This window comes from Timonella senegalensis JC301, from assembly GCF_000312125.1.
In the GTDB taxonomy this organism is placed as follows: Bacteria; Actinomycetota; Actinomycetes; order Actinomycetales; family Cellulomonadaceae; genus Timonella; species Timonella senegalensis.
The window spans coordinates 367,436-424,729 of record NZ_HE978641.1 but is presented as its reverse complement, the minus strand read 5'-3'; the positions used below and the strand labels follow the sequence as shown (position 1 = coordinate 424,729).

Annotated in this window: 48 protein-coding genes, 4 tRNA genes, 2 pseudogenes and 1 riboswitch; of the genes and pseudogenes, 30 read left to right on the top strand and 24 right to left on the bottom strand. The window is 60.5% G+C overall.

The window, feature by feature from the left end; all coding sequences use genetic code 11:
• Window positions 1–34: 34 nt before the first annotated feature.
• Both HGSM_RS01880 and HGSM_RS01875 read left to right on the top strand, forming a co-directional pair.
• The gene (locus HGSM_RS01880) at window positions 35–1,042 is read left to right on the top strand and encodes a carbohydrate ABC transporter permease (protein ID WP_019147040.1); all 1,008 of its coding nucleotides are present in this window, start codon (window positions 35–37) and stop codon (window positions 1,040–1,042) included.
• Window positions 1,039–1,965: a carbohydrate ABC transporter permease gene (locus tag HGSM_RS01875; RefSeq protein ID WP_019147039.1), complete on the top strand. Its 927-nt coding sequence runs from the start codon at window positions 1,039–1,041 to the stop codon at window positions 1,963–1,965. The genes HGSM_RS01880 and HGSM_RS01875 overlap by 4 nt, the downstream gene beginning before the upstream one ends.
• A 64-nt stretch (window positions 1,966–2,029) precedes the next feature.
• Here HGSM_RS01875 and HGSM_RS01870 read toward each other — a convergent pair whose 3' ends face one another.
• Window positions 2,030–3,055, bottom strand: coding sequence for an NAD(P)H-quinone oxidoreductase (locus HGSM_RS01870; protein WP_019147038.1), 1,026 nt, complete (start codon window positions 3,053–3,055; stop codon window positions 2,030–2,032).
• 166 nt (window positions 3,056–3,221) lie between these two features.
• Between HGSM_RS01870 and HGSM_RS01865 the strand changes: the two genes are divergently transcribed.
• The 5 genes from HGSM_RS01865 to HGSM_RS01845 all read left to right on the top strand — a co-directional run bounded on the left by HGSM_RS01865 (window position 3,222) and on the right by HGSM_RS01845 (window position 9,245).
• Window positions 3,222–7,505, top strand: a complete 4,284-nt coding sequence (locus tag HGSM_RS01865) for a HAMP domain-containing sensor histidine kinase (RefSeq protein ID WP_019147037.1) — start codon at window positions 3,222–3,224, stop codon at window positions 7,503–7,505.
• A gap of 41 nt (window positions 7,506–7,546) precedes the next feature.
• On the top strand, window positions 7,547–7,996 hold the full coding sequence (locus HGSM_RS01860; protein WP_019147036.1) for a roadblock/LC7 domain-containing protein: 450 nt from the start codon (window positions 7,547–7,549) through the stop codon (window positions 7,994–7,996).
• An 8-nt stretch (window positions 7,997–8,004) separates the two neighbouring features.
• Window positions 8,005–8,409: a DUF742 domain-containing protein gene (locus HGSM_RS01855; protein WP_019147035.1), complete on the top strand. Its 405-nt coding sequence runs from the start codon at window positions 8,005–8,007 to the stop codon at window positions 8,407–8,409.
• Window positions 8,390–9,004 carry a GTP-binding protein gene (locus HGSM_RS01850; protein WP_019147034.1) on the top strand — a complete coding sequence of 205 codons (615 nt, stop codon included), beginning with the start codon at window positions 8,390–8,392 and terminating at the stop codon, window positions 9,002–9,004. The genes HGSM_RS01855 and HGSM_RS01850 overlap by 20 nt, the downstream gene beginning before the upstream one ends.
• 155 nt (window positions 9,005–9,159) lie before the next feature.
• Window positions 9,160–9,245: transfer RNA gene (locus HGSM_RS01845), tRNA-Ser, on the top strand.
• Window positions 9,246–9,345: 100 nt separating this feature from the next.
• Here HGSM_RS01845 and HGSM_RS01840 read toward each other — a convergent pair.
• A complete protein-coding gene (locus tag HGSM_RS01840) occupies window positions 9,346–10,755 on the bottom strand; it encodes a hypothetical protein (RefSeq protein WP_019147033.1) in 1,410 nt (469 codons plus the stop codon).
• A gap of 250 nt (window positions 10,756–11,005) precedes the next feature.
• Between HGSM_RS01840 and HGSM_RS01835 the strand changes: the two genes are divergently transcribed.
• The 6 genes from HGSM_RS01835 to HGSM_RS01810 all read left to right on the top strand — a co-directional run bounded on the left by HGSM_RS01835 (window position 11,006) and on the right by HGSM_RS01810 (window position 15,081).
• Complete coding sequence (locus tag HGSM_RS01835; RefSeq protein ID WP_051009558.1) at window positions 11,006–11,755, top strand: class E sortase; 750 nt, start codon at window positions 11,006–11,008, stop codon at window positions 11,753–11,755.
• Between the two features lie 2 nt (window positions 11,756–11,757).
• Complete coding sequence (locus tag HGSM_RS14540; RefSeq protein WP_019147031.1) at window positions 11,758–11,916, top strand: hypothetical protein; 159 nt, start codon at window positions 11,758–11,760, stop codon at window positions 11,914–11,916.
• Between the two features lie 28 nt (window positions 11,917–11,944).
• Entirely contained in the window at window positions 11,945–12,364 is a 420-nt protein-coding gene (locus HGSM_RS01825; protein WP_019147030.1) for an MmcQ/YjbR family DNA-binding protein, read from the top strand.
• A gap of 422 nt (window positions 12,365–12,786) precedes the next feature.
• Complete coding sequence (locus tag HGSM_RS01820) at window positions 12,787–14,091, top strand: threonine/serine exporter family protein (RefSeq protein ID WP_019147029.1); 1,305 nt, start codon at window positions 12,787–12,789, stop codon at window positions 14,089–14,091.
• Between the two features lie 175 nt (window positions 14,092–14,266).
• Window positions 14,267–14,353, top strand: a tRNA-Ser gene (locus HGSM_RS14285).
• Window positions 14,354–14,577: 224 nt separating this feature from the next.
• A complete protein-coding gene (locus HGSM_RS01810; RefSeq protein ID WP_019147027.1) occupies window positions 14,578–15,081 on the top strand; it encodes a GNAT family N-acetyltransferase in 504 nt (167 codons plus the stop codon).
• On the opposite strand, the gene nrdG is transcribed toward HGSM_RS01810, so the two are convergent.
• The 5 genes from nrdG to HGSM_RS01785 all read right to left on the bottom strand — a co-directional run bounded on the left by nrdG (window position 15,045) and on the right by HGSM_RS01785 (window position 21,565).
• Entirely contained in the window at window positions 15,045–15,644 is a 600-nt protein-coding gene (nrdG, locus tag HGSM_RS01805) for an anaerobic ribonucleoside-triphosphate reductase activating protein (RefSeq protein WP_019147026.1), read from the bottom strand. The two genes, HGSM_RS01810 and nrdG, sit on opposite strands and share 37 nt — an antisense overlap.
• Before the next feature lie 2 nt (window positions 15,645–15,646).
• On the bottom strand, window positions 15,647–17,923 hold the full coding sequence (gene nrdD / locus HGSM_RS01800; RefSeq protein ID WP_230197463.1) for an anaerobic ribonucleoside-triphosphate reductase: 2,277 nt from the start codon (window positions 17,921–17,923) through the stop codon (window positions 15,647–15,649).
• Between the two features lie 286 nt (window positions 17,924–18,209).
• Entirely contained in the window at window positions 18,210–19,469 is a 1,260-nt protein-coding gene (locus HGSM_RS01795) for an MFS transporter (RefSeq protein WP_019147024.1), read from the bottom strand.
• Between the two features lie 51 nt (window positions 19,470–19,520).
• The gene (locus HGSM_RS01790; protein WP_019147023.1) at window positions 19,521–20,849 is read right to left on the bottom strand and encodes an ABC transporter permease family protein; all 1,329 of its coding nucleotides are present in this window, start codon (window positions 20,847–20,849) and stop codon (window positions 19,521–19,523) included.
• Window positions 20,846–21,565 (bottom strand): ABC transporter ATP-binding protein, encoded by a 720-nt coding sequence (locus tag HGSM_RS01785; protein WP_019147022.1) that lies wholly within the window; start codon window positions 21,563–21,565, stop codon window positions 20,846–20,848. Before HGSM_RS01785 ends, HGSM_RS01790 begins: the two co-directional genes overlap by 4 nt.
• A 247-nt stretch (window positions 21,566–21,812) precedes the next feature.
• On the opposite strand from HGSM_RS01785, the gene HGSM_RS01780 reads away from it, so the two are divergent.
• Window positions 21,813–21,885: transfer RNA gene (locus HGSM_RS01780), tRNA-Arg, on the top strand.
• A gap of 247 nt (window positions 21,886–22,132) precedes the next feature.
• Here the strand turns inward: HGSM_RS01780 and HGSM_RS01775 are convergent.
• Complete coding sequence (locus HGSM_RS01775; protein ID WP_019147021.1) at window positions 22,133–23,452, bottom strand: hypothetical protein; 1,320 nt, start codon at window positions 23,450–23,452, stop codon at window positions 22,133–22,135.
• 249 nt (window positions 23,453–23,701) lie between these two features.
• Here HGSM_RS01775 and HGSM_RS14280 point away from each other — a divergent pair, with 249 nt between their 5' ends.
• The 5 genes from HGSM_RS14280 (at window position 23,702) to HGSM_RS01755 (ending at window position 28,051) form a co-directional block, all read left to right on the top strand.
• Window positions 23,702–23,998 carry a hypothetical protein gene (locus HGSM_RS14280; RefSeq protein WP_154646205.1) on the top strand — a complete coding sequence of 99 codons (297 nt, stop codon included), beginning with the start codon at window positions 23,702–23,704 and terminating at the stop codon, window positions 23,996–23,998.
• Between the two features lie 219 nt (window positions 23,999–24,217).
• Complete coding sequence (locus tag HGSM_RS01770) at window positions 24,218–24,796, top strand: hypothetical protein (protein ID WP_154896372.1); 579 nt, start codon at window positions 24,218–24,220, stop codon at window positions 24,794–24,796.
• 148 nt (window positions 24,797–24,944) lie between these two features.
• Window positions 24,945–25,017: transfer RNA gene (locus HGSM_RS01765), tRNA-Arg, on the top strand.
• A 105-nt stretch (window positions 25,018–25,122) separates the two neighbouring features.
• Entirely contained in the window at window positions 25,123–25,653 is a 531-nt protein-coding gene (locus tag HGSM_RS13520; RefSeq protein WP_081581260.1) for an META domain-containing protein, read from the top strand.
• Window positions 25,654–25,849: 196 nt separating this feature from the next.
• Window positions 25,850–28,051: an acyltransferase family protein gene (locus HGSM_RS01755; RefSeq protein ID WP_081581259.1), complete on the top strand. Its 2,202-nt coding sequence runs from the start codon at window positions 25,850–25,852 to the stop codon at window positions 28,049–28,051.
• A 26-nt stretch (window positions 28,052–28,077) separates the two neighbouring features.
• Here the strand turns inward: HGSM_RS01755 and HGSM_RS13515 are convergent, their stop codons facing one another.
• The 5 genes from HGSM_RS13515 to HGSM_RS01730 form a co-directional block, all read right to left on the bottom strand.
• Entirely contained in the window at window positions 28,078–30,201 is a 2,124-nt protein-coding gene (locus HGSM_RS13515) for a sigma-70 family RNA polymerase sigma factor (RefSeq protein WP_019147017.1), read from the bottom strand.
• A gap of 113 nt (window positions 30,202–30,314) precedes the next feature.
• Complete coding sequence (locus HGSM_RS14275) at window positions 30,315–30,824, bottom strand: RNA polymerase sigma factor (protein ID WP_019147016.1); 510 nt, start codon at window positions 30,822–30,824, stop codon at window positions 30,315–30,317.
• Window positions 30,825–30,904: 80 nt separating this feature from the next.
• Window positions 30,905–32,659 (bottom strand): sigma-70 family RNA polymerase sigma factor, encoded by a 1,755-nt coding sequence (locus tag HGSM_RS13510; RefSeq protein WP_019147015.1) that lies wholly within the window; start codon window positions 32,657–32,659, stop codon window positions 30,905–30,907.
• 37 nt (window positions 32,660–32,696) lie between these two features.
• Entirely contained in the window at window positions 32,697–32,933 is a 237-nt protein-coding gene (locus HGSM_RS01735) for a hypothetical protein (protein ID WP_019147014.1), read from the bottom strand.
• A 511-nt stretch (window positions 32,934–33,444) separates the two neighbouring features.
• Window positions 33,445–33,648: a cold-shock protein gene (locus tag HGSM_RS01730; protein WP_019147013.1), complete on the bottom strand. Its 204-nt coding sequence runs from the start codon at window positions 33,646–33,648 to the stop codon at window positions 33,445–33,447.
• Window positions 33,649–34,106: 458 nt separating this feature from the next.
• Here HGSM_RS01730 and HGSM_RS01725 point away from each other — a divergent pair.
• Window positions 34,107–35,294 (top strand): annotated as a pseudogene (locus HGSM_RS01725) (RNA-guided endonuclease InsQ/TnpB family protein); the annotation flags it as partial.
• Between the two features lie 210 nt (window positions 35,295–35,504).
• Here HGSM_RS01725 and HGSM_RS01720 read toward each other — a convergent pair.
• Window positions 35,505–36,128 carry a GNAT family N-acetyltransferase gene (locus tag HGSM_RS01720; RefSeq protein ID WP_019147011.1) on the bottom strand — a complete coding sequence of 208 codons (624 nt, stop codon included), beginning with the start codon at window positions 36,126–36,128 and terminating at the stop codon, window positions 35,505–35,507.
• 365 nt (window positions 36,129–36,493) lie between these two features.
• Here HGSM_RS01720 and HGSM_RS01715 point away from each other — a divergent pair, with 365 nt between their 5' ends.
• A complete protein-coding gene (locus tag HGSM_RS01715; protein WP_019147010.1) occupies window positions 36,494–37,825 on the top strand; it encodes an MFS transporter in 1,332 nt (443 codons plus the stop codon).
• A gap of 87 nt (window positions 37,826–37,912) precedes the next feature.
• Here HGSM_RS01715 and HGSM_RS01710 read toward each other — a convergent pair whose 3' ends face one another.
• From HGSM_RS01710 to HGSM_RS01705, 3 genes are all read right to left on the bottom strand, one after another.
• On the bottom strand, window positions 37,913–38,299 hold the full coding sequence (locus tag HGSM_RS01710) for a hypothetical protein (protein ID WP_019147009.1): 387 nt from the start codon (window positions 38,297–38,299) through the stop codon (window positions 37,913–37,915).
• Between the two features lie 140 nt (window positions 38,300–38,439).
• Window positions 38,440–38,610: a hypothetical protein gene (locus HGSM_RS14270; RefSeq protein WP_019147008.1), complete on the bottom strand. Its 171-nt coding sequence runs from the start codon at window positions 38,608–38,610 to the stop codon at window positions 38,440–38,442.
• The gene (locus HGSM_RS01705) at window positions 38,610–39,275 is read right to left on the bottom strand and encodes a DsbA family oxidoreductase (protein WP_019147007.1); all 666 of its coding nucleotides are present in this window, start codon (window positions 39,273–39,275) and stop codon (window positions 38,610–38,612) included. Before HGSM_RS01705 ends, HGSM_RS14270 begins: the two co-directional genes overlap by 1 nt.
• A gap of 433 nt (window positions 39,276–39,708) precedes the next feature.
• On the opposite strand from HGSM_RS01705, the gene HGSM_RS01700 reads away from it, so the two are divergent.
• Complete coding sequence (locus tag HGSM_RS01700) at window positions 39,709–40,563, top strand: VOC family protein (RefSeq protein WP_051009614.1); 855 nt, start codon at window positions 39,709–39,711, stop codon at window positions 40,561–40,563.
• 137 nt (window positions 40,564–40,700) lie between these two features.
• Here the strand turns inward: HGSM_RS01700 and HGSM_RS01695 are convergent, their stop codons facing one another.
• The 3 genes from HGSM_RS01695 to HGSM_RS01685 all read right to left on the bottom strand — a co-directional run bounded on the left by HGSM_RS01695 (window position 40,701) and on the right by HGSM_RS01685 (window position 43,513).
• Window positions 40,701–41,708, bottom strand: a complete 1,008-nt coding sequence (locus tag HGSM_RS01695; protein ID WP_019147005.1) for an NAD-dependent epimerase/dehydratase family protein — start codon at window positions 41,706–41,708, stop codon at window positions 40,701–40,703.
• A gap of 198 nt (window positions 41,709–41,906) precedes the next feature.
• Window positions 41,907–42,932, bottom strand: a complete 1,026-nt coding sequence (locus HGSM_RS01690) for a nuclease-related domain-containing protein (protein ID WP_040594230.1) — start codon at window positions 42,930–42,932, stop codon at window positions 41,907–41,909.
• Between the two features lie 287 nt (window positions 42,933–43,219).
• Entirely contained in the window at window positions 43,220–43,513 is a 294-nt protein-coding gene (locus HGSM_RS01685) for a DUF4235 domain-containing protein (protein ID WP_019147004.1), read from the bottom strand.
• Between the two features lie 153 nt (window positions 43,514–43,666).
• Window positions 43,667–43,769: riboswitch (TPP riboswitch) on the top strand.
• A 50-nt stretch (window positions 43,770–43,819) separates the two neighbouring features.
• Between HGSM_RS01685 and HGSM_RS01680 the strand changes: the two genes are divergently transcribed.
• From HGSM_RS01680 to HGSM_RS01665, 4 genes are all read left to right on the top strand, one after another.
• Window positions 43,820–44,911 carry a thiamine ABC transporter substrate-binding protein gene (locus HGSM_RS01680; RefSeq protein WP_019147002.1) on the top strand — a complete coding sequence of 364 codons (1,092 nt, stop codon included), beginning with the start codon at window positions 43,820–43,822 and terminating at the stop codon, window positions 44,909–44,911.
• Window positions 44,904–46,637, top strand: a complete 1,734-nt coding sequence (locus HGSM_RS01675) for an ABC transporter permease (RefSeq protein ID WP_019147001.1) — start codon at window positions 44,904–44,906, stop codon at window positions 46,635–46,637. The genes HGSM_RS01680 and HGSM_RS01675 overlap by 8 nt, the downstream gene beginning before the upstream one ends.
• Window positions 46,637–47,689: an ABC transporter ATP-binding protein gene (locus HGSM_RS01670; RefSeq protein WP_019147000.1), complete on the top strand. Its 1,053-nt coding sequence runs from the start codon at window positions 46,637–46,639 to the stop codon at window positions 47,687–47,689. Before HGSM_RS01675 ends, HGSM_RS01670 begins: the two co-directional genes overlap by 1 nt.
• Window positions 47,690–47,823: 134 nt before the next feature.
• Entirely contained in the window at window positions 47,824–48,420 is a 597-nt protein-coding gene (locus tag HGSM_RS01665) for a hypothetical protein (RefSeq protein ID WP_019146999.1), read from the top strand.
• Between the two features lie 130 nt (window positions 48,421–48,550).
• On the opposite strand, the gene HGSM_RS13505 is transcribed toward HGSM_RS01665, so the two are convergent.
• From HGSM_RS13505 to HGSM_RS01645, 3 genes are all read right to left on the bottom strand, one after another.
• Complete coding sequence (locus HGSM_RS13505; protein ID WP_019146998.1) at window positions 48,551–49,633, bottom strand: hypothetical protein; 1,083 nt, start codon at window positions 49,631–49,633, stop codon at window positions 48,551–48,553.
• A 99-nt stretch (window positions 49,634–49,732) separates the two neighbouring features.
• Window positions 49,733–50,773, bottom strand: a complete 1,041-nt coding sequence (locus HGSM_RS01655) for a bile acid:sodium symporter family protein (RefSeq protein WP_326550002.1) — start codon at window positions 50,771–50,773, stop codon at window positions 49,733–49,735.
• A gap of 215 nt (window positions 50,774–50,988) precedes the next feature.
• Complete coding sequence (locus HGSM_RS01645; protein WP_019146995.1) at window positions 50,989–51,249, bottom strand: GlsB/YeaQ/YmgE family stress response membrane protein; 261 nt, start codon at window positions 51,247–51,249, stop codon at window positions 50,989–50,991.
• 281 nt (window positions 51,250–51,530) lie between these two features.
• Between HGSM_RS01645 and HGSM_RS01640 the strand changes: the two genes are divergently transcribed.
• The 3 genes from HGSM_RS01640 to HGSM_RS01630 are packed head-to-tail and all read left to right on the top strand — an operon-like array spanning window position 51,531 to window position 54,656.
• Complete coding sequence (locus HGSM_RS01640; RefSeq protein WP_040594228.1) at window positions 51,531–53,696, top strand: MMPL family transporter; 2,166 nt, start codon at window positions 51,531–51,533, stop codon at window positions 53,694–53,696.
• A gap of 4 nt (window positions 53,697–53,700) precedes the next feature.
• Entirely contained in the window at window positions 53,701–54,165 is a 465-nt protein-coding gene (locus HGSM_RS01635) for a pyrimidine dimer DNA glycosylase/endonuclease V (protein ID WP_019146993.1), read from the top strand.
• Window positions 54,162–54,656 carry a MarR family winged helix-turn-helix transcriptional regulator gene (locus HGSM_RS01630; RefSeq protein WP_154646204.1) on the top strand — a complete coding sequence of 165 codons (495 nt, stop codon included), beginning with the start codon at window positions 54,162–54,164 and terminating at the stop codon, window positions 54,654–54,656. The genes HGSM_RS01635 and HGSM_RS01630 overlap by 4 nt, the downstream gene beginning before the upstream one ends.
• A 42-nt stretch (window positions 54,657–54,698) precedes the next feature.
• On the opposite strand, the gene HGSM_RS01625 is transcribed toward HGSM_RS01630, so the two are convergent.
• Window positions 54,699–55,694, bottom strand: coding sequence for a type IV toxin-antitoxin system AbiEi family antitoxin domain-containing protein (locus HGSM_RS01625; protein WP_040594226.1), 996 nt, complete (start codon window positions 55,692–55,694; stop codon window positions 54,699–54,701).
• A 922-nt stretch (window positions 55,695–56,616) separates the two neighbouring features.
• Here HGSM_RS01625 and HGSM_RS01620 point away from each other — a divergent pair.
• A pseudogene (locus tag HGSM_RS01620) lies at window positions 56,617–57,294 on the top strand (Hsp70 family protein); the annotation flags it as partial.

Here is a 57,294-nt window from a genome sequence, read left to right as displayed (position 1 = left end):
GCACATATATTTCCCTGCGACCCATGGAGGACTCATGGAATGGCTCAAGCAGGCAGACACAACCGGTGAGAAGTTCCTTCTCATGTTCGTTGCAATCGCGCTCTTTGTACTCGTTATGGGCGTGATTCTGTTTGTTGTTGATAGGATTTCGCGGCCACCCAAGTGGGTGCTCGTGCTGGGGTTCATGGGACCAGCTCTGATCGGGTTGGCCTTCGGCTTGGTGTATCCGGCCCTGACCACTGTCAAGGCGTCGTTCTACGACGCGAACGGTGAGACATTTGTGGGAGCGGATAACTATGTCACCGCTTTTACTGAGGATTCATTCCAGCAAGTGCTTGGCAATACACTCGCCTGGACACTATTGGTACCAATTCTGTCCACAGTAATTGGGCTCGTATACGCGGTACTCGTTGACCGTACCCGGGTGGAAAAATTCGCCAAGACACTGATGTTCATGCCAATGGCAATCTCCATGGTCGGTGCCTCGATCATCTGGAAGTTCATGTATGAGTACAAGGCCGTGATTGAAGGTCTCGCACCCGAGAGGCAACCTGCCCAGATCGGTTTGCTCAACCAAGTGCTCATTTGGCTCGGACTCGAACCGCAACAGTTCCTCCTCAACGGACCATGGAACAACCTGTTCCTCATGATCGTCATGATCTGGATCCAGTCTGGTTTTGCAATGACGATCCTCTCCGCTGCGATCAAGGCCATCCCTGACGACACCATGGAAGCAGCGCGCCTTGATGGAGCCGGAGGAATGCGACTCTTCACGTCCATTACGATCCCCAGCGTTCGTCCAGCCTTAGTGGTCGTGCTAACCACAATCGCCATGAGCACGCTCAAGGTGTTCGACATCGTGCGCACGATGACTGGTGGAAACTTCGGTACCGGCGTGATCGCCAACGAGTTCTACACCCAATCGTTCAAGCAAGCTAACTACGGGCTAGGGTCCGCACTAGCGGTGATCCTGTTTATTTTTGTGGTGCCACTGATCGTTTACAACGTGTTCCAGATGAGGAAATCGGAGGAAATGCGATGAGCACGATCACCGAATCAGCCGCATCACCGGCTACACCAGAGCCTTCAAACTTTGAAAAGCTGGACATGCGCGCGGACAAAGCGCGTGTAACCCTTGGCTCAAGAGTTGCGTCAGTCGTAGCGATCGTCATTGCAGTGCTCTGGACCATCCCCACGCTCGGACTCTTCATCACCTCATTCCGGCCAGAAGCCGACATCAAGAAGTCAGGTTGGTGGACGTGGTTCACAAACTTCAACACCACGATTGATAACTACGTTGAGGTGCTCACCGGAAGTCGTTTTGAGCTCTCCACATTCTTTGTGAACTCCATCGTTATTACATTGCCAGCGGTGATCATCCCGATCACTCTCGCGCTTCTCGCCGCCTACGCATTCGCGTGGATCGACTTCAAGGGCCGCAATATCCTGTTCGTCGCAGTGTTCGCGCTCCAAGTGGTGCCTATCCAGGTCACACTCATCCCCCTGCTCACGCAGTACGTGAAGTGGGGGTTGGCGGGTTCATTCTGGACAGTGTGGCTCTCTCACTCGATCTTTGCATTGCCGCTGGCGATCTTCCTTCTTCACAACTTCATGAAGGAAATCCCGCGGGAACTCGTGGAGGCGGCACGTGTGGATGGTGCAGGGCACGTCAAGATCTTCTTCCAGGTGCTCATGCCACTGCTGGTGCCGGCGATCGCGTCCTTCGCTATCTTCCAGTTCCTCTGGGTATGGAACGACCTTCTTGTTGCGTTGACCTTTGCGGGTGGCGACCAGAATGTCGCGCCGCTAACCGTACGAGTTGCGGAGCTAGCTGGTACCCGTGGGCAAGCGTGGTACCTCCTGTCCGCTGGCGCGTTCGTCTCGATGGTCGTCCCGGTCATCGTGTTCCTCGCCCTCCAGCGCTACTTTGTCCGCGGACTCCTTGCGGGGTCCGTCAAGGGCTAACCGCAGCGCGCGCTGGAAGTGCGGCTCTCGTCGTGAATCATTTTTGCGGCGAGAGCCGCATTATTTACGACGATTGACGGACTTCCAGCACCACCTTGCCGAACACCTCACCGGAGTTGAGGAGGGCGTGCGCCTCTGAGGCGTGCTCAAGGGGGAAGGTCGCGTGGGTGAGCGGCCTGATGGCGCCCGACGCGAGCAAGGGCAGGACGTGGGTGCGTACTGCGTCCACGATCGCTGCCTTCTCCGCGTGCGGGCGGGAGCGCAGGGTAGTTCCCGAGACGGTTAAGCGGCGAGAGAGGAGCCGACCCAGATCGATCGGCGCGCTGGCCCCGCGCTGCATGCCGATGACCACGAGGCGTCCGCTGGGAGCCAATGAGCGGAGGTTCGCGTCGAGGTACTCGGCGCCTAGGACATCGAGGATGACGTCCACGCCCTTGCCGCCCGTGGCCTCCTTTATGAGGTTGGGCAGGTCCTGCGTAAACGGCGGCCCGTCTTGATCGCGGTGGTAGGCAAACCCGGTTTCCGCGCCGAGTTCCACGCACCGGGCTACCCGTTCGGGCGTTCTCGCCGTGGCGAGGACGCGCATGCCCAGGGCCGACGCAAGTTGAACGGCGAACGAACCGACGCCACCGGACGCACCATGGATGAGGACCGACTCACCGGGTTTCAGCTGGGCGGAGTCATACAGGTTGGACCACACCGTGCAGGCGGCCTCCATAATCCCGCCGGCGTCGATGAGGCTTAGGTTCTCTGGGATTTCGACCAGCAAGTCCTCGTGGACCGTGATCGACTCCGCGTATCCGCCTGATCCCACCAGCCCCATGACCCGTGTTCCCGGTTTGAACCGATGTGTCCCAGGGCCAAGGCCCGAGACGATTCCAGCGAACTCGAGCCCTAAGGTGGGAGATTCCCCTTTTGGTGCGGGGTAAAGTCCCCGTGCCTGAAGAACATCCGCACGATTAACCCCGCTCGCGTAAATATCAACACTGACCTGCTCAAACGCAGGCTCCTTGGTTTCCAAGTGGACAGTCTTGAGGGTGTAGGAGCCCTCGCCGGTGCCGCCTGTTTCCTCACAAATGACCGCGCGCATTACTTCTCCCTCGTCCAGCGGATTGAACTTTCACCCCACTAAAGCCTAGTCTTGGTGACTGACCTAACGCTTTTCACCCCTCAAGGATCGGCAGCTATCTGTCGATCATCACAGAGCGTAAAAGTTTCGCCAACTGGCGAACGCACCACACTTGGAAGGATCAAGGATGCTCAATCGCCTCAGCGTGCAGAACAAGATCCTTGCAACCCTCGCGGTTCCGATCATCGTCGTTTTGGTTGCGGCAACCGTGTTCTCCGTTCAGTCCATTCAGGACTGGCGTCGAGCAGAGCAGTACCAGCAACTCAACGCGCTCATCCTCAAAGGCCAGCAGTTCATCGGCGTCATCCAGAATGAGCGAAAGGCAGCAATTGACTACCGTGCAGGGACGCTCGGTGGCGAGGAAGTGTGGCAGAAGTCTGTTACGTACCGAAACGCTGCGCTCAACGAGCTCGGTAAAGAGTTCCAAGGACTTGACTCCTTCAACTTGGTTCCCGAGGAAGTGCGAACCGCACTCGAGGCTGTGAACCGAGACCTTCGATACAACCTCGAAGCCGCACAGGATGAGGCTAGGCGTGGTGTCGCCACCACCGCCGTCATCTCCCAGCGCTATGACGACTCGATCCAGATGATGCTCCGCGTTGCTACCACTATTGGTAACACCGCTGAAGACCGTCGACTTGGTAACGCTGCGCTGTCATACGTGGACACCTTCAACTACCTCGACCGTGTGACCGAGGAGATCCCGCGTATTAACGAGGCTCTCGCCGCAGTGGAAGACGCAGACCCGCAGGCGCGAGTCTTCGCTGAGGTTGCTACCTCGGTTCGTCTGACAAACTCCGAGCGTGAAACGGCGCGTCTTTCGATCAAGCGTCTAGACATTCCGGGCGTTGAACTGGCAACGCCAGAAGCAAAGTACACATCGATCCGTCAGTACCTCGCGACCACCAACGCTGGTGCAGTGTCCTCTGACGTCGCAGCAACATGGACGACGCTCGCGGAGACCGAGGTTGCCAAGATCGCTCCTGTGCGAGACAAGATCATCGACGAGATGGACAGCGCAGCGAAAGCTTGGGTTTCCAGCACGCGAAACGCCGCGTTCATCACGATCGGACTCATGGTCCTGACGCTCGCCGCTTCCCTTGGTATTGCATACCTGATCTCTCGTTCGATCACCCAGCCCCTGAAGCACCTTGCCGAAGCAGCAGACCGCGTTAAGACCGAGCTCCCACGACTCGTTGAGCAAGTGGCTGTCCCCGGTCAGGGGCCGGACCTCGAACTCACCGAGATCAAGGTTAAGTCAAGGGACGAGGTCGGCCAGCTCGCGGAATCCTTCAACGCGGTGAACGCCACCACGATTGAGGTTGCCAAGGAGCAGGCAGCGCTTCGTGGTTCGATCGCGGAAATGTTCGTTAACGTGGCACGACGTGACCACGTGCTCCTCAACCGTCAGCTTGGGTTCCTCGATGAACTTGAGCGTGCGGAAGAAGACCCAACTACCCTAGCCAACCTCTTCCGTCTCGACCACCTTGCAACCCGAATGCGTCGTAACTCGGAGTCGCTCCTGGTTCTCGCAGGAATCGATTCAGGACGTCGCGTTCGCGACGCGATGGCAATGTCGGACGTTGTCCGTACGGCGTCCTCCGAGATTGAGCTTTACGACCGCGTCCAGCTCGACCTGCAGGCAGACCCACGAATCCTGGGCCACAACGCTCTGAACTCCGCACACCTGATTGCAGAGCTCCTTGAGAATGCAACCAACTTCTCCGAGCCGAATACGCCGGTTGAAGTTACCACCGCCGCAACCAAGAGCTTCGTGACCGTAACCATTCGCGATTATGGCCTCGGTATGAGCGAAGAGGACATCGCGGAGGCAAACAAGAAGGTTTCCTCACGAGCAGCCTCCGACGTAGTTGGAGTGCAGCGAGTGGGGCTCTTCGTGGTCGGCCGACTCGCCGACCGCCTTGGTGTGCACATTGCGTTCTCGCGCCCATCTGATGGCTCGAACGGCACGGTCGTTCTGCTGACCTTCCCGCGGTCACTCTTTGCTGATGACACCGCCACGCCTCTGCCTGAGCCAACTGATCCACTCGTTAATGCGACGCAGGACGCGGCGCAGTCGTGGTCCCAAGCAGAGGCTCCGCTCGTTGCGGAAGTTGACCTGCCATCGATGATGGACGGCACCACCAGCACCGGAATGCCTCGTCGACGGGTCACCTCCGCAAGCGAGCTTCCGTCTGCTGAGCCATTCACTCCACAGTTCGCGGATGGGGCTCAGCCACTCGCCGGTTCGCTTCCAGCACGAGGCCAGAGCGCCGGAGTTTCCCCGGACCTTTCGAACGACTCACCAGAGATGGTGCTTCCTCCACTCGAGACGCCATTCCTCCCCGTGATGGATGACGCGAGTGAAGGTTGGGCTCCGGAGACCCTGCACGTTGAGACTCGCGCCGGATTGCCTACCCGTCGGTTGAGCGAATCGAGCCCCGCGGCAGCCGCTCTGGTTGAAGAGGAGTTCAGCGCCCCTGCAGAGCCTGAGAAGCGTTCGGCGATGTTCTCGAACTTCCGTTCCTTCAACCCCGCTGACTTGCAAGCTGACGCAGCGTCACCTGAAGTTGCCAGCACCCCAACGTTTGGCGGGGTCCCCGCACTGGTCGAGGACTCCAATGAGTTCATTCCAGGGTTCGTAGACGAGCAGGACGCCGCGTTCGCGCCGGCCGCGGTGGTTGCTGAAGAGCCTGTTGCGCCGGTCGAGTACCAAGCACCTGTAGCTCAGGCAACCCCGGAGGCGTCGACGGTACACGCCGACCAGGCAGCTCCAAACATTGCACAGCCAGCGCAGGACCTTCCACCCTCGTACGCACCGTTTGATGGTCACGCGCCAGAGTCCACGTCGCCCGCTTCCTGGTCGTCGAGCGAGTCGACCAGCGCAGACAGGTTCGGAAACCTTCCTACTCGCGCGTCGAGGGCACGTGAGGCACTCCTTGCGTCCCGCAGCGCTGTTGAAGCTCCGGACTACCCAGAGCCAGACCACGTTGCGCTCGAGGCAGCTCGCGCTGACTCGACAGGTTTCAGCGCTGGAAACACCTCACACGCCTTCGTGCCACAGTTTGAGGAGCCGGACGAGGCCGCCATGCCGCAGGCAGGTAGCCCGTACACGCCGATAGCACCCGCTGAGCAGCCGTCGTTTGGCTTGGGCTATGGTTCAAACGACGAGACTGCGCAGTTCGACGCGTCTGACTTGATCATCGATCAGGAAGCACCGGTCGCTCAGTCTCCGGCTCCACTTGCCGAGACCCCCGCGAATCCTGCGCACCCGTTCACGCCGTTGAGCGCGTCGTCTGCCCCTTCACCAAGGGAACAGGCCACTGGCACTGACGCTCGCAGCGCGATCCCACACGTTGTTGCGACTCCAAGCTTCAACGAGATGATGGCAAGTGCGACGCCTGTTCAGCAGCCAAAGAAGAAGGGCCTCTTTGCCCGACTGTTCGGCAAGAAGGAGTCCGGCGCTCTCACCCCTCACTTCACGCCTGCAGCCCCGAGCAGCAACTCTCCGTTTACTCCTGTGAGTGGCTCGCCATTTGGTCAGCCAGCGACACAGGAAGCTCAGCGCTCAGAGTTCACTGCGGCCCTTCAACCTGAGTCGACTCCATTCGGGTTCGGTGCACAGCCTGAGTCGGCTGCGCCATTGAGCACGGATCGCCGAGTGAACTCGACGTCGCCTGTCGGAGCGAACCACTCCGTGCGTGGGGAGTGGGCAGTGTCCCAACCTGCCGAGCTGACTTCCGCCCTGGGCGGGTTTGAGCCTCGCCAGGCGCCCGTGGAGCGCCTAAGCGCGATCGGACGCGGGGCAGCTCAGGAATCCGCACCTCTGAACTCGGCCTTCCAGCCTCTTTCAGAGCGCAACACTGCGCCACAGTCCTTCACGCCGGCTCCCATCGAGGAGCAAGAGCCAGTGCAGAGCCACGTCGCCAACGTAACCGCTGACTTCCTACCCGCGCGTGAAACCGCCGAAACGTACTCTCCATCCACCCAGCCTTCCGCCATGGGACAAACCACTGCGCCAGCCAGCGCACCTGCGTTTGGGGTGCAGGAGAGCCACTGGGAGCCTCCAACGAACTTTGGAGACAACCCGGCGTTTGCACTGCAGTCATCAATCCAAGAACAGGCTTTCGCAGAGCTGAGCGAACTGTCTGCCTACCGTCCGAACGCAGTGACAACGGGTGGGGGATCTAACCTCACACGTCGTGTTCGGACACAAATGGATCGTCCCGAGGACGATTCGAGCGCGCAAAAGATCAGCCGCGACGCCGCCCAACTTCGGGCACGTCTCTCAGCCTTCCAGTCTGCGACAACTCGTGGCCGACAGGACGGCGTTGCAAGCGCGCAGTCAGCGCAGGGGGAAATGGGTAACGAATTGCCTACACGTGTGCCTGACTCGGCAAGTAGCCGATAACAACTTATTTGCCTGATAGACACACCTTAGAAGGAGAAAGCATGAGCACGCTCAGCACCGAAGCAACGAACTTTGGATGGTTGCTGGACAACTTTGTGCGTACTGTTCCCGCTACTCGGCACACCCTAGTTGTGTCCGCGGATGGCCTTTTGATGGCCATGTCGGACAACTTGGACCGTACGAGCGGCGACCAACTCGCAGCGATCGTCTCCGGCATGTCGAGCCTTACTCGAGGAGCTTCCCGCCAACTCAACGGCGGCTCAGTCCGCCAGTCAATCGTTGAGATGGACAACGGATTCTTGTTCCTCATGAACGTGTCCAATGGGTCGGTTCTCGCCGCCGTTGCAGACTCTAACTGCGATGTAGGCCTGATCGGCTATGAAATGGCTATGCTGGTGTCCCGTACGGAAGCGACGCTCACCCCGCAACTCATCTCTGAAATGCGTGGATCGTTGCCCGTTGATGGGGCTAAGCGCGCTGCTATGGGATAGGGATCAACATGACTCGTCATTCTGAAGGTCACCTCGATGGTGGTCACTATGAGGTCTCGACGGTGCGACCTTACGCGGTCACTGGAGGTCGCGTACGTTCGGCGACATCCAATCTCCCACTGGAGACCCTCATTGAGGTTCTGCCAGGGGCGGTGAACTCGTCCGGTCTCACACCAGAGAAGCGTTCGATTCTCCAGCACGCCGCTCATAACTACGTGTCGATCGCCGAGGTTTCCGCTCTGCTGCGGATGCCTCTGGGAGTGGTTCGCATCCTGATTTCTGACCTCGCAGACGAGGGATATCTCAAGGTTCACACGTCAACGCCAGTCAACGTCCATACAGGTCACGGTCAGAACCCTGCCATGTCCCTGAGTGTGTTAGAGAGTGTTCTCAATGGTATTTCAGCCCTCTAGTAGCGACACGGGCGCTACAGCTACCGCGACCGCGGCACCAACGACCGTAAAGATTGTTGTTGCGGGTGGCTTCGCCGTTGGTAAGACAACTTTCATCGGTTCCATCTCCGATATCGAGCCACTTAACACCGAAGCAGCGATGACGGAGCACTCGGTCGGCGTCGACGACGCCGGTGGCGTGACTGACCGCAAGACCACGACCACCGTCGCAATGGACTTTGGACGTATCGAGCTTCCGGGGTCGCTGTGGCTGTACCTCTTTGGTACACCCGGGCAGGACCGCTTCCTCTTCATGTGGGACGACCTCTCCCGCGGCGCAATCGGCGCAGTGGTTCTCGTGGACACCGAGCGCTTGGAACAGTGCTTCCCAGCAATCGACTACTTCGAGTCCCGTGGCATTCCGTTCGTGGTTGGTGTGAACTGCTTCGACGGAGTAGCCAAGCACCGGCTCGAAGACGTCCGCGAGGCGCTTCAGATTCCAGCACACGTGCCAATGCTCTACACGGATGCGCGTTCGAGAGCTGCGACCAAGCAGACTCTGATCTCGCTCGTTCAGCACGCTATGGAGCGTTTGCAGGTCGCTGCGCGCGCGTAGCGTAAGAGCCACCGCGGGGAGCCGCCAATGACTAGGTGGTGCTCGGCGCTTGGCGAGGTGTTGGTTCCAGCACGTTCCCAAGCCAAGCGCCCATCTGGTTTCGGGTTTTGTGCTCGCGCGTGGCACAATAGACAGGCGCTATCAAAGCGTCAGCTGGAAGTGTGGCAGAGCGGCCGAATGCGCCGGTCTTGAAAACCGGTAGACCTCAACAGTCTCGCGGGTTCAAATCCCGCCGCTTCCGCAGAAGAAGGGTCCCGTTGTTCGCAACGGGGCCCTTCGTCGTTTCCACAACCAGCGCAGGTGCCTTGTACTAGCGTGCGCGGCACGATAAAGAATCTGAGCTACTCGTCGAGCTTGATCGCGCGTTGGGTCCGGTCGCCATCCTGGCCCTGCCACCAGGAGAGTGTGGCGCCGGTGAGCGTCACGGCGGGCTTACCGGGGATGATGCTCCGCCAGACTTGGTTGTCCTCTAGGTTGAGCACGACCAGGCTGGTGGTGAGCGAACCGGTGGTGGTTTCGGTCCACACCACGTAGTCTCCCCAAGTGTCGAGCCACGTGATCTCGGGCATGTCGGTGCCAGTGTCTGTGAAGAGGGTGGTGTAGTTGGACGTGTCCGGGTCGGAATCCGTGCTTACGTCGGGGGCGGGCACGTCGTCGGATGGCGGAACGTTGGAACTGGGCAGAGCAGAGGTGTAGGACGTGAAGGAGTCCTCAGCCTCGTTGTACACCACGAGGGTGCGTCCGCGGCTAAAGAGTATGCCATCCGTGGTTTGAGCAAGAGTGCCCAGCGACGTTGCGACACGGGGCTTCAAGTCTTGGGCGAGAACGCGGAGCTCACCGTCAGTCTCGCTGATGACTTGTCGCGGTGAGTAGACCTCGCGATCAGCAAAGTCACCAGTGGCGCGCTCTCCGTACTGCCACATTCGTGCGTAGGTGAGGAGATAGTTGGCCGCGGATGACACGATGTAGTGCGATGCATCTGTGGCTTCGGCCCGGAGGTCTGGTGTGGTCAGGTCGCTGGAGTACACCACAAAGGGTGTTCCGTCATAGGAGAAGTTGCGGTCATCTACTTGGATGGGTGCTTCAGGGCGAGACGTTCGCTGGATAGGGAGGGAGAAGTACACGCGCCCTTCAGCGATCCTGATGTCTACGTGGTACTTCTCGGCACCAGCCATCGTTTCTACGATTCCTAGGGCTCTCTGCTGGCCTCCCTGTAGCGGAGCACTGTAGGCGCGCATGACGTCGTTGGGATCGCCCAGGTCCTGTTGGAGCCACGCCACGGTCTCACCATCGGTCGTAGCGGCGAAGACAGGACCAGAAGGACCCGCGGCAGTATCGCCCTCCAGCGGTAGGGGAGTGAAGCGCCCCTGCGCGTATATGCCGATCGCGTTGAGCACCTCGTTGTTCGCGCCGTGTGCGCAGCGCTGTTCCGTATGCGAGACCGCTAGGAAGACATCAGCGTCGATCTCATCGACCATTGTGTACTTGACCCGGCATTGCCGCTCCCGCACGGCGGGGTCTGGGACGCCCGTGAGTAATACGTCGAACGCGTCCTCGAGTTCGCCTGCGTCACTCAGGGTCCATGACGTGGGTTTGGCCTCACTGCCGTCGGCAGCGAAAAGCGCGAATCCCTTGAGGTCTTCTGGGTTGAGGGTTTGAGTGACTCTGCCATCACTTGAGCAACCACCTAAGAAGGCAAGCAGGAGGCCGGTGAGTGTGCTGGAAACGATGAATCGGAGAGAGCGGTTCAACGCCGTGTCCCTAGTGGAGGCAAGTGGAAAGAATTAGTAATAATTGTGCCATGGTCAGGCATAAGCCACGCGCAGAGACCCGCTTGCCAGGTGGAATTGTGCTGAACTGGAGGCCTCCGTTTGAAGGTTCGTAGACCAAGCACACTTTGCTCAGAATGCGCTGATAAATTAGGGGTGCGACGTACGCGGATGTGCGTCATTCGATGTAAGCGCGGCAGTCAAAGTTATGGTTCGAAGCCAAGGGGAATCTGTGCAACACGCTAGAGACAGGAAGATCGGGGTCGGCTCTATAGTCCTCGGTGTCCTTGGTGAACTCATGATCACTGCCGGTCTGCTTATCGGCGGGTACATTCTGTGGAACGTTTGGTGGGATTCGAATCAGTCCGCAGCAGTGGCCGAGAAGAGCGTGGCGGACTTCCAAGGGGAACTCGAACCCGCTCCTAGGCAGGCTGCCGAGATCAAGACTGAGGGCGACCCGCCCCCAGTAACGCAGGCAATTTCCGGTGATACCTTCGGCATCTTGATCGTCCCTAAGTGGTATGGAATCACTAACAACGCCATGCCACTCAAGGAGGGTACAACCCCGGCGGTTCTGGATCAGGCTGCAGCTGGACACTACGAGAACACCGCGATGCCCGGCGAGATCGGGAACTTCTCCGTTGCGGGTCACCGCCGCAGCCACGGAAACTCATTCCGTAGGATTGACCTGCTGGAAAAGGGTGACCAAGTCATCGTTGAAACCAAAGACACCTGGTACATCTATGAGGTCACGGGGCATGAGATCGTGCTGCCAAACCAGGTAGAGGTCATCGCTCCGGTTCCAGGAAAGCCCAACGAGCAGCCTACTGAGCGCATGATGACCATGACCACCTGTCACTCCGTCACCATGGGTGAGTGGGGCAACGACCACCGGTGGGTCACCCACTCAAAGTTTGTTGGCTGGATGGATCGAGCCGATGGCATGCCAGAGCAAGTCCTTAACGACCCGGAGGTCAAGTAACCATGTATGCCGCACTGTTTAGGCTGCTCCCGGGTCCGATCTGGTTGAAGATCATCTGGACTCTCCTGATCCTTGCAGCGGTTGTGTATGCGCTCTTCACGTGGGTGTATCCGTGGGCATCAGATACCTTCATGGACTTCGACCCAAACATGGGCGGCTAGCCGAGTTGACCGCGAGAGGACCGCATCCATGGAAGCGTTCAGCACGCTTACGTACGAGGACATCCGCAAAGTCTGCCTAGACTTCCCTGGCGCTTATGAGGACTTCCCCTTCGGGCCCGAGACGGCCGTGATGCGCGTTCGTGCCACAGTTGATTCTGCCTCCAAAGTGTTTGCTCTGCTGTGGCGATCGCCGCAGGGGCTGCGAATCAACCTGAAGTGCGATCCGGTACTTGCCGTCCAGTTGAGGGACTCATACAGCGAGGTTATTCCGGGCTATCACATGAACAAGAGGCACTGGAACTCCGTGATTCTGGACCTTCCGTGGACGCCACAAATTGACGGTCTCAGGGCCGTGCACCTGGTGGACATGATTGAGGACTCGTACGACCTCATCGTGTCTGCTCTACCACGTCGTGACCGGATACTTCTCGGCTGGCTGCCGTCCTAGATTCGTTGTCTTCGCCACACACCATGGCCTGTCACATAAAACCGTCCAGCAATGCGGGTATTAAGTCTCACGAGGGCGGCTTTTTTGCACCGTATGGTGTTAAGTAATCACCCAGATCCACATGGCCTTCGCACAGGCATGTGGTCCCTCGCGGGTAGTAGGAGTACGGCGAGTTTTAGGTTTTCGTGCTCATTAGCTGCGGTATCCGTTGCGGGACGGGTACTCAGATGGCTGCGACGGAGCAGCCCACAGACCACCGTGACCCGGTTCGGGGCTGGCGGTGTCTAAGAAACGTGGGGCCGCCGGAGGAGTCTGGCGGCCCCACACTTTTTCTTGATTTACTCCACGCATGTGCCCCAACAAGACTGTCCAAAAGGACTGTTGTCCTGCGATCTAGCGGAATCACAGGGCATGATTGGACAGTGGCAGAGATATTTGTGAGTGAGTCAAAGTTCGAACCTGTTGAGATGATTCGGGCTTCCCGCCTCGTAGTACGCATGGGTAGAGCGCTCCTCACCGCAGGCAGCGGTAGCTACCGGGTCAAGACCGTCATGCAGCAGGCGGGTGCTGCTTTGGGGATGACATCCATCCACGCACAGGTCACCATCAATGAGATCACGGCCACCTGCCACAGGGGCGCCATTTACCGCACGGAGGTTGCACAGTCCTCGACGATTGGAGTGAACTCGGATCGCATTGGTCTCATCCAAAACTACTGTGAGGAGTTGGAACCGGCCCCGGAGAACGCCAGCGCTGCCGAGATTGGCGCCCGCATGGACGAACTCGAGGCCTTCCTAGACGAGGTTGAGGCCCGCCCGCACCTGTACCACGACATCGCCAACTCGCTCTTTGCCGCGGTAGCCTGTGCGGCCTTTGCGTTCCTCAACGACGGCGGGATCTTCGAGGTCCTCGCCGTATTCTGCGGTGCGGCGCTTGGGCAGTATGTCCGTAGGCTCATGCTTCACCGTGGCCTCAACCAGCTTGCCGTGACCATGATCGCTGCAGCGGTCGCTTCGTTCCTGTATCTCGCCATCGCGAATGGCCTCTACTCTGCCGGTGTGGTTGAAACCCTGCACGAGTCTGGTTACGTCTCTGCTGTCCTCTTCTTGGTGCCGGGCTTCCCGCTGATCACGGCCGCACTCGACCTTTCCCGCCTGGACTTCTCCGCGGGTATGTCGAGGCTTTCGTACGCGCTCATGATCATGATTTCCGCCGCACTGAGCCTCTGGGCGGTCTCCGCTGTTCTTGGCCTCGAGCCGTCGCCTCCAGAGCCTCTCGACCTCAACGGGGCATTATTCCTCACCCTGCGTCTTGTCGCCTCTGCACTGGGCGTGTGGGGCTTTGCGATGATCTTTAACTCGCCGTGGAAGGTCGCTCTGATTGCAGCGGGGATCGGCATGATCGCAAATACTGCGCGTCTTGTGTTTGTGGACCAGGGCATGTTTGTCCAGGGCGCCGCGTTCATCGCGGGGCTCATCGTCGGAGTTCTGTCCAACCTCATCGCGCCTCGCCTCAATATCCCGCGCATCACACTCTCAGTTCCGGCTGTGGTCATCATGATCCCCGGCGCCGCTGGCTACCGCTCGATCTTCTACCTCAACGCCGGCGACACCCTCCAGGCGCTCACCTATGGATTCAACGCGATCTTCGTGGTCATCGCCGTCGCCGTGGGCCTCACTTTTGCTCGCTCCTTGACGGAGCAGCACTGGCTCGATAGTGCCAAGTAGGTCCTGCCCATCACGTTTTTCTTGTTCTGATTCACGACGATCATGGTCACCGCAAGCGGTCCGCACACGTCCCCGGCATGTGAGTTTGGTCTGGTCTCCCCACTGCGGCCCTACCGTTTTGCTATTGGGGCGCATGCTCAGGTAGCCTGTAACTCGCTCGTAGATTTACGGGCAAGGAGACGTGCGAGAGTGGCCGAATCGGGCACCCTGCTAAGGTGTTAGGGGCGCAAGCCCCTCGAGGGTTCGAATCCCTCCGTCTCCGCAGATAGGCTCGGAATCCATTGTGGTTCCGGGCCTTTTTCGTACCCTGAGGCAGGCAAGCGTGGGCAAGGTGAAATTCTTGCCTGCGATTCGGCTGGGGCCGGGGATCTGCTGGGTCGGGACCAAGATCGTCGTGAATAAGGTCAGGCGTAAGCCTGACAAGACACTAGGCTGTGCGCCGGAAATAATGGGACTGAACCCAAGCCCACACCACAGGAGCGTGACGTGATCACAACACGCAAGGCGCGCGCCGACGACGCCGAGGACATTCTGGAATACAGCCGAATCATCGGCGGGGAGACCGACAACCTGTCGTTTGGGCCCGAGGGAGTGTCGCTGACGCTCTTGCAGGAGCAAGAATTCCTAGAAGCAACCTACGCCAACCCCAAACAGCTCTACCTAGTTGCATACGACGGGAACAAACTGGCGGGTGCGGTCACCCTGGCGACCTCGAATAAGCCGCGTATGGAGCACCGTGCGGAGTTGGGTATCTCGGTCAGGAAGAAGTGGTGGGGCAAGGGCCTGGGAACCAGGCTCATGGAGGAGGCGATCGCGTACGCTCGGGACGTTGCGCACCTCGAGATGATCACGCTGACCGTCAACACCTCGAACGTGCGGGCCATCGAACTGTATCGAAAGTTCGGGTTCACGAGATTCGCCACGTTCACCAACCACTCCAAGATCGGCGGAGTTTACGCCGACTGCGACCTCATGTCGCTCAAGTTGTAGCCCGCGCGCCAGCGCGCCTCGCCACAGGCCAAGGATTCCTGGACGTCGAGGATGCGCTGGTTACGGCTGCCCCGAAACGCAAGTGTGAGGTCGCGCTGCTCGATCAGGAATCGATCGTCCACCAAGACGTCGAGGTGTGAAAGGAGTTCCATCTTGTCCTCAGAAATACCGGTCTGACCTGCGGAAACGATTTCCTCGAACCGGTACCCCGTCCAGCACCAGACGTCCTTGGTGTGACCGAACTCCTCACGCACCCGGCGCACCAGCGAGAGGCACACCTGGGTGTTGAGGAACGGCTCCCCGCCGAGCAGGCTCAGGCCGCGAACGGACTCGTGTGCCAGGTCGGCGAGGATTCGTTCCTCCAGCTCCGGGGTGTACGGGGTGCCGTAACGGAAGTTCCACGTTGCCTCGTTGAAGCAGCCATCGCAGGCGAACAGACAGCCAGACACGTACAGGCTGCACCGCACGCCCTCGCCGTCGACAAAGACGAACGGCTTGTAATCGGCAACGTGCAGCTGGCTGAGCCTTCCTGCCTGCCAGCCCTCCTCCGGATCGCGCGGCATGACTACAGTGACTCCTCGCCCTCGACAGATCCGACGACTCCGTCGGCTCCGCCAGCGCCGCCAGTGCCTCCGGCACCGCCAATCCCCGCCTCGGATCCGCGCAGGTGCTTGGCGCGAGAGGAGATCTCTACGTGGCGGCCGCGGACCATCGGGCGCTGCTGTGGGTTACCAAGGTACCCGCACGTCCGCTTGACCACGTCACAGGTGCTCGGGTCGTTGTTGCCGCAACTTGGGCAGGCGAAGCCGGACGCAAGCGGGGAGAAGTCGCCCTCATATCCGCACTCCATGCAGCGGTCGATCGGGGTGTTGGTGCCCAGGTAGCCCACGCGGCTGAACGCGTAGTCCCACACAGCCTCAAGCGCGGAGGGGTTCTGCTGGAGAACGGGGTACTCACAGTAGTGTATGAACCCGCCGGACGTGTAGGGCGCGTACTCCTGCTCGAAGTCGATCTTTTCAAACGGAGTTGGCGCCTTACGCACGTCGTAGTGGAAGGAGTTGGTGTAGTACTCCTTGTCCGTGATGTCGTCGACCTCGCCGAAGCGCTCGCGGTCTAGGCGGCAGAAGCGGTCGGTCAGGGATTCGGACGGGGTGGAGTAAAGGCTGTAGTGGTAGCCGCTCTCCGCGCGCCACGCCTCGGCATGAGCGTGGAGGTTGCGGATGATCTCAAGCGTGAAGTCCTTGGCTTCCTGGTTGCCTTCCCAACCTCCGCCAAAGAACGCCGCAGCTGCCTCGTACAGGCCGATGTAGCCCAGGGAGATGGTTGCGCGTCCGTTGCGGAACAGCTGGTCAACCTCGTCGTCCGGTCCGAGCTTCTTGCCGAACGCGCCGTGCATGTACAAGATCGGGGCGTTAACAGGTGTGGCTTCCTTGCACCGGTTGATGCGGAACTCGAGGGCGTCGTGGACAGTGGTCAAGCGCTCCTCAAGGATTGTCCAGAACGATTCGAGCGACCCTCGAGCCTCCAGTGCGATGCGCGGCAGGTTGAGCGTGACCACGCCCAGGTTCATGCGGCCCTCGGACACCTCGTTGCCGTTTTCGTCCTTCCAGGATGGCAGGAACGAGCGGCAGCCCATGGGCGCCTTGAAGCTACCGGTGAGCTCCACGATCTTCTCGTAGTTCAACACGTCCGGGTACATGCGCTTGGTGGAGCACTCGAGCGCGAGCTGCTTGATGTCGTAGTTAGGATCGCTCGGCTTGTGGTTGAGCCCATCCTTGATGGTGAACAGAAGCTTGGGGAAGATTGCCGTGCGACCCTCACGGCCAAGGCCCTTGATGCGAATCTGCAGGATCGCGCGCTGGATCTCGCGCTCGACCCAGCTGCTCCCGAGGCCGAAGCCCACGGACGTAAACGGGGTCTGGCCGTTCGATGTGAACAGGGTGTTGATCTCGTACTCGAGCGACTGCATCGAGTCGTAGATGTCCTTGGCGGTCTTCTCTCGTGCGTACTCGTCGTGGCGCGACTCCTCGGAGATCCACATGCGCGCATCTGCCAAGTGCTTCTCGTAGTTCTTGAGCGCGAACGGCGCAAGCAGTTCATCAATGCGGTTAACGGTGCATCCGCCGTACTGGCTCGAGGAGACGTTCGCAATGATCTGGGTGATCTGGGCAGTTGCGGTCTGAATCGAGCGAGGGGATTCAACCTGCGCGTTGCCCAGGCGGAACCCGGTGTCAAACATGGTCTGGAAGTCGATGAGGCAGCAGTTCGTCATCGGCGTGTAGGGGTGGTAATCGAGGTCGTGGTAGTGGATGTCACCCTTGATGTGCGCGTTCGCTACGTGTGGTGGCAGGAGGCGCAAACCAATCGCCTTGCCCACGGCGCCGGCGGTCAGGTCGCGTTGCGTGTTGAACACGTCGGCGTCCTTGTTGGCGTTCTCATGTACCACGGCCTGGTCCTTGCGGAGCAGTCGGTTGATGGAGTGGTTGACGTCGGTGGCGCGGCGGCGATCGAAGTCCTGGTTCACTCGGTGGTCAATGTAGGCGCGTGCGACCTCGTACTCGTGCGAGTCGAGCAGCACCTGCTCCACGATCGACTGGATCTCGTAGATCTTGACCGAACCCACAAAGCGATCCGAGATCTCGGCTACGGCGGTGTGGACGATGTCGTCCAAGATGCGCAGGTGCACGGGAGTGAGCTCGCCGTAAATTTCGACGAAAGCCTTACCCACAGCGCGTTCAATTCGGACTGCATCAAACGGGAGGAGTCTGCCGTCCCGCTTAATAACGTTAATGTCGAGGCGCATTTCCGAATTCCCACGGTCGATCAGCGCAATATCAGCCATTGAAACCATTGAGCCACTTCCCTCTGTGAACTTGTCCACTACATGTTGTGTTCGATCCTGCTAATGAACACTACAACTTGGGATCGGCGCCCGCTCGTCCCGCACACGTCAAAAACCGAAAGTTGGGACTTTAGTCTCGGGTTAAATGCGGGTTTGCTGACGTTCCGCATTAAAAGCGGCTGGTTTTATGGTGCTGGAAAGCGTTCAGAATCGTCGTTAATTTTATTTACGACGATTGTGGTCACGTCACAGCACGCGCGCAGCCGAGCGGTGGTGGCGAGCGCGGCTACTGCCGCGCGAACACGTCCCCGCGCTTGCGGTTGTCGAGCACTCCCGCAGTCAGTAGGACCACGAGCCCGGCGAGCGGAAGGACCAGCAGACCCGTGCGGAGCGAGGTCGCGTCGGCGACTAACCCGACGATCGGTGGGGAGAGCAGGAAACCCAGGCGCAGGAGCCACGACACCACGGTCAGGCCGGTGCCAGGCTTCAGGCCGGGGAGTTCGTCCGCGCCCTGGAAGGCGGCGGGGATGAGGGTTGCGGAGCCGAATCCGGCGAGGCCGAATCCGACAATCGTGGCGGGGATCGAGGGAAACGCGAGGGCGAAACTCATGCCGCCGAGGACAAGCACACCGCCAGCGTAGGCGATGGTGCGCTGGCCAAAGCGATCCACCAGGGGGTCCCCAAGGAGGCGCCCCACGAACTGGGCACCTACGAGCGCGATGTATCCGGAGGTTGCCAGGCCCGCAGCGGCCCCGAGCGAGCCGCCCAGGTAGAGCGCGGCCCACGAACTTCCAGCGTCCTCGATCAGTGCACCAGCGACGCCGAGGAGGACGAGTGCTGCCAGGATGAAGATCGTCCGGGGTGACACGGAGCGGCGGGCTGCAGTATTAGGAGTGGCGCCGTCGGCAGCGTCCGCCAACTCGACCTCGTCGACGGACGTGTCGGAGCCGGGGAGCCTGTACCTATACGCGGTGAACTGGAGGGTCGCCGCTAGGACGGCCACGCCGATGATGTGCGCGGTGCGTGGGACATCGAGTGTGATGAGCAGGGCGGCGAGTGAACTTCCAGTCACGGCGCCGATCGACCAAATCGCGTGGAAGCTGTTATTGATGGAGCGTCCATACTCCTTTTGCACCCGCAGGCCGTGGGCGTTCTGGCCCACGTCCGCAAGTGCATCCGCGCCTCCGGCGAGGAAGAGCAGCGGAACCAGAAGGAAGAAGCTCCCGGACATTGCCACAAGGATGAGGCTCGCTGCGGTCACGCACGAGAACACCACCGAGACGAGCGCGGACGACATCCGCCTGATGAGCCACCCTGCGAGAAGTCCGAGCGTGATCGCGCCCGCAGGATACGCCGCGATGGCAAGCCCATACATCGAGTTGTCGAGGCCGAGGTCAGCCTTGATGCCCGGGTAGTGAGGGACCATGCTCGCGTACAGCACGCCGTTGGTGAAGAAGAACGTGGAGACGGCGACGCGTGCATTGCGCGTCTTCTTGCTTGGCGCGAGGCTAGAAGCGTCGCTCGACGTGGCGGGGGTGGAAGTCACACGAATCAGCGTACGCAAGCGTCGGAGTACACGCGAAAAGCCTCGGGCCGGCTAGAGCGCAGCGGCCGCTCTGGCCAGCCCGCGCGAGGCTCCCGCGCCCAGCAGCACGAGACCCACGGCGAACACCACTGAGGCAACGAACCGTAGCAAAACAGGGATGCTGGAGAAGAAACCTGCGCCGAGGACCGGAAGCATGAACAGTGCGGAAGCACCCAGTGCGAGCCCGACAACCGCGACCATGGGTACGACCGTCTCCCGCATCCGTGCCTTCTCCAGCACCTCAACCTCTGCTCCCGCGAGGTGCAGGTTGCGGTACTGCTCGCGCTGCGAAATGACTCGACCTGCCTGCGTGACACCCGTCGAGATCGCAGCAAGCACGCCGGCGATCGCAAGTGTCAGGTAGCCGCCGGTGGACACATCGGTCATGAAGAGCTGTTCTTCAGGGTTTGAGGCCTTGGAGAAGAGCGCCATCACGCTGGCAAGTCCGGCAATAAACGTAGCCAAAGCGACACCGCCAACGCTCCTCCAAGCGGTCTTGGGATCGTCGATAATTCGACGTGCAGCGAGCAGATCGGGCGCGGAACGCGCCCCACTCACATACAACCGGCCGACCACACCAACAAAGAAGGGTCCGACTACGTTCAGGGTAGCGAGTCCGATGACGAGGACAATCGCGATGAACGCAATGCTTGCGGCGGGAGTGCTTGTGGCAACGACCATCGCGATGAGAGCAACCGCAAGCACGGCGAGGCGGATGGCCCCCAGACCCGGAGTGGATTCCCGTTTGGTTACCCCGAGCGGCGACACCACGACGCGGCGCAGGCCGAGGACTGCGGACGCGATTCCCAGGACGACCACGGCCACAACTACGCCAACAAGCAGAGGTGCTCCCACCCACAGTTCCGCAAATCCAAAGCCGTGTCCCTCGAAGGGTACGAGCCCAACCAGCGGAATTAAGCCAAAGTATGCCACCGCGCCAAGCAGTGCGCCCGCAATAGACTGGCTCGCGGCATCGAGAGCAGACAGGCCGGTGATCTGGGAGGTTGTGGCGCCCAGCAGGCGGAGGTTAGCCAGCCGCTCATCCCTGCGCGCAACAATCAGCCGCGCAGCCGCGCCACCCATCGTGGCAAGCGGAACCAACAGGAGCCCCGCGGCGATGTACGCAAACACCAGATAGGTTTGAGCGTTTTCACTCGCGTTCGGGAGCTCGGCCCGAGCCGCAAACGCGCCCACCCCACCCACCACAACCAGCAGGAGTGCTGTCACGGAGGCAAAGGCAATAACAGTCAGGACTCCGGTGATGGCGCCTGGATCACCGAAATCACGGTTCGCCTCGCGGGTGCGCTTACGCAGCAGGACCCACAGGTGCAGGAGATTCATCGGGCAGACTCCTGCGTGGTTGCGTCGGAAGGCGCACGGAACTCGCTGAAAATCTTGCCGTCCTGCATCATGACGGTGCGCGAGCACCAGCGGGCGACATTCGGATCGTGCGTGACCACCACAAGCGAGGCGCCATATGCCCGAGTGGACGACGTCAGGATCTCCATGACCTCCGCGCTAGTGTGCTGGTCTAAGGCGCCGGTCGGTTCGTCCGCAAACACCACACCCGGCGTGGTGATGAGGGCTCGGGCAATTGCAACCCGCTGCGCCTGACCGCCAGATAGCTCGCCCGGGCGGCGCGATTCCATCCCGCCAAGCCCCAACTGCGCCAAGATCGGCATCGCCCGGTTCACGGCCTCAACCCGCGAGGTGCCCTGCAGCATCAGAGGCAGCGCCACGTTCTCGACGCACGGCAGCTCGGGTAGGAGCTGCCCCGACTGGAACACAAAGCCAAAGTCGTTGCGGCGCAGCCGCGTCCGCTCACCATCACGCATCGACGACATCTCGCGATCCTTCCACTGCACATCCCCCGAGGTGGGCGTGATGACGCCCGCCAACGAGTGCAGCAGAGTGGTCTTGCCAGAGCCGGACGGTCCCATAATCGCCACGGATTCGCCAGGCTCGATCCTCAGATCCACGCCATCAAGTGCCATGGTCTGCTCGCCGTAGCGCTTAACCAGATTCTTTGCGATCAGAGGGGCGGAGTGTGTGTTCATCCCTCCATCCTGCGCTCGCAGATCCGTCGGGTCGTCGGGCGAGGGTCGGTGGTTTGGCGGCGAGCGTCCGGCCCTGGCCGGACGCAGCGGTCCGCCTGTCGGCGGACGCGGGGCGCGTTTACGCAGGTGAAAGCCCTGATCTTCGACGATCTTGGCCCCGATGTGCTCAACGTGTTACGCGTCACGTGTGCTCGATTTGAGAGAGAGGCCTGGGAGCGGGTAAAGTTTTCTTCGGTCAACAGACCGGGCGTTCGTAGCTCAACGGATAGAGCATCTGACTACGGATCAGAAGGTTGGGGGTTCGAATCCCTCCGAGCGCACAGACAAGTCCCGCTACTTCCTAGGAAGTAGCGGGACTTTTTGTTTGCCCGAGTGCTAGATTTTCCGGGCTCTAGGGCTCTAGGGCTCTAGGGCTCTAGGGCTCTAGGGTTTTCGGTTTTGGGTGTCGCGGGGCGGGTGTCTTGGCTGTCGAGGCATGTGCGGCTTCGCATTTCGCACATGCCCTCTCCTTTACGCCTTCGACACCTCGCCCCGCTCCACCCTTTGCCGTCCGACTTGGAGCAGGGCCTAGAAACCGGCGATGTACTGTACGACGTCGCCAGAGGCATCGTAGATGACCCAAACGCCGCCAATTTCTGCCCCCGCAGGCACGTTCGCGAGGATTGCAGCAGTCGCCCATTCGGCCGGGGACATGTAGCCGAGCGAGTCAATGCCGTTGCCCTCTACAAAGTAACCATTGGAATCGAAGAGCTGACCGTTTGCGGCCTGGTAGAGGATCGCGATGTCATACGAAGGGTCTAGGTACTCATCGCTCCAGTTCATCAGATCGATGCTGGCCCAGAGGTCCATGCGCTCCGAGTCATAAGGATCCGCTTCCTTGTACTGGTCGAAGACCGCACCGAGCCAGTTCCATAGAGCAAAAGTCTGGTTGTCCTGGATGGGGTCAGTCACGCTCGAATTTACAAACAAGTCGACTGTCGAGGACGTGACACTTCCAACGCTGTTGGTAACGATCACGCGGTAGGACGAAAGCTCAAGCGAGGAGTCGGCAGTGAACTTCAAGGTGGAGGAAGTAGCCCCACTAATAGTCTTCCAGGTATCCGAGTCGCTCAGCTTTCGCTGCCATTTGTAGGTGAGCGGAGATCCGGAAGCTGCGACCTTGAACGTGACGGTAGTGCCAGTGTCGGCTTCAAAGTTCTTAGGCTGTGTGGTGATCTTTGGCTTGGTGCCGATGACGGAGGTCGTGCGTGAAGTTACCTTGCCAGCCTTGTTCGAGACGATCACACGGTACTTGTTTGTACCCTTAGTTGCCTTGGTGGTGAAGGAGCTCTTGGTGGCGCCAGAGATGGTCTTCCATCCCGTGGAGTAGTACTTCTGCCACTTATACGACAGCGAACCGCCGGAGGTCGACACCTTGAGTGTGGTAGATGCGCCAACTGGAGTAGAGACATCCTTTGGCTGGGACGTGATCTTGGGGGTTGTGACAACCGCGAGCGTGGCGGCGCTGGAGGTTACGGAACCCCGCTTGTTGGAGACCTTAACGCGGTACTGTGCCTTGTTGAGCTTGGTGGTTGTCTTGACCGAGTAGGACGACTTGGTGGCGGCGGTGCCAGAGATCTTGACCCACTTGGTTGAGCCAGGGCTCTTCACGTACCACTGGTACTTGAGTCCGCTGGATGAAGCCTTGACGGTGAATGTTGCTGTCTTGCCGGAAACCACGGTGGTTGACTTTGGCTGGCTGGTAATTTTGGGTACTGCGACGGTTGCGGTGTAGACGCCGGCAACGCTTGTTGCCGCCGGTGCTGCGGTTGCCGGAACAGCTGCTAGCCCAAAGGTGAGGGCTGCTGCGAGAGGTGCCGCAACGAGGATCCGCGAGGTTAGTTTCATTAATTCTCCTCAGGAGTAGGGGAAGCCTATAGATTATCTGTCTGAGTGTCTTCTGTGAATGGTTTTTTCCGATTTCGTCCGGCATGCCGTAAGACTGGGCGAATATACGGCTCGTCCTGTTCACGAACACCCAAGTTCCCTCTGTCAGACTCGCGTATCTGCGATGCACGCGGTCCGGATCCCACGGGATGATGGGGAGTGCTCCCGAGGGCTGGTTACATTCGCGGGTGAAATCGGCAGAATGGAACAGTGACTTCGGAATTTGCCATTGGCCAGCACCCAGACTCTCTTCACTATGGTGTTCCTGCAGGGTATGCGGACGGCAATGAGCCCTCGCCGCAGTGGGCGGGAGAAGCTCGGAGTCGCGAGTACTACGTTGGTACGTCACGCTATGTCCAGAGTTATTCGGATGTAATGGGAGCGGTAGCGCTAGTTGCACTCGTGTGGCTCGTCGCACTCGTGCTTGTTTCATTTCTGCCCGAGTCTGACGGGCGCGGGCTGGCCTCAATGAGGCCCGATCCCAGTGCTCAGTCCCTAGGTGGCTAGTGCGTGGCTCGGTATGTGCCAGACCGCACAAGGAATCGCTACCCGGGTCACGCGGAATGTGACCCTATTAACTCGAAGGTTTACCCGCGAAAAGGTAGGATAGACGGGTTAAAACGTGGGACCGGATCGTCCCATGTTTACCCGGTGGCCACGCGATGAGCGCAGGTCGCTACCGTCGTGCTAACACTGCACGCTTGCTTTCCATTCATACAAAAACAAATGGGTGAACTTATGAAGCGCGTTGCCGCTCTCGCAGTAATTTCTTTGGCCTTCCTCTCCGCTTGTTCCTCCGACTCAGACAATGGCGCGAAGCCATCTGATGGAACTGACAACTCGACCGCAATGGCCGACGCACGCGAGTACACGATGACCGACGGTTCGAAGGTCACCTTTGACCGCCTGGCTCCACTTCCAGAGAACATGATGAAGGACGTGCAGTCCCGCTTTGACGCAGTTCTCTACGAGCCTGACGTAAAGGCTTACGAGGCTGCCGCAGCGACCATGGAAGGTGCTGGACCTGACGTAGACAATGTCATGGCATTCAAGGGCGAAGCAACCAAGCTCGGCTCCGAGACCGGCAAGTACTACGGTGGCGTAGTTCGCGGTGTCACTCAGTGCGACGACGCTTCCGTAGTCACCTGGGGCTTCATTGCACAGGATGCAACCACTCCTAAGTTCGCTGCATGCGACTCTGCTGACGCCAAGGCCGAGGCAACTGACATTGCTAACAAGTACATCGTTGGCGCACTCGGTGGCCCAGAGGCTTGGGTCGTCGTCACCCAGAACTCGGACAAGTGACCTTCTGAGGCATTTCTCCTAAGTCCCTCGAACGCAGCTCCGCAAAACTGTGGCCTTGCTCGCGTTCGGGGGATTTTGGTTTTAGTTCGGGCGTAACTATGGGTAGACTTATCGAGGAGCGAACGAGGCTTTAGTCTTGGATCGCCGGGCGTTCGTAGCTCAACGGATAGAGCATCTGACTACGGATCAGAAGGTTGGGGGTTCGAATCCCTCCGAGCGCACAGACAAGCCCCACCGGAAACGGTGGGGTTTTTTGTTTCCCCTCCGCCGGGTGTATTTACGCAAGTGGCCGTGCTATTCCCCAATCGTGGTGCTACTTTCGCACTATGGACGAGTTGATGAGTGGAAAGTGGCGGGTAACCGCAGTAAATGGCCAGCCTGTGATGGCGGACTTTACTCCAGAGTTTGAGTTCAACGCTGAGGGGCAAATTACGGGACGCGCAAGCATTAACCGCTTCTTTGGCCCCTTTACCTATAAGGAGAACGTACTGTCCTTCGGCGCGCTCGGATCCACCATGATGGCGGGACCACCCGAAGCGATGGAGCAGGAGCGGGCGTTCCTCAAGGTACTTGATGGTGAGCGCCCCGTGGTGTTCAAGGAAGGCATTCTGACGATCGGAACCACTGAACTGGGGACGGTGGAGGCAGTACTTGAAGCGCCGGAGGTGGGTCTCCCCGGTGCGGCTGACCGCAGGGCTGGCTCAGGCGGAGTGTTCGACGAGTCTGGTAGTCCCGCTCGCGAACCAGAAGAGGGCCCAGAAGGCGACGATGCCGATGATGATGACTATCGCAACGCCGACGACTATGACGATGAAGACGATAAAGACAGTGGCGATAACGACGAAGACGATCGGTAGTTCTGCCCACCCAATCTCCACGAAACCTGCAGTTTAGGCTTCTGAAGTGCAGAAACGCCCTCTCGACGGATCCGCCGGAGGGCGTTTCTGCTGCCTTCGGACCAATGATGGAGAGGCACCTCCCAGATTTCTCTGGAAAAATGATCACGGTACGATAACGAGCCAACTAGAAGCGCCAGGCAGCGCAACCGGACTAATGCACACACCGCAAGACATCCGCACGGCAGGCGTCACCGCTGGACAACCGCAGCAATGCCAAGAGAAAAGACCATCGTTCTCGCGCGAGATTCAAGTGCTGAGGGCGATCGCGGTCTTGTTCGTCGTGGTCTACCACCTGTGGCCACACACCATCAGTGGTGGCTTTATCGGCGTCGACATGTTCTTTGTAGTTTCCGGATACCTGATCACGGCTGGGATGATCCGAGAATTCGAACGCTCAGGTAAACTCAGCTTGGCAAACTTCTACGCCAGGCGAGCCCGCCGTATCCTTCCCGCCGCGACCCTGACTATCGTGACCACCGCTGTGCTCACCATGCTTGTAGTTCCCAACACGTGGTGGCAGGACACAACCCGGCACGCCAAGGCATCCCTTGTTTACGTGGAGAACTTCCTTCTCGCACGCGACTCGGTGGACTACCTCGCGCAGGATCAGGCGCCCAGTGCCTTCCAGCACTTCTGGTCCCTGTCCGTCGAGGAACAGTTCTACATCCTGTGGCCGGTTCTGTTTGTCCTGGTCATTGCGCTCATCTCCCTGATTGCACGGCTGCTCAAATCCACATTTACAGCCGACGCGAGCCGCCAGCGCGCAGTTGCAAGGCGGGTGATCTTTGCGCTCCTGGTCTCCGCAACAATCGGGTCCTTCGTACTGTCCGCCCGGATGGTCTCAAGCGCTGATCCCGCCGCGTACTTCGTCACGCACGCGCGCGCCTGGGAACTAGGAGTCGGTGCTCTTCTCGCCTTCACTGTTCACTACACCAATGCAGCCAGCCGCGTTGTCCGTTACCCTCGGGCACTGCTCGGAGCTGAGGTTTTCGTCGTTTCCGCTCTTGTGGTTGGCGCTCTCCAATACAACGACTCGACGCCGTTCCCCGGGCCCGCTGCACTGCTTCCAACCCTGTGCACAGCCGTACTGATCTACATCGCAGTACGCCTCAACGCGGCCCCCACCGCCCTCCAAGGTTCCTTGGGCAGGAACCGAGCCAAGATCGTCGAAAATAAGGGCGTGCAATGGCTGGGAGATGTGTCCTACTCGCTGTACCTGTGGCACTGGCCGCTGATTGTGCTCGCGCCATTCATGTTCCGGGAGGCCACGCCAGCGCAGCTGCCGTTGCTGGTACTGCCGATCGCGCTGGCAGCGGCTGCGGCGTCGAGAAAGTGGATTGAGCTGCCCGTACAACACGGACAGATCCGCGAGTGGAGGCCACGTAGGGTCCTTGCAGCCACGGCCGCACTCGCGGCGGTGGCGCTGACGGTATCGATGGTTCCGGAAGCGCAGGGACGCACCCAGCTGGCTCAAGAGGCGAGTGAACGTGAGAGTATCCTGGCAAACCCGCCGGAAGAGCTGGGCTCGGGTGCACTTGGCAAGGACTCTTACGAGGTCTACGTGACCAGTGATGAGGTTCTGATCCCGGCGCCGCAGGTGGTGCGTCAGGACGTGCCTGAGGGCCAGAACAACGCCGAGTGCAAGTCCGAACAGAACGAAGCCTTCACCCCACGCTGCGAGTTTGGCAACGACAACGCGAAGCTGACGGTTGCGCTTGTTGGCGACTCACACATTGAACAGTACCTGCCGGCGTTCCAGGAGATCGCCAAGGATAACGACATCAGAATCCTGACATACTTCCACGCCGCCTGCCCATTCAGCCTCGCTGTCCGGGCGTCCGACGCAGCGCTGGGCAAACCCTGCCTAGCATCAAACGAAGACACCCTCAGGGAAGTCGCCGCAGACGACTCGATCGATCTTGTGGTCACGTCGAATCGAACCAACGTGAAGTGGGACCGGAGCCATGGGCCGGACCCAACCGATGGGTTCAAAAAGGCGTGGTCCACACTCTCCAAGAGCGGCAAGGATGTTGTCGTGCTGGGTGACAACCCGCGATCGCTCAACGGCGATGAAACGAGGGACTGCGTCGCGCTGAACTCAAAGGACCCCAGCGCATGCGCAAAGGACCGCGACGAGTCGTTCGTGGACGACTACCAGGCAGAGGCTGCTGAAGAGTCAAAGCACGTTACGTTTGTGGACACGTCCGACTGGTTCTGCACCGACGACATCTGCCCTGCCGTGGTCGGAAACGTTATGGTTTACCGCGACAGCGAGCACATCACCGCAACCTACGCGGCAACTCTCACCAAACATGTGCAGGAGTCAATCCCTGCCCTTGAAGTTGGCGAGAAATAGCCGACGCCAGTTCCTGGTGGCGGACCCTAGCCGCTGGTCTCGACGTAGCCAAAGGTGAATGGGGAGGTCCAGTCCGTAGGCTGGTCATCCTGTGGCCCCACGAGGGCACGCAGGCGCAGCGAGTTGAGATCGTTGAGGGTTCCCGTGTTGGTCTCCCACACAATGTAGGCGCGCTTGAGGCGAGCGGAGATTCGGAGTTCCTCTCGCATGACCACTCCGTTTGCCTCAACATCTACATACTCGAATGGCTTGTTGCCCTGGCCGTTCGAACCAGATGGGACCTCGAAGTACACGCACAGCGTGATGTCACGGTTGGTGGTACGCAGCGGTACGTCAGGGGTGATGTCGTACCAGTTGGAGACCAGGTTCCAGGAGTTGCCGCTCTTGTAACACTCCACCAAGTTTGAGATCGGGAACGCTGAGTCCGGTGTCATGTACTCGAATGAGAACGACGTTGCGTCCTTGAACTCACCGTCCACAAGCTGCTGGATCTGGTAGGAGCGTACACCGCTCGTGAGGACCTCGGCAGACACCGAGAGCGTCCACGCGCCGTCTTGGCCTGTGGCAACGGATCCCAGAACCTTCCCAGCTTGGGAGGTCAACTGAGCATCCGATCCTGCGGTGAACGTGGAGCGGGTTGTTGAGCCGTTCACGTCAACAAGTTGGATTGTGCTCCCTGGAGTGGCTGTACCGCTTAGCTGGGGGAACCAGTAGCTCGGTTCGGTGGAGAAGTCCGCGACTACGAGGTCCGCTGGGGGAGTGGTGGGTTCCTCTGTTGGCTCATCGGTGGGTTCGTCCGTGGGTGTTGGGTCAACAGTGGGTTCGCCCGTGGGCTCCTCAGTTGGCTCTTCAGTAGGCGTCGGATCAACCGTTGGAAGCGGTGGGAGCGGCACCACAGGCTTGATCGGGGGAAGCGTCGGGAACTTATTTGGCGGGGCCACGTCTGGAGTCTGGGTAGCGCTCGGGGTCGCCGGAGGTGGTTGTGGCGCGCTCGTAGAGGGGAGAGGCCCGGCACTAGGAACCTGGGCGGTAGGCGGGTTGATCGGTGTGGTCGTCTCGGACGGCTCGTCAGATTCGGGGCTGTCCGCGTCAGTGGGTGCTGGTTGTGTGGCAGAACCACTTCCGGGAGCACTCACTGCTGCGGGTGCGCTCGGGCCCGTGGCCGCAGGCGGCGGTGTCGGTTCGGGATCGTTCAGGGCGACGGCTGCAGTGACAGCAAGGGCAACGGCCAAAGCGCCACTAGTGCCTGCTACGGCAGCCGTGCCAGTGTTTGCGGCCGCCCAGTCGCGGATCTTCCCAGGAATCTGAGTGAGGGCACCCGTGAGGGATGTTGCCCCCACAGCAGCTGTCCCAGTACCACCAACAGCCCACAGGGATGCTGGAGCGACGCCGAGGAGGAGAGGGAGCAGAATTCCACGCAGGGAAGACTCAACCTCTTGAAGTTCGATAAACATGAGCGAGCAGCGCGTGCACTCATTGAGGTGCGCCTGGATGCGCTCGGTGCGCCGCGCGCTCAGCGAGTCGCGGGCATACGCGGCGAGGTTGTTCTCGGTCCACTCGCATTCCTGCGTTGGGCGGTCGCTGCCACCAGACACGTGTGCTTGGAGCCACGAGGACCTCAAACCCTCGCGAGCACGGAAAGCCAGTGTGGATACGGCTCGGGCGGAAAGGCCCATGAGCGGAGCGACCTCCGCTGGGGTCATTCCTTCGACCTCCGTGTACCAGAGGACTGTGCGCCAGTCGGTGGGGAGGTTCTTGAATGCGCGTGCGGTGAAGGCCTTGTCCTCGGTCAGTGAGGCGAGGTCCTCTTCAGAGATGAGTTCGTGCTCTTGCGTGGTGATATCCACGGTGGAAGCGACCTTGCCGGACCACGCAATGGAGACGCTCTTGAGCGTTGTGTATAGGTAGGCACGGAACGCCTCTGTTGGGCCCTTGCCATTGAGAAGCGACTGGTAGATCCGCGTAAAAGCCTCTTGAGCGAGGTCTTCCGGTTCGTGCGTGGACGTCATTGCCCGTGCTGCCCGAACCGCCGCTGGATAGTGCCTTTCCCACAGTATGGAGTATGCGGATTCATCCCCGGAACGTAAGGCCTCGATGAGGTCGGTGTCGGGGAGACTGGAGCTTGTTGATGTGGTGGAGTGCTCAGCCATGTCTATCTTGGGTAAAGGGTGAAAGGACGCTGCTCGCTGGCCATTGTTGCATAGAAAGGTTGAATTAGTGAATAGTTCACGGTCCCCCCAGGCGAACGGCGGCGTGTGTTGTTCTAGTGGGCATCCGGGATGGGCGGACCTACCACGAGCGGGAGGAGCGCTGCATCGAGGTGTTCTTCGAGATGGTGAACTTCTTCCGCAAGAATTGCGCATCGAATGCAGCGCACGAGGTGGTCATCTATGGAATCGCGGACGGCTTGGGGCAGCTCGTGTCGTTCGAACAAAATCGCGTCCCTCGTAAACTCCGCGCAAGCCGGAGGCACGCGCGGGTTCTTAGTTTGCATGGAGGCCCAGGCCTTCCTAAAGCGCGCGCGGGCCACCGAGGAAGCCATCCGGACTGCCTCCGGTGGCAGACCGGAGTAGGTGACGACCTCCTCGACCGAGAGATGCTCTACGTCGAGGTACCACAGGAGCTCTCGCATTTCTCCAGGGAGAGACGCGTATGCCTGTGCCGTCACGGACTGAGCCGCTAGTTCTGGCGCGTAATACTGAGGTGCGAGCATGCGAATTCCAATGGGCAGTGGGGTTGCCACGCCAACCGGGGTGGACGTTGCGAACTCCATGAATTGCTTTACATAAGTACAGACTCGAACGTGCCCAAAGTGTTACGCGAAATCTCGGGTGAATGCCTGCGGTGCCCGGACTAGTTCTCGTTGCCCTGAACAGCGACGTTGCTGCTGTCCTCCGGCCAGACTGTTGGCGGGCTAGTTTCCGTTGGCACCTCATGGCCTGGGCAGGAGCCATTTACCTCCGTGATAAACGACGATTCTGGCCCCGCCAACGCGCCTCCCTCACCTTTGCACTGGGGTGGGTCTGGTGGCGGCATCACCCAGCCGCTGGAATCTGAATCGTCGGGATCCATTGGCAATACGGGTTGAACTTCTGCAGGGTCTGCGGGGCCTGTGGGCGCCCATGGAGCGAGCGAACCAAGCCCTGCGTCGGGCGGAACCGTTCCGCCGAGACCAAGGTCTCCCGACCCGCCTGGAGTCTGGCCCGGCAAGATCGCTCCGGAATCGCCTCCGGAGCCAGGTGACCAGGCAGTGGGAGGACCCGGGATAGCCCCAACCCCCGGTCCGGCCTCGTTTGTGGAGGGAGGCGTCGGGGCTGAAGCGGGCACAGGAGACTGGTTCGGGCTGGAGCCGTGACTGAAGGGCTGCCCTAGCTGTGTGACGAGGACGCCGCTTTGCTCCTGGGGCTTGGGGGTAGGGGCGGGTGACACGTGGGTTTGGGTGGTGCTGGTGGGGTCGGTTGTCCCTCCCGGTACCACTGTTAGGGGCGTGTCGGCGCGCAGGCCAATGGCGCCGTGAAATGGGAACTCTGTGAGTTCGCGGTTGGGGTATTTCGCGGGATGGCCCAAGTCCGAGGAGGCATTGGGCGCCACACTCAACACGTTGGTGGAGCTGTCAACCTCGGCGTGCAGTTCCGGGTTGAGGGGCGCTGGATCCCCCAAGAACACCGACGCGCTGATTGCCACGGCTGAGCTTGCGGCCACGAGGCTCGTGATCGCGGTGGTACTAGCCGCTGAACTTGTCGCGATTCCGACTGCACCTGCCCCCGCTCCCGCAGCGGCCGCGGACGAGACAGCGGATAGGGCAGCGGACGCAGTTGCGCTCGCGGGAGCCTGAACCAACAGGGATCCCACGCCGAACCGCAGTACTCCGAGGGATAGGAGCGCGGGGAGAATGTTGCTCTGTAGCGCGGATGCGGCCTCGTGAACAACTCCGTGGAGCCCGCGGCAGCTCGCACAGTGCTCGAGGTGAGCAGTTACGCGTTCGCTCTTCCTGCGCGAGAGCACGCCACGGGTGTACGTACCAAGCTTGCCAATCGTCCACCCGCACTCGCCGGCATTGTCGGCGGCTTTGAGGTGGGCTTGGAGCCAAGCTGCTCGTAGTCCTTCGCGGGCGCGGTAGGCGAGCGCTGATGCTGCGTTTGGAGAGAGCCCAAGGATGGGCGCGATCTCCGTGGGCGTCATGCGCTCCACCTCGGTGTACCAGAGGATTGTGCGCCACTCGCTGGATAGCGAGGAGAACGCGAGGCTGAGCAGCTCGGAGTCTAGGATCGCGTCGGTGAACTCAGCAGGTTCGGCCTCGGACTCTGCAAGGGGGAGGACCCCCGATGTCGCAATGTTGTGATGTTCTTCGACCACGTGGCGTACGGAGACATACAGGTACTGCCGGAACGGACCCTCAAACGCCGATGCGCCCTCAGCGCGCACAGCCTCATACAGGTTGGCGAACACCTCTTGTACAACGTCATCCTCATCGATGTGGTTTGAGAGGTGTAGTGCGGCCAAGCGCGCGGCCGCCTCATGCCGTGACCAGAGTGTTGCAAAGGCAGCCATGTTGCCGAGCGCTGCTTGCTCTAAGAGGTGGGCGTCAGAGGTTGTGTTGCTAACCACGGAGAGTAATCCAATGGGTCTGGCGGTTCGTGCATTGTTAGAGGCAGGAGATCCGTTGGGGGAGCGGGGCGGCGCCAGCTGCGGTGCCAGAGAGTGGAGCGAACGCGATGTTGCTGGTTGAGAAAGACGACTCTTCTGGGTTGAACAGTTTGGCAGCGGAGATTCTCGAGTCTACGTGAAGCAGACTCGCAAGTGGAATGGTGCGTGCGCTCTCGCCCTGAATGGGCAACCAGGAGTGGGCGGAGTTTACGAGCGCGCTTTTCTTCCAAGTCATGGGGCTAAACCTATCGGGCGGATTGGAACTCACTCAAATATTCTATGGGTGAAACTCTTACCAACAGGTCACTTTTTTGTGGGGACTGGCAAAATGCATTCAAGTGGGTACTTCGCCCCACGCTTTTTCCAAGATTTTCGACGGTCTTGGGCATGTTTGCTGGGCGTGTGCGGCTGCTTTGCCAGTTCGAAACCACTGGTGGACGGGCACAGGGAAAAAACTCGGCCAATCGAATCGTTTTGATTCCCGCGTGAAGTTATGTGAGGCCCAGGTAACACTCAGGGATCCTGTGTGAATGTTAATTCTTCATTAACCGGAACCCATATTGCAGTATTGATTAATTCCGCGGCGGATCATTACCAGCCATTTCGAATCGTCCGAGCTTTGGCAAACACCTCGAGGACGCAGCGCAGTTGGCAGATCGTGGGAAACACTATCGTGGGAACCACAAAGGGTGACCACTCTTGCGAGTGGCCACCCTTTGTTATGAACGAGATTCGTTCAGGAGAGATCAGAGTGGGCGGATGTGCTCAGCCTGAGGACCCTTTGGACCCTGGGTAACCTCGAACTCAACCTGCTGGTTCTCTTCGAGGGAACGGTATCCGTTGGACTCGATTGCGCTGTAGTGTGCGAACACGTCAGCCGAGCCGTCCTGAGGGGCGATGAATCCATAGCCCTTTTCGTTGTTGAACCACTTCACGGTTCCGATTGCCATTTTGTACTCCTTCAAGAGTTTTGTGAGACCGCTTCCAGAGCTGGAAGCTTGACGTCACGGTGATCGTCGTCAAACTCTTGAGGATCAAGAACGCTCATCCGCTAGGCGGTTTGCGCGACGTGCGAGGCACTGCAACTTCGCGTTAACTCTAGCGGTTCAGGCTGTCAAATGCCAGAACTTTACGAGTATTTGGCAAATGCTTACGCCACATTGGGGTGTTTTCTGCGTCACAGAACGGCCCGTTTCACCCGCTCCGGGCCTCCCTGTGGGGTTCTAGCTGTTGGCTGGAAGAGTAGTCGATCATACGTTTTCGTTTCGTTTGATCTACAAATCGAGGACACCCCCACGAAAGCGTGCCCCGATAGTCGAGGCACGCTACGATATTCGTACACCAGTTCGAATCGTTTCCAGGGGAGGGGTGGTCTTAAGAAGCAGGGCTTCAAGATCGAACTCGCCCCACTCCCGAACAGGTCGCGCGGCTTGCTTCGCACACTGGCCTCACTCGTGTTGTGTATAGCCGTTGCCTGGATGAGGTCAAGAGAACCCTCGACGCACGGAGAATAGCGCGTGAAGCAGGAGTCTCAGACAATGAACTTCCCGACCTGCTCGGATGGTCCGCGCCCGCACTCGAACGATACTGGCGTAGCGTCGCCCACGAGTGCGAGTGGTTCGCTAGCGAGAACATGTCCTCGCGCGTGCCGAAAGAAGCGTGCCGTAACCTCGCTTCGGCCTTAAAGAACTTTAGCGATTCACGCAAGGGCACGCGTCGGGGCCGTCGCATGGGATTCCCGAAACACAAGGTCCGCAAACACGGTGAACACTTCCGTATTGATGAAGCACGTTTGAAGCCCGTAGGCGAATGGACTGTGTCCGTCCCAAACGTTGGGAAGATTACGACCCGGGAAAACATGGGGTGGCTGACCGAGCGGATTGCTGACTCTCGTGCCCGTGTCCTTGGCTCGAAAGTGACCCGTCAGGCCGGACGATGGTTCGTGTCTTTCCAACTGGAAGTGGACCGCACCGACATTAACGAGCGGCACACCGTGCCTTCCGGAGGACCGAGCGTTGGTATTGATGTGGGCATTAAGACGTTCGCAACCATTGCTAGCTCAGACGGTCAGGTCGAGGAAATCCGTTTGCCTGCGGCTGTGAAGAAGACACGGCGTAGAGTCCGTCGCCTGAACAAGGAGCTCGCTCGCCGCGTTAAGGGATCGAGCAACTGGGGCAAGACGCGTGATCGTCTTGCTGCCGCGCATGTGGATGCCGTGAACGCGCGCAAAGACTTCCACCACAAACTCACGACGTCGCTGACGAGAACCAAGACAGCGATCGTTATCGAGGATCTGAATGTGGCTGGAATGGTAAAAAACCGGCGCCTGGCCCGCGCGATCAGCGAGCAGGGGTGGGCCGAGTTCGCTCGCCAGTTGCAGTACAAAGCCGAATGGTACGGCTCTGAAATCGTGGTTGCGGACCGGTGGTTTGCGTCCTCGAGGTTATGCCGTGCCTGTGGGGCTATCAACGCTTCGTTGACCCTCAAGGACCGTGTGTGGGTTTGTGTGTGCGGGGTGCGTCATGATCGTGACGTGAATGCCGCACGTAACTTACTCGCGCAGGTAGCAGGCATTGACATGGGCTTGGTGGCCTAACGAGAAACCTTGTCGCCTTGAAGTTCCAGGGAGACGTTAAACGCCCGTGGAGGGACTGTAAGTCCGGCCAGCCATTGTGTCTGGAGGCAAGACCCGCAGAAGCAGGAACGAGACTATTGACTATAGTTTCCGAACGGTTCCGTGGAGGCGCCGGTCAGCGGTGCATAGGCTTTGCGGCACGCCGCCATACGGGAGGCAGGTCAGGCGGTGTCAGTCCTTTGTGAGGTGCATCCCCATGGTCTTGCCCCACTCGTGGTCGACCACTACTTCCAGCCCTACGTGCTGGTAGAAGCCGATGGCGTTTTCGTTGGCTCCGCCTACACCTAGGTGGAAGCCCTTGATTCCTGCGTCGCGGAATGCGTCGATGAGCGTGAACAGAAGCTTCTTACCGTTTCCACCACCCTGTGCCTCGGGGAGGATGTCGATGTGGAGGTGGGCGGGGTATTCGGCGGCAAGATCCGTGTTGGTGTGACCCCAGTTCATGAGGGTCTGCACAAGCCCCGCGTCCTTGCTGTCTGCAGGGAACTGAACCGCTGAGTACTTCTCGCGCAGAGGAGGCCACCACGTGGCGTCTAGCTGGGCGTCAAACGCGACGGAGTCCGGGACACCCACGGTGTAGCCCACGGGAACATCGTTCTCGTCCACGAGCACAAAGCAGAATTCGGGGTGGTAGGTGGGGTATGCGCCAACGTACAGCTCCCCGATGAGCCGCGGGTCGGTGTAAAGGTCGGAGGCGTCCTTGCCGCTGTCGCCGGTCAGAAGGCAGATTTCGTAGAGACGGTCGATCTCGGCAGGGTTGTCAGCATTGACCTTGCGAATGGAGTAGGAAGTCATGCGACTACTCTAAGTTGGCGCGGCGCAGGGAAAGAAATTTCGCGGAGAAAATGCCGTGGGTTATGACGGGCCCTGTGGTTTACGCGCGGGCATAAAAAAGGGCGGGAGGAGCCCGCGCTTCCTCCCGCCCAATGAGGACGTCCAGGCACCATACAGAGGGGTCAAAATGGTGCCGGCCTCATCCTCACGTCTGAGCAATTCGACTCTCTTATTCAATACCCTCGGACAGGGGTCTAGCCGGGCCCAAAGTCCCTATTTCAAGAGAATTTTGCGGGCGAAGGGTCTTGTGGTGATCGTCGGTAATGAACTGGCGCGCCTCGGCGCGCTCCAACCCAAATAAAATAGGATTACTTGGGGAGGTAAACATGAGCGAGGCACGGTACTCCGCCTGCAAGGCCTACTTCATCTGGGCCGTAGCCACGGCTGCGTACATTGTGGCGATCGTGCATCGCACATCGCTGGGGCTCACCGGGCTTGAAGCGGCACAGCGATTTGGCGCATCCGCAGCCGAACTTTCCCTGTTCACCGTGGTGCAGCTGTGCGTCTATGCAGCCGCGCAGGTCCCTGTGGGGGTAGCGCTCGACAAAATCGGTGCGCGCAAGCTCATTGCGCTCGGCGCACTCATGATGGCAGTGGGCCAGTTCGGCATGGCGTTTGCTGACTCCATCCCACTTGCCCTCGCTGCTCGCGTCTTGATTGGTGCTGGCGACGCGACCACGTTCGTGTCCGTGCTCAAACTGGTTGCCGTGTGGTTTCCGCCGTCCAAGGCTCCTCTCCTGTCCCAGCTAACGGGCCAAATTGCCCAGACGGGACAGATCATTTCGGCGGTGCCGTTCGTGATCGTCGTAAATAATCTGGGGTGGAGCCAGGCGTACACGATCCTGGGGATCGTGGGAGTTTTCGCCTCCCTGTGGACACTAGCGTGGGTGAGGGACTTCCCGGAGGTGGGGCCGTTGGGGACAGCCGCTAGGCCGCCACGGCCCATCGACGTGGTCCCGCACCGGGTGGACATCTCGCCATTGCGCGGCGCCATGTCCACGTCCGGATCCTGGCTGGGGTTCTGGACCCACCTCATCACGGCGTTCTCGTTCAACGTGTTCATTTTCCTGTGGGGAACGCCGTTCCTGCGCCTTGGCCATGACCTGAGCCAAGCTCAGGTCTCGCTGGTGATTACCTGCATGACACTGGTTGGCATGGTTAGTGGGCCGCTGATCGGCATGTTCTGTGCCCGCCATCCTTTACGACGATCTTGGCTGGTTTACGCGATCGTGGCAGGTGTGGTTTGTGCCTGGCTCGTCATGCTTCTCCCCACTCAGCCACTGCCGCTGTGGGTGCTCATCGTAAGCTGCACGATGATTGCGGTGGGTGGGCCTGCGAGCCTTATCGGGCTCGACTTTGCGCGCACCTCCAACCCGACCGCACAACTTGGGGTGGGCAGCGGAATCGCCAACATGGGAGGGTTCGTGGGCGGATTCCTGTGCATCCTTGCCGTGGGCGTGGTCCTCGACCGCCTGCGCCCCTCAGGTCAGTACGATTTGGCGGACTTCCGCACCGCGTTCTCAGTAATGCTCGTGCCGCTTGCGGTGGGCCTCGTCGGTTTTGTGGTGACAAAGAAGAACACCCGTGAGGACTATCGAGAGCGTGGGATCGTGGTTCCGCCCGTGCGCGAGGCCTGGAAGACGTACAGAAAGAAGTAGCGGCCGCCTCGTTGGGCAACCGCTACTGGAACGTTGTTGGTGTGCTGGGTGTTCTCTGTGTGCTGGATGCGGTTGAAGCGCCGAGCGTCAGTCGACGCGGAAGTTCTCCGGCAGCTTGCCGCCAACGGATAGGAACACGATCATTCCGATGATCAGAGCGACGATTCCCCACATCGCAAGCGGCATGCCCGGGATGAGTGGAATCCCAAACATGCCAAAGATGATCTGCGCGAACACGAGCAAGAACGTGATGCCGAGAGTCGCGGCCAAGACCTTTTGCGGCGCTTGGATGGCGTTCCCCTTGGGCATGTCACGCACGAGAGCGGCCGGCGGGCCAAAGTGCTCGGAAAGGTAGGCGTCGGGGTGCGTGCGCTCCCAGCCCTTGATGTCGTTCAGGGTCTGCAGGATGCGGTCGTCGTCAATGCCTTTACGGCGGAGGAGTTTGGTGACCTGCGAGTAGTACTTAATGTCCATGGGTATCTGCCTGTCTGACCGTGCGATTGAACTGCCCCTAGCCTACCGGGCAGGGTGACCAAGATCGTCGACAATCACAACGAGAGTGGGCTCCAGCCCACTCTCGAAAGGGAGAGTAGGCTCCAGCCCACTCTCGATGGTTAGAGGCAGCCGTCAGGGCCGCACACTGCGGACTCGTCCACCGTGATGCCGAGCGATGCGAGGCCCCCAAACGCCGGGGTCTGAAGCGGCTGGACCAGGGGCGCAGGCGGCTGGTTTTCCGTTTCTGGTGTGGCTTCGTCCTGGCTTGGAGGTTTGGGTGAGGTGGTCATTACTTGGCCGACTCGGCTTCCAGTTCCCCGGCGACCTGGTCGAGGACCTGCGTGAACGTCTCAGGAGCCTGTGCGCCCGACACGCCGTACTTGTTGTTGAACACGAAGAATGGGACGCCATTGATGCCGTACTCGCGGGCCATGTTGAGGTCTGCTTGGACGTCGGAAGCGAACTCTCCGGACTCAAGCGCTGCGCGGGCGGCATCCTTGTCCAGGCCGATTTCGCCTGCCAGTTCCACGAGGGTGTCGTTCTTGCCCACGTGCTTGCCCTCGGTGAAGTAAGCCTTCAGGAGGCGCTCCTTCATCTCGCGCTGCTTGCCCTGGGACTTGGCAAAGTGCAGGAGCTGGTGAGCCTGCAGGGTCTTGGTGTGCTTGAGCTGGTCAAACCGGTACTCAAGGCCAACCTCGGCGGCGATGCCGGTTACGTGGTCGAGCATCTGCTCAACCTGGGCCTTGGGCATGCCCTTGTGCTTGGCCAGGAAGTCAATCTCGGAACCCTCAAAGTCCACGGGGGTGTCAGGCGCCAGCTCGAACGAATGGTACTCGACCTCGACGTCGTCGCGCCCGGCGAACTGGGACAGCCCTTCCTCAAACTTGCGCTTGCCGATGTAGCACCAAGGGCAAGCGATGTCGGACCAAATATCTACTTTTAGCGGTGAACTCATATCGCTGGCAACCGAATCGGTGTGCGCCCTATTCCCGTTCCCAGTGTGGCGCGGGTGGAGGTGGGACTGGTGTCGGGGTAGGGGTGTGAGTGGTGCTGCGGGTGGAGGGAGGGGGCGGTCTGGGAGGGCGAAGAGAGGGGTTGAGCGCAGAGAAGGCGCGGGCAGAGGGCAATCATTGGCCGCGCATCGGCAGCCACCCCCATTGCTTGACGCTTCAATTAATGCATGAGAAACTTGAACCATCAATCGATCACGGGGTGAAGAAGTGAACCGCAATACCGAGCCAGAATCGCAGACAGGCATGGGCGAGAGCGCACACCTGACCACGGCCCTAACAGCCCAAGAGGGCGCTGTCCTCCCAGTCCATGCAGGAGTTCGTGTGCCAGACGCCCACGCGCTGGGCACCTCTGACCTGCTGTCCAAGGATCTCGATATGGACGCGGTCACGCTCTACGTGCGCGACATTGACGCCATGGTCGAGTTCTACACCAAGGTCATCTCGCTCAACGTCATTGAGGGCAACGGTCGTACGTCCGCCGCAAACGATAAGCGCGAGGGTGTGGTCACGCTCGGCCGCGGAACGACTCCCATCATGGTTCTGCGCCACGAGCCAAACCTGCCGTTCGCGCAGTCCGGCCAGGCCGGACTCTTCCACACCGCGATCCTGTTCGAGTCCAAGGCTGCCCTCGCAGCCGTCATTGTCCGCGTGGCCAAGCTGGCTGGAAGCCTGTACACGGGCTCCGCCGACCACCTCGTGTCCGAGGCCTTCTACCTCAACGACCCGGAGGGCAACGGCATCGAACTCTACTGGGACCGTCCACGCGATCAGTGGAGCTGGGACGGCGCCAGTGTGGTCATGGACTCGCTGTGGCTCGATCCCAACAAGTTTGTCCAGGAACATGTCACGCAGGAGGCGCTCGACGCCCCCGAGGCGGAAGAAGCCAAGGTGGGGCACGTGCACCTGCAGGTTGGAGACACCAAGGCTGCCCGCACCTTCTACGTGGATGCGCTCGGGTTTGAGGCCACCTCCGAGATGCCCGGCGCTCTGTTTGTTGCTGCCGGCGGATACCACCACCACATGGCGATGAACGTGTGGAATTCGCGTGGCGCTGGCCCTCGCGCGTCCTCGCTCGGCTTGGGCGAGGTCTCGATCCTCGTCCCCAACAACGACGAGATTGCGGCCCTGTCTGACCGTCTCAAACTCGGCGGCTTCAGTTCGCACCACGACGGTGCGGCCCTCCACTTCGAGGACCCATGGAAGAACAAGATTGCCGTCTCTGTCGGCTGACCGTAGAGTTCCGGTCCGGGTGCCCCGGACCAACTGATTAACGACGATCGGGGTGACGTTCCTATGAGAACGTCACCCCGATCGTCGTTAATTTATGTGTGCGGCGTGTCCGCACCTAGCTGCCGGACGTGCAGGCGTCAGGCGTTCTGCCAGGACTTGTAGAGCGCGCGGTTATCCATGCAGTACGCGAGGGTTTCCTTGATGGAAGCCACAACGTCGTCTGCCTCGTAGCCGATCGCGGCCATGACGGGCGCTGGGTCCGAGACGGCGTCACGGGCCTGGAACTGGACGGAGTCCACAAGGTGGATTCCGTGTTCCTTGCCGGCGGCGGCAACCTGGGCGTCGGCCTGCACGAGGTAGTCCTTGACGGCCTCGTAAGGGATGCCCATGACCTCGTCGGCAGAGCGGCCAAGGGCCTCGCAGACGTAGCCCATGAACTCGGTGTACTTCAGGTTGTAGCCGTTGATGGGGTACTTGGCGCCGTGGACGCCCTTCTCCATCGCGCCCACTGCCGACTGTGCAACCTGCTTGACGGTGACCGAGGAGGTCGAACCCATCTGCGTGGTGACGCGCTCTGGGGATCCCTCGGCGATGTCGATGAACATGTGCCACAGTGGCTGGCGGCCGGGCATGGTGCCAAAGATGTAGGGAAGGCGAAGCGAGGTGACGTCCATCGCGCCGTTGCCCTCCATGATCGCGATCTCTTCCTGGAGGAGGCGGGTACGTGGGTATCCGTTGCGCTCGCGGTATCCGAGGTCAGGCCACTGCTCGCCCCACTCTGCGGTGTAGGAATTGAACAGGACGAACTTCTTGACGCCCTCAGCTGCGGCGATACGTGCCACGCGCTGGACTGGGCGGACGTTCTGTTCGTAGAAGAACTTGGCCGATGGGAAGTCGGGGACTACACGCTCGTCGGCACCAGCCGCGTACATGATGGCGTAGTGGCCGCTGATGAGCTCCGCGAGGGCCTCGTCGGTGTACTCGTTGATGTCGGCGAGGACGGTGGTGACCTCTTCTGGGAAGAGGTTCTCAACAGGCATGGGAGGAAGTGCGAGCGAGGTAACTGCGTAGCCCTTGCCCAGCAGTTCGAGGGTGGTGTGGTAGCCGAGGAGTCCGGTGCCGCCGATGACGAGAACGCGTTGCATGAGGTCACGCCCCTTTTTCTGTGATCCTTGAGTTTTCTTTACATAACTATTTTCATGGGATCATTTGGGGTTTTGGCGGGTCTGTAGTCCCTAATCGGACGGGGCGAAAGTCCTTGATTTGTTTCCGCGGGACGGTTAAAAGCTGGTGGAGTGGGGTGCGTTGGGTGGAGTTGGGGTGTTGGGCGCGTTGGGTCCCCGTCACTTTGCCACGATGTCCGTGATCATCGTGGACACAGCCTCGCCAAACTTGGCCGCGGCATCGGTCACTAGAGAGGGCTGGTAAACGAGCACAGCCAAGATCCCAAGCGCAACGAGCAGCTGGAGGAAGGACTTCATGCGCTTGCGCGCACTGTTCCTTGAACGCTGGTTGCGGTAGGAGCGTTCGTGCGTTTGGGTTGGTCGAGTCTGCGCCGGTGTTTGAGTGCGCGGCCCCTGGCCGCGGTTCTCGGACAGGGGCCGCTTGTTCGCGGCGACCAGAGCAGCCGCCTTGCGTTCCGTGTACTTGTGGAACGTGTACTTCCGGTTCTGCTCGAGCGCCTCCTCGAGCCTGTAGGACAGTTCGCCCACCTGATTTTCGACGATATTGGCCGGCTGCGTCCCAATGTGCTGTGCCAGCGCAGACAGTGGGAGGACCGTGACTCCGTCACGGGAGACGAACGGCGCGTCCTCGCTGAGGAACGCGAGGACTGGGATGACGTTGATGGAATCGGCGCCCTCGATCTTGAGGGAGCGAATCAGTCGGCGTACTGCACGGGCCTGCTCACGCATGCTCGTGATCGCGGTGTTGCGATTCAGCCCATTCTGAGTGAGGCCATTGGGGCCGATTTCGAGCTTCCCCGACCAGTTCTTGGCGTCGATCACGAACACGCCCGAGGTGCCGATGACGATGTGATCGATGTTGGCCTTGGGGCGGTCGGGCCAGGGCTGGTCGTGTAGAACCCAATAGCCGTGGCCGTCGAGCCACTGCAGGTGCTGTGCTACGGCCTGCTCGCCCGCAGCTCCCCGCGCATACGCCTCGGCAGCGCTCGCCCTGCCAGGTGTTGGCGCGTACTTGTTGGCGCGTGCGATCTTTCGTGCGAGCTGCTCGACGCCTCCACCGGCGGTGCCTCGAGCAACGAGCGGCTTGTGCTCCTGCTCGGCCAAGTATGCATCAGCGTGAAGCGTCCGGCGCGAGGGGGCATTGCCTGCCTGGGGTGTTGACGTAGATTCGGGCAGCGTGTCCATAGTGCGTATATCGGTACGAACTATGGGGGACTGGAGCCCGCATCGGGTGATTCCTAGGCGTCAGAAGCACCCAGTACGGGGAAGGTTGGGGGGAGTGGGAGGGGAAGGTCGCTTCGTGTCCGGCCGAGATCTACCTTTGGGGTTCGAGATCTACCGGCCGCCGATAGATCTCGAACCCCCACGATAGATCTCGTTGAGAGGGGTGGGAGCGGATTGGGGTGGGGGAACGCAAACGCGGGCGGGGCGCACCACTTTAGTGGTGCGCCCCGCCCGCGTTGAATACTGGGTCAGTCGTTCGAGAGTTGCTTTGCTGGAGCCGCGAAGCGGGCGACCACGCGCTTAGAGCCGCGCTTTGCCAGAACCTGGGTCAGGGTTGCCGCAATAGCGCTCACCGCTGAGAAGGTGACGAGTGAAGCGACGCGAGCATCATCGTCGTCAATGTTGTGTGACAAGCCGCCGGTGGACTTGGCCCAGACCTTCTCAACGACCTTCTGCGCAACCCAACCTGCCGCAAACGAGATCGCGAGCGCTGCGATCTTTTCTGCACCCGATGGCTTTTCGGTTGTGGTGTTAGTGCCCATTGTGACCTCCTGGCCAGTTGCGATTGCTCTTGAGAAGTTAACTTCCAACCTAGTGGCAGAGTTCCGCGCGCGCGAACTGACCGCGCCGTAGGTGGTGGAATCCCGCGTACTGAACACCTCAAAAGTGTCCGGGTGAAGTGGGGCTAAACTGAAGGAGTACGACAGGGGAGCGCATATGCGCTGAGAGTGCTGATTTCAGCAGACCCTCGAACCTGATCCGGTTAGTGCCGGCGTAGGGAGTCGGGCTTTCTCGCCACACATATACGTGTGGAACCCCTCCTTTTTCATTACAAGGAGGCAACGGAAATGGCTGTGCCATCGCGCCGTTTATCTTTTTTTGCTGTAACCGCGCTCGCTTCGGTCCTCGCGCTGACTGCCTGTGTCCCATCTGGAAACAGCGGGGACAAGGACACCCCGAGCGGAGATGCGAGCGGCTCCACCCAGAGCTCGACCGTGCGCGTAGTCGTCCACGACTCGTTCCAATTGTCGGATGAGCAGAAGGCGTCGTTCACCGAAAAAACCGGTTACGACCTCGAGATCGTGACCAACGGTGATGGTGGCGCGCTGGTCAACAAGCTCATTTTGACCAAGGACTCGCCACTCGGCGACGTTGCCTACGGCGTGGACAACACGTTTGCTTCCCGCGGCCTCGACGAAAACGTGTTTGCGCCCTATACCTCCACGGTTGAGGGGGAGCAGGGCAAATCCATGCGCATCGAGGGCGATGACACGCTCACGGCCGTGGACTACGGCGACGTGTGCTTGAACATCGATTCCGATCACTTCGCCACCGTTGACCTGGTGGAGCCTCTGGAGAAGAACGGGTTCTTCAACCCTGCCAACGCGGGCATGGCTGTGGTGACCAATCCTGCGACCTCCTCTCCAGGGCTCTCCTTCCTGCTCGCCACGATCTCTAAGTACGGCGAGGACGGCTACCTGGACTACTGGAAGCAGCTCAAGGACAACGGGCTGAAGATCGTGGACGGCTGGGAGGACGCGTACTACGTGGACTTCACTGCAACCGGTGATGGGGACCGCCCTGTCGTGCTCTCCTATGCTTCGTCCCCGGCAGTCACGCTGACCGAGGACGGTTCCCGGACCACCACGGAAGCGCTGCTTGACACCTGCTTCCGCCAGGTTGAGTATGCGGGAGTACTCGAGGGCGCCAAGAACCCCGAGGGTGCTCAGGCGTTCATCGACTACCTGCTGAGCGATGAATACCAGAACACCATTCCGGGTGCGATGTACATGTACCCGGTCTCGGACACCGCAACCCTGCCTGATGACTGGGCCAAGTTTGCGCCCGTTCCGCACTCCACCAACGAGCTGGACCCAGCTTTGATCGCCAAGAACCGCGACCAGTGGATCAAGGACTGGAGCGCCGCGATCATTGGCTGACGTAGGCCAACTCGAGGGTAAGTCCGCTGGACTTTCCGGCACCGCCCGCCGCAGCGCGGGTGGTGCCGCCCTGAGGCGTACCCTCACCTGGGGCGGTGCCGCCGCCATCCCGCTATTCTTCCTTGGCGTGTTCTTTGCGTGGCCGGTGGCCGCGCTTGTGGCCCGCGGGTTCGTTGCGGATGGCGCCCTAGACCTGACTGGGTTCAGCGAGGTCCTGTCCGCGCCGCGAACCTGGCGCCTGATTGGAATCACGCTCGCCCAAGGCCTCGTCGGTACCGCGGTGTCACTGCTCCTCGGAATCCCCGGCGCGTACGTCCTGTACCGCTGCACCTTCCCCGGACGCATGCTCGTGCGTGGGTTTGTGACAATGCCGTTTGTGCTGCCCACTGTGGTGGTGGGCGTGGCATTCCGGGCGCTCTTTACCACCTCCGGCCCCCTGGGTTCGTGGGGCCTGGACGGTACGTTTTGGGCGGTCGTGGCCGCGCTCGTGTTCTTCAACTACTCCGTGGTGGTGCGCACCGTGGGCGGGCTGTGGGAGCGTGTGGACCCGCGTGCCGCCCAGGCCGCGCGTACGCTTGGCGCCTCCCGGGCGCGCGCGTTCTTCACGGTGACGCTTCCCCAACTGGCACCGGCGGTCGCGTCGGCCGGGGCCGTGGTGTTCCTGTTCTGCGCCACCGCTTTTGGCACGGTCATGGTGCTGGGTGGGCAGGGCTACGGGACCATTGAGACCGAAATCTGGATGCAAACTGTCCAGTTCCTCGACCTGCGGGCCGCAGCAGTGCTGTCCGTTCTCCAACTTGTTGTGGTTGCTCTCTCGCTGTGGGTTTCGGGCAGGGCTCGCTCGCGCCAGGAGCGCGCGCTCGCACTCGCCCCTGCCTCCGCGAACCCCCAGCCCTTAAGCCTTCGCGCTGACGCGCTCGCGATCGCGGTGACCGCGATCGTTGCGGTCGGGCTCATCGCCTGGCCGCTGGTCAACTTGTTAGCCTCTGCTTTTCGACGATCTGGGCACTGGACGTTGGACAACTTCCGCGCGCTGACTGGGACCGGTTCGGGTAACGCACTCAGCGTGAGCGTGTACGAGGCGCTCTATAACTCCGTGGTGATTGCGCTTTATGCAGCACTCATGGCGCTTGCGATCGGCTCGATGGTCGCGTTCGTGGTGTCGCGTAGGCCTGCCTCAGCGGCAGGCCGGCGGACGTTGGGCCTTCTCGATGCCGCGTTTATGCTCCCGCTGGGGGTCTCTGCCGTGACTGTGGGATTTGGTTTCCTCATCACCTTGGACCGCCCGCTCGGGCTCGGCGTGGACCTGCGTTCCAGCGGCTGGCTTGTACCCATCGCGCAGGCGGTAGTGGCCATTCCGCTGGTGATCCGCACCGTTCTTCCGGTCCTCCGCGCTATCGACCCGCGCCAGCGCGAGGTCGCCGCGACCCTCGGGGCATCCCCGCTGCGCGTAGCGCTCACGATCGACTGGGCGCTCGCGCTGCGTGGTCTCGGCCTCGCCGCCGGGATGGCGTTTGCGGTGTCCCTGGGGGAGTTTGGCGCCACGTCGTTCCTGTCGCGTCCGGAAACCGCGACCCTACCCATCGTCATCTTCCGGCTCATTTCTAAGCCCGGCGCGGAGAATTACGGGATGGCGCTCGCGGCCTCCGTGATCCTTGCACTAGTTTCGGCCGCGATCATGATGCTCGCTGAGCGGCTTCGCTCAACACATGCAGGAGAGTTCTGATGACGCTGAGCGTTGACAACATTCACGTGAGCTTTGGTGACCTTGCGGCGGTCGCTGAGGTCAGTTTCACGGCGGCCGAGGGCGAGATCATCGGCCTTCTCGGGCCATCGGGCTGCGGCAAGTCAACGCTGCTTCGGGTCATCTCCGGGCTTATTGCGCCGGACCAGGGACGCGTTCTGTGGGATGGGGTCGACCTTATAGGGGCTCCCGTGCACAAGCGTGGCTTTGGATTCATGTTCCAGGATGGCCAACTGTTCTCGCACAAGTCCGTGGCGGCCAATATTGAGTATGGGCTGCCCAAGCGCCGATTTTCACGCGTGGAACGTGACGCCCGGGTTGCCGAGCTATTGAAACTCGTGGGACTCGAGGGCTACGAAAACCGGAACGTCACGCTCCTGTCCGGCGGGGAGAAGCAGCGCGTTGCGCTCGCGCGGGCACTCGCGCCCGCGCCACGTGTGCTCCTGCTCGATGAGCCGCTCTCGGCGCTCGACCGCGAACTGCGCGAGCGCCTTGCCCTGGACCTGCGCGGAATCCTGCGTTCCACGGGAACCACCGCGGTGTTTGTGACGCACGATCAGGACGAGGCGTTCACTGTGTGCGACCGTGTGGCAGTCATGATGGGTGGCAAGGTCCTCCAACTCGACATCCCCGAGCGGCTGTGGCGTCGCCCCGCAACCGCTCAGGTGGCCGAGTTCCTCGGCTACGAGGCTGTGCTCTCGCAAGACCCCTTCCACGGTTATGCACCCTGTGACTTTGAGGTTGTGGAAACCCTGGCCGCAGGGGGCGCCGACACACTCGCGCGCCAGCTCGGCCAGCTCGACCATCGCGGCGAGCCAGTAGACAGCAGCGCGCTGGCCGCGCTCACACAGCAGCCACGCACAGGGGGCGAACCGGAGCAGTTGGCGGGCACTGTCATGGATAAGCTTTTCCAATCCGGGCGCGCGATAGCGCGCGTGAGCGTGCCGGCGGTCGGCGAACTGACCGCAGCGCTGCCGAGCGGCCTAAGCGTGGCGCAGGGCGACGGGGTCAGACTCATCCGCGTGGCGCAGTAGAACCAACTGCTGGGGAGTGAACCGCAGGGAGGCGGTCCATATGGGGAATCGGCGCCAAGATATGGATATTGTCCGGAACCTTGGCTAGTCTCCGAATAGAACGTTCAACGGAGCCTCAGAGAAGAGAGCCGCACATGCAGTTGTTCGAATGCGTTCCCACCCGCCGTGAGCGGCTAGCCAAGAACCTGATCCTTCCGGCACTGATTCTGTTCGCCGGCTCGATCCTTTACTTTGTCAATGGACTCTCGCAGAGTGGGAGCAACGTCCCCGCCAAGTTGGTGGCCTCGGCGGGGCTGCCGGGCGGTGAGAACTACTACAGCGGAGTTGACCGCGCCATGCTCTACATCAATGGGCTCTTTGGCTGGGACCGCTTGGCGAGTGACCACACGGCTCGCGCACTTGTCTTTGCCCTCCTCGCGCTGGCGATCGGTGCATGGATCTATATGGTCCTGCGGGTGACCCCCGATCACACGCTCGTGCACAAGTGGGCGTTTCCCGTCTCGCTCGTCCTGCTTGGGGCCCTGCCGAGCCAGATCTCGTGGGACTTTGATGGGTGGGCGATGGCCGCTGGTGGAGTAGACCTGAACGTCTTTACACAAGTCCCACGATATGAGTATTCGTTCCTCGGGCTCATCGAGATATTCGGGCTCTACGCCATGTTCCGGGTGTACCGCGAGCACATGGCCCGGGCTAGGAACCGCGCGGTGCAGCCGCAGGTGGCCGCGCTGTAAACGCGCTCCATTAACGCGCAAGAACTCAATTTTCCACGCGATTGCCCTAGAAACAGCGGTGCCCGCCAGCCAAGGAAGGCTGGCGGGCACCGCTGCATAGTTTTTTGGTGTGGCAGGGTGTTCTGGTGCGTCAGGAAAGCTTCTTCTGCCACGCGCTCTCGATGCCGTGCTTTTCAAACCCGAGCGCCACGTTGATGTCGAGCATGTACGAGTTTTCCCCGGCATTCCACGTGTGCAGGCGCTTTACTCCGGGACGCACAACCGCAAGTTCCGCAATGGCCGCGGTTTTGACGAGCATTCCCAGTGCGTGACCGCGGTGCTCCTTCTTGACCAGGGTTTCCTCCTGGAAGCACGGTTCCTGATAGGCCTTGGCGTACTCGATCCGCGTGAAGCCCGCGAGGTCGCCCGTAGGGATGTGCCGCGCGGCAAAGAGCACGTATCCGCGGTCCTCCTCAGCGATCCGCTTCTCAAAGTAGAGGATGCGGTCCGCGTCATACGCCGTCTCCTCAATCTCGAGGTCACCGTGTGGAACGTCCGTGCTCATCGCGCGTTGGAGGCTCGCATGCCCCTCAAGGAACTCCTCCGGCGTGTGGTCCTGCCAGTGCACGATCTCGTACTCGGCCCCGGCCTTAGCCAGGGCCTTCGCGTGGAGCCGCGCGAGCAGATCGGATGGAGCAGGAAGTGGCAGCACCGAGTACCGCTCGGTCTGCTCGAGTTTCCAGCCGTGCTTGAGGTAGAGCGCGGGTAGAGGCTCAGAGGCGTCGATGCGCCCCACACCGGTCGGCGCCTCGAGGGCGTTCGGGTCCCCGGCCTCTGGTTCGCCGCGGTGCGGCTCCCACGTGCTCAGGATGGAGCGGCCGTTCTTGCGCGCAACCTCGTCCGCAAGCGTGAACAGCGCATCGAGGATTTCCACATCGTCGTCCACCGCGACAGTGTCCACATACACGAGGCTCCGGTTGTCTTTCTGCGGGAGACTCATGTGGAGCATCCCGACTACCTCACCGCCGCGCTCAGCCACGAAAGAGAGCCGAGTGGTGTACTCCGAACCCAACATCGCTTGGCGCCGGGTCTCCAGCGGAGTCACCAGGTCCGTGTGCCCCATGGATCGCAGGTTCTGCTGCACCACGAGTTCGTGGATCGTGGGGATGAGGGCGCTGTCGGCCGATTGCGGGTCCGCAAGGTCCGTCAGTTCGTGGAACGTCAAAGTGGTCATAGATTCATCGTGAGTGCAGTGCGCGCCGCCTGTCGACTTATTTTCGCGGCCACACACGGAACGGTAAAGGTGCTGGTGGGTGACCACGATCGTCGAAAATCAGACGGTCACCGGCTGCGGTTCCGCCCTGGCGCCGAGGCGCCGGGCGATCACCGCACACACAATCAGCTGCAGTTGATGGAAGATCATGATGGGCAAAACCATCATGCCCACGGTGGCCGCGCTGAACAGCACGGTGGCCATGGGCACGCCCGTGGCCAGTGATTTTTTGGACCCGCACATCAGGATGACCGCCTGATCGGCGCGGCTGAATCCCATTTTCTTACCGACGATATTGCTGGTCCCCAGCATCACGGCCAGCACGATTGCGGACAGTATGAGAAGCGTGACCACGTTACCCACAGAGACCTTGGTCCAGATTCCATCCACAACGCCCCGGGAGAATGCGGAATACACCACGAGGACCACGGAGCCGCGGTCAGTGAAGGTGGTCAGACGGCGGTGGCGGATCACCCAAGCGGCAAGCCATCGGCGCACCAACTGGCCCAGGACAAAGGGAAGTAGTAATTGAAGGGCGATCTTGCCGATCGCAGAGGCGGAGAAACCGACCTGCGCACCCATCAGGCCAGCAACCAGGAGGGGCGTGATGATGACGCCCGCGAGGTTGGAGAAGCTCGCTGCCACGACAGCGCCGGCGACATTGCCCCGTGCGATCGAGACGAACGCGATGGACGACTGAACCGTAGACGGCAGGAGCGTCATGAAGAGCACGCCAAGCTTGAGCTGGTGGGGGAGGACCGCGTCCGGGATGAGCATGCACGCCAACCCGACGAGCGGAAACAGGACGTAGGTGCAGGCGAGGACGACGGAGTGGAGTCGCCAATCTTTGAGGGCGGCGATGGCCTCGGAGGTCTTGAGTCGCACGCCGTACAGGAAGAACAGCCACGCCACGGCGACAACGACAAGGACGTCGAAGGCCTCGGCGGCCTGACCGCGCACGGGCAAAAACGATGCGAGGACGACTGCGCCGATGAGTGCTGCAAGGAAGGGGTCGATGCGCTTGGTCACGGACATCAACCACGGCCCAAAGCCCTTGGGACGCTCAATGCCGGGGCGCGGATGGGAAGTGGAAGAAGCCATGCGCCGATGGTACTTGATCGACTACTTGATTGATCAGGAAACACGTGTGGGCGTCCCTCGAAAGAGGGACGCCCACACGTGGTGGTGGCGCGGTATGGCGCGGGCGCGGGTCTCCGCGGTGGTGGCGCGGGGTTCCGCTGCGGTACCGCGGGGCGCGCGGGTGCTGGATCAAACGTGACCGCTGGCGGTCACGTGCTGATGCCTAGCGAACGGGACTATTTCTTGTTTCCTGAGACAGCACCCCAGACGAACAGAACTACAAGGGATCCGAGGAAGGCGAAGATCCACGTCTTGAGGTCGAAGAACCCGTTGTTCGAGGAGGAACCAACCATACTGGCAATCCAACCACCAACGATTGCGCCGATGACACCGACAACGAGGGTGACGACCCAGCCACCGTCTGCTCGCCCCGGAAGAACTGCGCGGGCGATTGCTCCCATGATGAGTCCGATCAAAATCCAAGCGATGAAGCTCATGATTACGGCCTACCTTTCGTGTACCTCTGACCTCGCACAATGCGTGGTCGGTTCAAATAAAACCCTTGCATAGGATTTTTGGCTCCGCATCCTGAAACTGAAAAAAGTCTTGGGGACCTCAGACCGGGTGAAGGTGCTGGTGGACGGGTTTTCTGCCCGCTTCCGCGGGAAAGCCCTGTTTTTTGTGCTCTGGAACGTGCTCTCCATATCGGTTGCTAAAGCTCCTGCTCCGGCATACTGTTTACCTAGCCAGGCTAGATAACTGGATCTTGAGGGGAATAATGAACGCGAAGAATAGCCGGGGTGTACCTCGGTGGCTACGTATCCTTGTGCCGGCCATCCTTATTGCTGCGTGGCTCGCGGCAGGGGCGCTTGGCGGGCCGCTGTTCGGTCGAGTAAATGAGGTGTCGTCGAACGATTCGACCGCCTACTTACCGTCCAGTGCTGAAGCCACTCAGGTGCAAAAGCAGCTCACCAACTTCCTCGGTGACGATGCGATTCCAGCCATCATCGTGGTCACAAACGCCAGCGGTGAGCAGGATTCAAGCGGAGCAAAACTTAACGAACAAGCTGTCGGGCAAGTCCAGAAACTCGCACAGTCACTCGCTGACGACGTCCCAAACGTCCTCGCATCAAGCCCCGCTATTCCGTCCGAGGACGGTAAGGCGCTCCAGATCTTTGCACAAATGGACACCGCCAGTGACATTGCAGCGGACGTTGAAGCGCTTTCCGCACACCTCGCCTCGAGCCTTCCTGAAGGACTCACAGCCCACGTGGCTGGACCGGCGGGGTTCACAGCCGACCTTTCCGCCGCGTTCGCAGGAATCGATGGCGTCTTGCTCTTAGTAGCGCTCGGTGCTGTGCTCATCATTCTGCTTGTTGTGTACCGTTCCCCAATTCTGCCGCTCACCGTGCTTATGACTTCTCTTTTCGCACTATGCGCAGCTCTAGGAACCGTGTGGCTGCTAGCACGTGAGGGTATCATTCTGCTCTCCGGCCAAACCCAAGGCATCTTGTTCATCCTGGTAATCGGTGCGGCCACAGACTACGGCCTGCTGTACGTGTCGCGATACCGAGAAGAGTTAAAGCACCACGAGCAGAAGTGGGACGCAACTAAAGCTGCACTCAAGGGGTCGTTCGAGCCGATCCTCGCATCCGGCGGAACTGTAATTGCCGGGCTACTGTGTCTGCTGCTCTCGGATCTGCAATCAAACCGAGACCTTGGGCCGATTGCGGCAATCGGGATCGTGTTTGCAATGCTGGCAGCGTTCACGTTGCTTCCCGCCCTTCTTTATGCGTTCGGTCGCACCGCCTATTGGCCTCGCAAGCCAGCCTTTGATTCCACCCTGAGCGCGGAAGACGAAATGCCAAGCAAGGGCCTTTGGCGGGCTCTGCCAGGACTTGTCTCCCGACGTCCGCGGGCGCTGTGGATCGGTTCCGTGGCCATACTCGCGCTTGCCACTCTGGGAGTGTTCCAACTGAAGGCCGACGGCGTGGCACAGAGCGAACTCGTCCTTGGTAGTTCCCAAGCTAGGGATGGTCAGAAGATTCTCGCCGAGCACTTCCCTGGTGGATCAGGAAACCCGGTGTATGTGATCGCGCCACAGGGCGAACTCGAAACTGTAGGGACGATTCTCGAGGAGCACCCGGGAGTAGCCGGGGTTTCAGTGACGGCCACCGACTCGCCCGCGGGATCGGTACCGTTCGCTCAAGGGGCTCTCGTGCAACAGCAAGGCCGCGAAGCTGAACCTACGGTGGCAGACGGGAAGGTCCTCATTCAGGCGACCCTAAATGACACGTTTGATTCAGATGCTGCCGCCAAGACGGTACGAGAACTACGGACAGAACTTGCGGGAACAGCTCTGGTCGGTGGAACGACAGCGACCGCCATCGATTCCAACGACGCCTCGTTGCACGACCGCAACCTGATCATCCCAATTATTCTGGCCGTGATCCTAGTGATCCTGGCACTGTTGCTACGAGCGATCGTGGCGCGACTGCTACTCATTGCAACCACAGTGCTCTCGTTCGGTGCGGCTCTGGGTGTCTCAGCGGTCGTGTTCAACCACGTCTTCAACTTCCCAGGTGCTGATCCTGCCGTACCACTGTTCTCTTTCGTGTTCCTTGTGGCGCTAGGTATCGACTACAACATCTTCCTCATGACTCGAGTTCGTGAGGAAGCCTTGCACCACGGAACCCACCTTGGGATCAGCCGCGGTCTTGCGATTACGGGAGGCGTTATCACTTCGGCAGGTCTCGTGCTTGCCGCTACATTCGCGGCACTGTCCGTAATCCCGATCCTATTCCTCGTCCAGATCGCATTCATTGTCGCGTTCGGAGTTCTCCTCGATACGTTCCTAGTGCGGACCATTCTGGTCCCCGCGCTCGGCTACGACATCGGGCGCAAAATCTGGTGGCCATCTGCGTTGGCCTCCGGAAAGGAATAGTCGCGTGAGAGTATGGTCGCTCGATCCCGCACTCTTGGACCGGGCAGGGCTCGTCGCTTGTTGGCGCGAGACCTTGCTCGCCCAAGCCGTCCTTGCCGGGAAGACCAAGGGATACACTAACCACCCCCAGCTCGACAGATTCAAAGCCGACCCTCAGCCCCTCGTCGCGATAGGCATGTACCTGCAGGGCATCCAAAGTGAGGCAGTGCGGCGTACATATCGGTTCGATCAATCGCGGATAATCCACGCCGAGGCGCCGACTCCACGCATTACCGTGACCACTGGCCAACTCAAGTTCGAGCTGGCGCACCTGCGTGCCAAGCTAGAGAAGAGGGCGCCGGAAATGGTGATGGGGCTGGAAGCTGCTGAATCGTCGATAATGTGGTCAGATCCTGCGCAGGTGCGCCGCCTGACGCACCCACTGTTCAAGGTGGTGGAAGGAGGAATCGAGGCGTGGGAGAGGCCGTGAGCGAGAAGTATTGGTACGACCGCGATTCGCCGGAACGCCTGGTGCTTGAGGCGTTGCGTGAGTACGGACGTGCGGACCTGGACATGCGCCGGCGGATGGCTGGCGGCATGGAAGTCGGGGTGACGGACACGAGGGCACTCCAACTCGTGATCGCCGCCGAACGGCAGGGGGTTCCAGCCACCGCGAGGGACCTCGCCACCGGACTGGGAATCACCACTGCATCCACCGCGAAACTGCTCAACCGTCTCGAGGAATCTGGCCACATCCGCCGAACTCCCAACGCGGCCGATGGCCGCTCCGTCCACATCATTGCGACGGCTCACGCCCATGAAGAAGTGCGCTCACGGCTTGGCGTCATGCATGAGCGCATGCGGGAAGTAACCACACGTTTCTCCCGCGAGGAGATCGACATAATCGTCCGGTTCCTCCGTGAAATGACTCAGATTCTCGACGATTCTGGTTCCGCCCCGGCTGACGGGCACCGCTCGTAGGTGGTCCGTGGGGTGGACTCAACGCATGCTGGGAAGCCTGGCTCAGGCAATCGGCCGTGCAGTGAGCGGAGAGTGCTGGAGCACCCGTTGTAACTCTGAGGTGCCCAGCGGAATGTTCCTATCACGGGCGATCTGGCGCAGGCGGGATTGCAAGAGGTCTGGCGGAGTTAGATCTCGCGAGATGAAGCGTTCAATGTGCCAGCCCGCTGCGCGGAGCTTGTGGTCCCTGAGCTTTTCTTGGCGTAGCGCATCAGCCGTGTACTTGCCCAGGCCGTCGAACTCAAATCCTACTTGGTAGCCCGATGCCGTGACATCGAGGTAGTAGTCGGCGCCATCGGCGTAAACGTATGTCTGGGTTTCCAGCTCTTGCCACCCCGCAACGCTCAAATGGAACCGCAACTGTGACTCCCTGGGCGACTCCGCCCCGATGTCCGCAAAGGCGAGGAGTGCGTGGGCCTGCTTGCGGAACCTACGGTTGGGGATCGTCTGGTTAATTTCCAAGGCGAGATCGCGGTCCATACCGACTCGCAGCGCACTGTCCGCAATCGCGATGCCGAGCTCCGGCGGCAGGAGTCGGAGGCAATCCACGGTCGTGCGCTCCAAACTTGTAGCGGCGACGTCCCCGAGCATGGTGCGATGTTCCGGCGGAACCTCCACGCGATGCCGGATCACCCCTATTGGTGCCGTGTGGTTCACAGACGTGGGAGGGCTCGCGATGTGCGGATTGCTGTATCCCGGAGGGATCGGTAGACCCCATAGTGTCGCGGCCGAAACATGCGAGAAGCAGTCGTCATCCCTGAGGAACTTGCGAACAGCCGAGATGCGTTCGAGAACTACCAGTTCATGCTGCTTGAAGCGCTCTGCGCGCATCTCGTCGTTGCCGCTGAACCTGTAAATCCCCGGGCGCACCCGCCGCATGAGTTGCCGCTTCACCGCTCGACTCAGGGCCGTCCGATCTACTTCGCGCGCCACGAGGACTTCTGGCAGTTGGCGCGGCGTTGGTGCTTGCGGCTGTTTTCTCCAGTTCTGTGTCTGCATGGCTTGACCGTAGGGGGAATGACTCTAGTTGTGGGGGCTTGAGCAATGCTGATGACCCGTTTTTGTGGACGTGTCTGGGGCCCGGGCGCGTGTGGATAGCGCGGAAGCGCGCATTGCGCCACTTCCCGCGATTGCTTGCTGGTGAGTGCCGGATTTTGGCAGCGAGTGCCGGCGCGGCGTTCCGGCACTCGACCCCGAAACCCGGCACTCGCGAGGAGGGAGAGATGAGCGGGGAGAGGGCTGGCGTGGGATCAGTGGGATGTGCCGTGTCTGGGTGGGAAATGGCCGGCTTACGCCGGGATTGTCGACGATCGTGGTCCCGCTGCGTTGTGAACATCGGGCGTGAGGAGGGTTTCGTCGCGTCAGAGGCTTTGGGGCGGCGCAAGTTTCGGTGAGTGCCGGATTTTGCCAGCGAGTGCCGGCGCGGCGTTCCGGCATTCGACCCCGAAACCCGGCACTCGCGAGGAGGGGAGAGGGAGGTGGTGAGCGTGAGGGGGTTGGGAGAGGGAGGGCGAGAACGAGGGGGAAGAGGGGAGGCAGGGGAACTAGGAAAGCCCCGGGCGCTCAGCCCAGAGCAGAACGAGTTGCACCCGACAAAACTCGAGAACTGACCCAGCCCGATCGTCGAAAATCTGGGCTGACAAGCGCAAACGCAACCCGCCAAAGAAAGTCCGCAGCACCCGGAATAAACCCAGCCCACCCAAAGTTGAGTGAAGTAGACTCAAGTTTGGAACTTAGGACTTGCGCAGCAAGCCACCTAAGCGCAAACTTGAGTGTGGAAGACTCAATGTAGTTCGAGCGACGGTCGCAGACCGGAGCGGCCAACCGATCCCCGTGATAGGCAGAGGATCGCGGGAGGTCGGGTCCGGCGAACAATCCAGGCGAAAACAAGCCGCCGCTCACGAAAGGAAGGCATACACATATGTCACGTGCAGTAGGTATTGACCTCGGAACCACCAACTCGGTAGTTGCAGTCCTCGAAGGTGGCGAGCCAACGGTTATCGCCAACGCTGAGGGCCAGCGCACCACCCCATCGGTCGTAGCATTCTCCAAGACCGGCGAAGTCCTCGTCGGCGAGGTTGCAAAGCGCCAGGCAGTCACCAACGTTGACCGCACCATCTCCTCCGTCAAGCGCCACATCGGTACTGACTGGAGCCAGGAGATCGACGACAAGAAGTACACCTCGCAGGAAATCTCCGCTCGCATCCTTGGCAAGCTCAAGCGCGACGCTGAAGAGTACCTGGGCGAGGCTGTCACCGACGCCGTCATCACCGTTCCTGCGTACTTCAACGACGCTGAGCGCCAGGCAACCAAGGACGCCGGCCAGATCGCTGGTCTGAATGTCCTTCGCATTGTCAACGAGCCAACCGCGGCAGCACTCGCGTACGGCCTGGAAAAGGGCAAGGAAGACGAGCTCATCCTCGTGTTCGACCTCGGTGGTGGAACGTTTGACGTTTCCCTCCTTGAGGTTGGTAAGGATGAAGACGACTTCTCCACCATTCAGGTTCGTGCAACCTCCGGTGACAACCGCCTCGGTGGTGACGACTGGGACAACAAGATCGTTGAATGGCTGATCGCAGAGGTCAAGAAGAACGACGGC

Excerpts from the sequence above, each read along its gene's own strand:
- HGSM_RS01730 (WP_019147013.1), bottom strand. The coding sequence starts at position 33,648 with ATGGCAATCGGAACCGTGAAGTGGTTCAACAACGAAAAGGGCTATGGA.
- HGSM_RS01655 (WP_326550002.1), bottom strand. The coding sequence starts at position 50,773 with ATGGCTTCTTCCACTTCCCATCCGCGCCCCGGCATTGAGCGTCCCAAG.
- HGSM_RS01865 (WP_019147037.1), top strand. The coding sequence starts at position 3,222 with ATGCTCAATCGCCTCAGCGTGCAGAACAAGATCCTTGCAACCCTCGCG.
- HGSM_RS01685 (WP_019147004.1), bottom strand. The coding sequence starts at position 43,513 with ATGGGCACTAACACCACAACCGAAAAGCCATCGGGTGCAGAAAAGATC.
- HGSM_RS01850 (WP_019147034.1), top strand. The coding sequence starts at position 8,390 with ATGGTATTTCAGCCCTCTAGTAGCGACACGGGCGCTACAGCTACCGCG.
- HGSM_RS14540 (WP_019147031.1), top strand. The coding sequence starts at position 11,758 with ATGTATGCCGCACTGTTTAGGCTGCTCCCGGGTCCGATCTGGTTGAAG.
- HGSM_RS01875 (WP_019147039.1), top strand. The coding sequence starts at position 1,039 with ATGAGCACGATCACCGAATCAGCCGCATCACCGGCTACACCAGAGCCT.
- HGSM_RS01880 (WP_019147040.1), top strand. The coding sequence starts at position 35 with ATGGAATGGCTCAAGCAGGCAGACACAACCGGTGAGAAGTTCCTTCTC.
- HGSM_RS01640 (WP_040594228.1), top strand. The coding sequence starts at position 51,531 with ATGAACGCGAAGAATAGCCGGGGTGTACCTCGGTGGCTACGTATCCTT.
- HGSM_RS01870 (WP_019147038.1), bottom strand. The coding sequence starts at position 3,055 with ATGCGCGCGGTCATTTGTGAGGAAACAGGCGGCACCGGCGAGGGCTCC.
- HGSM_RS01860 (WP_019147036.1), top strand. The coding sequence starts at position 7,547 with ATGAGCACGCTCAGCACCGAAGCAACGAACTTTGGATGGTTGCTGGAC.
- HGSM_RS01825 (WP_019147030.1), top strand. The coding sequence starts at position 11,945 with ATGGAAGCGTTCAGCACGCTTACGTACGAGGACATCCGCAAAGTCTGC.
- nrdG (WP_019147026.1), bottom strand. The coding sequence starts at position 15,644 with ATGCCGCGCGATCCGGAGGAGGGCTGGCAGGCAGGAAGGCTCAGCCAG.
- HGSM_RS01770 (WP_154896372.1), top strand. The coding sequence starts at position 24,218 with ATGGGTGAACTTATGAAGCGCGTTGCCGCTCTCGCAGTAATTTCTTTG.
- HGSM_RS01775 (WP_019147021.1), bottom strand. The coding sequence starts at position 23,452 with ATGAAACTAACCTCGCGGATCCTCGTTGCGGCACCTCTCGCAGCAGCC.
- HGSM_RS01645 (WP_019146995.1), bottom strand. The coding sequence starts at position 51,249 with ATGAGCTTCATCGCTTGGATTTTGATCGGACTCATCATGGGAGCAATC.
- HGSM_RS14275 (WP_019147016.1), bottom strand. The coding sequence starts at position 30,824 with ATGGAGTTCGCAACGTCCACCCCGGTTGGCGTGGCAACCCCACTGCCC.
- HGSM_RS14270 (WP_019147008.1), bottom strand. The coding sequence starts at position 38,610 with ATGACCACCTCACCCAAACCTCCAAGCCAGGACGAAGCCACACCAGAA.
- HGSM_RS13505 (WP_019146998.1), bottom strand. The coding sequence starts at position 49,633 with ATGACCACTTTGACGTTCCACGAACTGACGGACCTTGCGGACCCGCAA.
- nrdD (WP_230197463.1), bottom strand. The coding sequence starts at position 17,923 with ATGGCTGATATTGCGCTGATCGACCGTGGGAATTCGGAAATGCGCCTC.
- HGSM_RS01855 (WP_019147035.1), top strand. The coding sequence starts at position 8,005 with ATGACTCGTCATTCTGAAGGTCACCTCGATGGTGGTCACTATGAGGTC.
- HGSM_RS13515 (WP_019147017.1), bottom strand. The coding sequence starts at position 30,201 with ATGGCTGAGCACTCCACCACATCAACAAGCTCCAGTCTCCCCGACACC.
- HGSM_RS01720 (WP_019147011.1), bottom strand. The coding sequence starts at position 36,128 with ATGACTTCCTACTCCATTCGCAAGGTCAATGCTGACAACCCTGCCGAG.
- HGSM_RS01785 (WP_019147022.1), bottom strand. The coding sequence starts at position 21,565 with ATGAACACACACTCCGCCCCTCTGATCGCAAAGAATCTGGTTAAGCGC.
- HGSM_RS01790 (WP_019147023.1), bottom strand. The coding sequence starts at position 20,849 with ATGAATCTCCTGCACCTGTGGGTCCTGCTGCGTAAGCGCACCCGCGAG.
- HGSM_RS01755 (WP_081581259.1), top strand. The coding sequence starts at position 25,850 with ATGCACACACCGCAAGACATCCGCACGGCAGGCGTCACCGCTGGACAA.
- HGSM_RS01680 (WP_019147002.1), top strand. The coding sequence starts at position 43,820 with ATGGCTGTGCCATCGCGCCGTTTATCTTTTTTTGCTGTAACCGCGCTC.
- HGSM_RS01700 (WP_051009614.1), top strand. The coding sequence starts at position 39,709 with ATGGACGCGGTCACGCTCTACGTGCGCGACATTGACGCCATGGTCGAG.
- HGSM_RS01715 (WP_019147010.1), top strand. The coding sequence starts at position 36,494 with ATGAGCGAGGCACGGTACTCCGCCTGCAAGGCCTACTTCATCTGGGCC.
- HGSM_RS01690 (WP_040594230.1), bottom strand. The coding sequence starts at position 42,932 with ATGGACACGCTGCCCGAATCTACGTCAACACCCCAGGCAGGCAATGCC.
- HGSM_RS01625 (WP_040594226.1), bottom strand. The coding sequence starts at position 55,694 with ATGCAGACACAGAACTGGAGAAAACAGCCGCAAGCACCAACGCCGCGC.
- HGSM_RS01695 (WP_019147005.1), bottom strand. The coding sequence starts at position 41,708 with ATGCAACGCGTTCTCGTCATCGGCGGCACCGGACTCCTCGGCTACCAC.
- HGSM_RS01705 (WP_019147007.1), bottom strand. The coding sequence starts at position 39,275 with ATGAGTTCACCGCTAAAAGTAGATATTTGGTCCGACATCGCTTGCCCT.
- HGSM_RS13520 (WP_081581260.1), top strand. The coding sequence starts at position 25,123 with ATGGACGAGTTGATGAGTGGAAAGTGGCGGGTAACCGCAGTAAATGGC.
- HGSM_RS01735 (WP_019147014.1), bottom strand. The coding sequence starts at position 32,933 with ATGACTTGGAAGAAAAGCGCGCTCGTAAACTCCGCCCACTCCTGGTTG.
- HGSM_RS01665 (WP_019146999.1), top strand. The coding sequence starts at position 47,824 with ATGCAGTTGTTCGAATGCGTTCCCACCCGCCGTGAGCGGCTAGCCAAG.
- HGSM_RS01710 (WP_019147009.1), bottom strand. The coding sequence starts at position 38,299 with ATGGACATTAAGTACTACTCGCAGGTCACCAAACTCCTCCGCCGTAAA.
- HGSM_RS01670 (WP_019147000.1), top strand. The coding sequence starts at position 46,637 with ATGACGCTGAGCGTTGACAACATTCACGTGAGCTTTGGTGACCTTGCG.